A 57,671-nucleotide genomic window follows, 5' to 3' on the forward strand; every position below is an offset into this window, starting at 1 on the left:
CCACCACCCGCTGCGCGGGCGGTCCCCCTCCCCCAGCAAGCTGTGGGAGGATTTTGGGGAAGGCCTACCCCGCCGGCGCCTCACCCGATTTGAGCAGCGGCTGTTTCGACAGCTCGCCCTCCTGCATGATCTTGCGGCGCAGCTCGTCGCGCTTTTCGTGGATCGAGGCGATCACCGGGCCCATGGCGATACCGAGGTCCACCAGCAGCGCCTCGGAGAGTTGCAGCGAACTTTCCAGCGCCTCGGGCACCGCGAGCGTCGCCCCGGCGCGATAAAGCTCGGCAGCGTGATTGGCATCGCGCGCACGGGCGATGATCGTGAGGTCGGGCACCCAGCCAGCGACGCGGCGGACGATGCGCACCGCGAGCACCGGATCGTCCATCGTCAGGATCAGCGCCTTGGCATGGCCCAGCCGCAACCGGTCGAGCAATTCGGGCCGCGCGACATCGCCGAACAGGATCGGCACGCCCTTGCGCCGCGCGGCGGCGACGACATCCACATTGGATTCGATCGCGACATAGGGCTGGTTGTGCTTGGCGAGCATGTCCGAGACGATCTCGCCCACCCGGCCATAGCCGAACAGAACGACGCGCCCGGCGCCCGCCGATTCCTCGTCGGGCGCGGCGCTTTCGCTCGCGCGCATGTCGATGCGCGTCGCGATGACATGGCCGAGCTTGGCGAGCAGCGGCGTGATCGTCAGGCCGATCGCGGTGACGATCTGCCAGAATTGCGCGGTGCTCGACTGGATGAGCTGTGCCTGCACCGCGGCCGCGAGCACGATCAGCGTGGTCTCGGCGGGGCTCGCCATCAGCACGCCGGTCTCCGCCGCGACGCCACGCCGCGCGCCGACCAGCCGCAACAGCCCGCCGGTCACCACCGCCTTGATCAGGCAAACGCCGACCACCGCGATCGCCAGCGATTGCCAGTTGGCCGCGACCACCCGCAGATCAACCGACATGCCGACGGTGATCAGGAACACCCCAAGCGCCAGCCCCTTGAACGGCGCGGTGATGATCTCGACCTCGTCGCCATATTCGGTTTCCGCGATCATCACGCCCGCGATCAGCGCGCCGACGATCGGCGAGAGGCCCGCTGCCGCCGTCGCGACCGAGGCGGTAATGACGACGAGCAGGCACGCGGCGAGGAACAGCTCAGGGCTCTTGGTGCGCGCCGCCTGCGCGAACAGATAGGGCAGCAGATAGCGCCCCGCTAGCAGCATGATGACGATGGTCAGCCCGCCGAGCCACAGCGTCTGCACCAGCCCGTCCAGCCCCGCCGCCTCGGCGCGCGGCGCAAGCGCGCCGAGCGCGAAGATGATCGGCACAAGCGCCAGATCCTCGAAGATCAGCATGGCGAGCGCCGAACGCCCGACCGGCCCGGTCGTGCCGACCATCGGCAGCACCAGCGCGGTCGATGACAAAGCGAGCGCCATGCCGAGGCCTAGCGCGCCTGCAAGCGGCTGACCGATCAGGTTGAGCGCAAAGCCGATCACCAGCCCCGAGGCGAGAAGCTGTGCCGAACCCAGCCCGAACACCTGCACCCGCATCGCCCAGAGGCGCTTGAACGACAGCTCGAGCCCGATGGTGAACAGCAGCATGACGATGCCGAATTCGGCAAACGGATCGATCGCCTCGCGGTCGGTAATGGTGATGTGGTAAAGCCACGGGAACTGGTCGACGATCGAGCCGAGGCCCGATGGCCCCACCAGCATGCCGACCAGGATGAAACCGATGACAGGGTTGATTCGGAGCCGCGCAAAGGCCGGAATGACGATGCCGGCCGCCCCCAGGATCACCAGGGCATCGCTGAAGACCGGATTCTCAAAGGGCGTGTGCATGGATCAATTCATGGCGGATAAAGGACAGCATGTCAGCCATAAATCATTGTGATGCGAGCGATCAGCCGCCCCCACCGCCCTGCGGCCCTGCGGGGGCTGCCTGACGCGCGCGTTCGCGCTTCGCAGCGGCATTGCCGCGCCCAACGGCGCGGTCCCACTCGATATGGTAGAGGTCGTAGCGGCGATCACCCAGATTGCGCACCGTGCCTTCGTGTCTTGCCCAGCTGAGGTCGTCGAGATTGACGTCGCTGATCGTCAGCGTCTCGACATTCTCGCTCGCCTCCGCCGCGATACCATCGCGCGCAAACGGCAGGTCGCACGGCGTGAGGATGCAGCTCTGCGCATACTGGATGTCCATGTTCTCGACATCGGGCAGATTGCCGACATTGCCCGACATCACGACATAGCACTGGTTCTCGATCGCGCGCGCCTGGCAGCAATAGCGCACGCGCATATAGGCCTCGCGGCTGTCGGTGCAGAAAGGAACGAAGATGATCCGCGCGCCCTCATCCGCCAGACGCCGCGCCAGCTCGGGAAACTCGCTGTCATAACAGATGAGCACGCCGATCGGTCCGCAATCGGTCTGGATCGCGTCGATGCTGTCGCCGCCCTTGATCTTCCACCAGTACCGCTCGTTCGGTGTGGGGTGAATCTTTTCCTGCGCGTGGATCGATCCATCGCGCAAGGCGACGAGCGCGATATTCTGGATATCGCCGTCGTCGGCACGGGTCGGGTGCGATCCACCGATGATGTTGATATTATACTCCATCGCCATGCGCGTGAGCTCGTCGCGGATGCGCGGGGTGAACTCGCTCAGCGCCTCGATCGCTTCCTGCGGCCCCATCTTCTTCTTGGCGAAGGAGAGCAGCGACATGGTGAACATCTCGGGAAACAGTACGAAGTCCGCCCGGTAATCCGCTGCCACATCGACAAAATATTCGACGTTGCGGACGAATTCCTCGAAATTCGCCACTGCCCGCGCCTGAAACTGCACGGTCGCGAGGCGCACGCTTTCAACCCCGCGCGGGACGCGGTGCTTGGGCGGCTCGTCCGCGTTCACATAAGGGTTGCGCCACACCATATGCGCCGCATGACCGCGCGACTGGCGGTCCTCGGGCAGATAGCGCTTCAATATGCCGACGGGGGTAAAGCCGTTTGCGATCTGGAAACCGATGACCGGATCGCGCAGCTTGCCGTCGATCACCTTGGCGAGATAATCCTCGGGACTCTCGGCCTTCTTGGTGCGCTTGGCCCGGTCGTAGCCCGGGATGCGCCCGGCAAAGACGATGCCGTTGAGTTCGAGTTGCTCGGCCAGCGCCCGGCGCGCCTCATAAAGCCGTTTGCCGATACGTACCCCGCGCTGGGCAGGGTCGACGCACATTTCATAGCCGTACAGCCATTCGCCGGTGGGCACATGGCGGGTGCCGAAGCCGTTGCCGCTGATCTCTTCCCAATCGTGCGGACCAAAGGCCATCGCCTCGGTCACGCGCGACGAGGCGCAATAGCCGACAATCTCGCCGTCAAGAATGGCAACGAACTGGCCCTCAGGGAAATTGTTGATCTGGCCGCGCAGCTCGCCGAACTTGTACGGCGGCAGGCTGGGATAGGCCCGCTCGACCAGAGCCGATATTCCGGGAATATCGCCCCTGCGTGCCTGCCTGACTTCCAGCCGTGCCTTGCTGCTGCGCTGCGCCATCAACCCCTCATGCCCAGCTGCCCATTTCCTTTTCCAGATTGACCCGGATCGCCTCGAAGAACTGCTCGGTGGTCATCCAGGCCTGGTCGGGGCCGATCAGGATGGCGAGGTCCTTGGTCATCGATCCCTGCTCAACGGTTTCAATACAGACGCGTTCCAGCGTCTCGGCAAAGCGCACCACTTCCGGCGTCTCGTCGAAGCGGCCGCGATAGATGAGGCCGCGGGTCCAGGCGAAGATCGACGCGATCGGGTTGGTCGAGGTCGCCTTGCCCTGTTCGTGCATGCGATAGTGCCGCGTGACGGTACCGTGCGCGGCTTCGGCCTCGACGGTCTTGCCATCGGGGGTCATCAGCACCGAGGTCATGAGACCCAGCGAACCGAAGCCCTGCGCGACGGTGTCCGACTGCACGTCACCGTCATAGTTCTTGCACGCCCAGACGAACTTGCCCGACCATTTCAGCGCGGACGCGACCATGTCGTCGATCAGGCGGTGCTGATAGGTGATGCCGGCGGCCTCGAACTTGGTCTTGAATTCCTTCTCGTAAATCTCCTCGAAGATGTCCTTGAAGCGGCCATCATAGGCCTTCATGATCGTGTTCTTGGTCGAGAGGTACGTCGGCCAGCCGCGATCGAGGCCATAGTTCATCGATGCGCGTGCGAAATCGGCGATCGAGTCATCGAGATTGTACATCGCCATAGCAACGCCCGACGAGGGGAACTGGAACACTTCCTCGTCGATCGTGGTGCCGTCCTCGCCCTCGAACACCAGACGCAGCTTGCCGGGACCGGGAACGCGGAAATCGGTGGCCTTGTACTGGTCGCCGAACGCATGACGGCCGACGACGATCGGGTCGGTCCAGCCGGGCACCAGCCGCGGAATGTTCGAGATCACGATCGGCTCGCGGAACACGACGCCGCCCAGAATGTTGCGGATGGTGCCGTTGGGCGACTTCCACATCTTCTTTAGGTTGAACTCCTCGACGCGTGCCTCGTCGGGCGTGATGGTGGCGCACTTGACGCCGACGCCATGCTCGCGGATCGCGTTCGAGGCGTCGACGGTGATCTTGTCGTTGGTTTCGTCGCGCTTCTGGATCGACAGATCGTAATATTTCAGGTCGATGTCCAGATAGGGCAGGATCAGGCGTTCGCGGATCCACTCCCAGATGATGCGGGTCATTTCATCGCCGTCGATTTCGACGACGGGCTTGGCCACCTTGATCTTTGCCATGCGGATTTTGCGCCTTCTTGCTAGGGAGGAATCAGGAAATCTGGGACGCTCTTAGCAAAGTCGGGCGAGGTTTCAACCTTGCGGATCAGCGCAATCGCCGCACTTTCAGTATTGCAAATCACTAGCAAGTTTATGCCGCAGCGCAGCATTCACCGCATTGCGGGGCCATTGGCCGTTGTCACACCCGGCCAGTGTCCCTAAGAGGGCGGGCATGTCGCAAGAATTACTGGATAACCGGGGCAAGGGCCTGGCGAGCTGGAGCCTGCCCCCGGTCCATCCCGAAGGTCGCAAATTCGCCGTTATCGCAGCAGGCATCACGCTTATCTTCGCGCTGATGGCCTGGGAAACGCTGGCCTGGCCGATGGGCGGGCTCACCTTGTGGATCCTTGCCTTTTTCCGCGACCCCGCCCGGGTCACGCCGCTCGACGAGCGCTTTGTCGTCGCGCCGGCCGATGGTCTGGTGACGCTGATCCAGGAGGTCGCGCCGCCGATCGAGCTGGCCGACCATGACGGACTGGGGCCCGATCCGCTTTGGCGCGTATCGATTTTCATGAGCGTGTTCGATGTGCACATCAACCGCGCGCCGATCGGCGGTACCATCCGGCGCATCGTCTATATCTCGGGCAAGTTCCTCAATGCCGATCTCGACAAGGCGAGCGACGAGAACGAGCGCCAGCACATCATGGTCGAGCGGTCGGACGGTCTGCGCATCGGGTTCACCCAGATTGCAGGGCTGGTCGCCCGCCGTATCGTACCGTTCGTCAAGGAAGGCGATTTCGTCGCCGTCGGCCAGCGCGTCGGGCTGATCCGCTTCGGCAGCCGGGTCGATGTCTATCTGCCGCGCGGCACCGCGCCCAATGTTGTCAAGGGCCAGCGGATTGTCGCGGGTGAAACCGTGCTCGGCATTGTCGGTGACGCACCGGTGCGCGAAGGGATCGCGCATTGATGCAACACTCCGCTGCCCCGGCATCCGGTCCTTCAAGGAGCATGACGGCATGAGCGAGCGCGATCCGTTGGAGCGTCGCGGACGCCGTGGCCCGATCCGTTATCTGGCGGGACGCCGGTTTCGCCTGCGCGAAGGACTGACGCTGCGCGCGATGGTTCCCAACGCTATCACCGCCAGCGCCTTGTGCTGCGGGCTTACCGGCATCCGCTTCGCCTTGCAGGACCAATGGCCGCTGGCAGCAGGCGCTATCGTGCTGGCGGGCGTGCTCGACGGGATCGACGGACGCGTCGCGCGAATGCTCAAGGCGCAAAGCCGGTTCGGGGCCGAACTGGACTCGCTGGCGGATTCGATCGCGTTCGGTGTGTCGCCTGCCCTTGTCCTGTTTCTGTGGTCATTGAACGAGCTTCCGCGCTTCGGCTGGCTCATCGCGCTTACGCTAGCGGTATGCTGCGCGCTGCGGCTGGCGCGGTTCAACGCGCAGATCGATCTGGAGGATCAGCCGCACAAGTCCGCGGGCTATCTCACCGGCATTCCGGCCCCGGCCGGCGCCGGCCTGGCCATGCTGCCACTCTATTTGTGGATCGAGACCGGTGAGGACTTGTTCCGACACTATAGTGTCATCGGCCCATGGGTTCTGCTGATCGCATTTCTGATGATATCGAATGTCGCGACCTTCAGCTGGTCGTCGCTCAACGTGCGCAAGAACATTCGCCTCGAAGCGCTGGCGGTGTTTGCAATTACGGCAGCGTCGCTGCTCACCGTGCCGTTCATCACGTTGACGGCAATCTGCCTGATCTATCTGGCGCTGATCCCGTTCGGCATCGTATCCTACGCCAGGGTCAAGCGGCAGCGCGCCAATCCGGCTGGCTGACGCGGACGCTGCCGCGAACCGGCATCGCGATCACGTTGCGCGGGCTGTAATCGGGCGCGCGGTTCGGAACATAGGTCGCGACAGCACGCATCTGGCCCTGAGCAACCCGCCCCTGTCCTGCAGCGCGATAGGCGGCGAACAGCGCATCGAAGCGCTCTGCCGATCCTGCGAACGACTGGGCAATGACCAGCACGGCCCCAATTGCGGCGGCGGCGAAGAACAGGGCAATGGCTACAGCAAACATAACGCTACATCCTGACTTGCGTCCGCCGGATTGGAGCCCGGTGGAACATTGTGGATAACTCAGTGGACAGGCATTGGTTCCATATCGGGACGATCCGGAGCCCTTGACCCTCTTTGTATGTGTTTTGTTCCACTTCTGTTTCGGCCCGTCAACCGGAAAATTCGGTTCGTCGCACATTTTGAGGCTGGATTTCGTGCGCCAGTTCGCCTAAGGGGCCGCTCGCACGTGGCGCTGTGCCGCATGCAATCCACATGGAAGACACACATACCGGTGCCCCGGCCACCCTTTGAGGGTCAGGCCCACAAGGTTCCCGTCTTCCAGAGGCACAACCGGAAAGGAAATCCCTATGGCGGCACCTGTCGTCACCATGCAGCAATTGATCGAAGCCGGCGCGCATTTCGGCCACCAGACCCACCGCTGGAACCCGCGCATGAAGCCGTATATCTTCGGCGCACGCAATGGCATCCACATCCTCGACCTGTCGCAGACCGTGCCGCTGTTCGCACGCGCGCTCGAATTCGTCTCGGCCACCGTTCAGGCGGGCGGCAAGGTGCTGTTCGTCGGCACCAAGCGCCAGGCCCAGGCCCCGATCGCCGAAGCGGCCCGCGCCAGCGGCCAGCATTTCGTCAACCACCGCTGGCTGGGCGGTATGCTCACCAACTGGAAGACCATCTCGGGCTCGATCAAGCGCCTCAAGATGCTCGAAGAGCAGCTCGCTGGCGACACCTCGGGCTTTACCAAGAAGGAAGTGCTGCAGCTCACCCGCGAGCGCGACAAGCTGGAACTGTCGCTCGGCGGCATCCGCGACATGGGCGGTATTCCCGACGTGATGTTCGTGATCGACGCGAACAAGGAAGACCTGGCCATCAAGGAAGCCAATGTTCTCGGCATCCCGGTGATCGCGATCCTCGATTCGAACGTCGATCCGCAGGGCATCGCCTTCCCGGTTCCCGCCAATGACGACGCCGCGCGCGCCGTGCGCCTGTATTGCGACGCCGTCGCCGCTGCTGCCACCAAGGGCCGCACCGGTGCTGCCGTCGCGTCGGGCGCGGACGTCGGCGAAATGGCCGAACCGCCGGCAGAAGCCGCGCTGGAAGACGCCGCTGCAGATGCCGGCGACGCTGCCTAATCGGATTGGCTGATCGAGCCGGGCGGGGTCCAGCCCTGCCCTGCTTGCACAAAACTGACACATGCAGGGGCTACGGGCCGGGCATTGGCCCGCACCCGTGGCCCCTGCGTCCATATTCAAAACAAGGAACACGAACATGGCTGTTGTAACCGCTGCTACTGTCAAGGAACTGCGCGAGCGCACCGGCGCTGGCATGATGGACGCCAAGAAGGCGCTGACCGAAGCGAATGGCGATATCGAGGCCGCCGTCGACGCGCTGCGCGCCAAGGGCCTGGCCACCGCGCAGAAGAAGTCGAGCCGCACCGCCGCCGAAGGTCTGGTCGGCATCGAAGTTTCGGGTCTCAAGGGCGTCGCCGTCGAAGTGAACAGCGAGACCGACTTCGTCGCCAAGAACGACCAGTTCCAGGATTTCGTCCGCAAGGTGACCTCGGTCGCCCTGACCACCGGGGACGATGTCGAGGCGCTCAAGTCGGCTGAATATCCCGATGGCGGCAGCGTCGGCGACAAGCTGACCAGCTCGATCGCCACGATCGGCGAAAACCAGTCGATCCGCCGCATCAAGACCGTCTCGGTCGATCAGGGCGTTGTCGTGTCGTACATGCACAATGCCGTCGCGCCGAACCTTGGCAAGATCGGCGTGCTCGTCGCGCTCGAAGGCGATGTCGCTGCCGACGTGCTCGAGCCGCTGGGCAAGCAGATCGGCATGCACATTGCCGCTGCCTTCCCGCTGGCGCTGAACGCCGACGGCCTCGATGCCGAACTGATCGCGCGCGAACGCAAGATCGCCGAGGAAAAGGCGGCGGAAAGCGGCAAGCCCGCCGAAGTGCAGGCCAAGATGGTCGATGGCGCGATCGCCAAGTTCGCCAAGGAAAACGCGCTGCTCAGCCAGCTGTTCGTGATCGACAACAAGACCCCGATCGCCGACGTGGTGGCCAAGGCTGCCAAGGACGCAGGCGGCAAGATCGTGCTCAAGGACTATGTCCGCTTCCAGCTCGGCGAAGGCATCGAAAAGGAAGAAACTGATTTCGCGGCGGAAGTCGCGGCGGCTGCAGGCCTCTAAGCCTTTAGCCTTTCAGCAAAAAGACGGCGGGTGGCCCCTGGGGCTGCCCGCTGTTTTTGCGTCCGCGACGCTCGATCGATCGCGTGACGTCAAACTGTGCAGGAACGTGCTTGGCAGTGCCGGATGCACTGACTATGGTGCGCGCCACTCGGCCAGAAGCGCCGCATTTCATTCCAGATACCGGAACATTCATGACCATCGCATCCTACCGCCGCATCCTCCTGAAGCTGTCGGGGGAAGCCCTGATGGGCGACGGCCAGTATGGCATCGATCCCGCCACCGTCGCACGCATGGCCGCAGAGGTGAAGGCGGCCAAGGATACCGGGCTCGAAATCTGCCTGGTCATCGGCGGCGGCAACATCTTCCGCGGCATGGCAGGCGCTGCCAAGGGCATGGACCGTGCGCAGGCCGATTATATGGGCATGCTCGCCACGGTGATGAACGCGCTCGCTATGCAGAGCGCGCTCGAGCAGATGGGCGTCCCCACCCGCGTGCAATCCGCGATCGAGATGGACAAGGTGTGTGAGCCGGTGATCCGCCGCCGCGCCCAGCGCCATCTCGAAAAGGGCCGCGTGGTCATCTTCGCCGCGGGCGTCGGCGCGCCCTATTTCACCACCGATTCCGGCGCGGCACTGCGCGCGGCCGAAATGAAATGCGATGCGCTACTGAAAGGAACCAGCGTCGACGGCGTGTACAATGCCGATCCCAAGCTTGATCCCACCGCCGTGCGTTACGAAACATTGAGTTATGACCGGGTGTTGCAGGACAATCTCAAGGTCATGGACGCCAGCGCCGTGGCGCTCTGCCGCGACAATTCCATTCCCATCGTGGTGTTCTCGATCCGCGAACAGGGCAATCTCGCCCGCGTTCTGAGCGGCGAAGGCACCGCGACAACCGTACATCAGAAGGACTGAACCAGTGGCACAGTTTGACAAGAAGGATCTCGAGCGCCGGATGAACGGCGCGGTCGAATCGCTGAAGGGCGACCTTTCGGGCCTGCGCACCGGACGCGCCAACACCACGCTGCTCGATCCGGTGACGGTCGAAGTCTATGGCGCGCACATGCCGTTGACCCAGATCGCCACCGTCTCCGCGCCCGAGCCGCGCATGCTGTCGGTGCAGGTCTGGGACAAGTCGAATGTCGGCCCGGCGGACAAGGCGATCCGTTCGGCAGGCCTTGGCCTCAATCCGATCGTCGATGGCCAGACGCTGCGCCTGCCGATCCCCGACCTCACCGAAGAACGCCGCAAGGAGCTCGCGAAGCTCGCCGGCCAATATGCCGAAAAGGCGCGCGTCGCGATCCGCAACGTCCGCCGCGACGGCATGGATTCGCTCAAGACCGACGAGAAGAAGGGCGTGATCAGCGAGGACGAGCGCAAGCGCTTCGAGACCGAGGTGCAGAAGCTGACCGACGACATGATCGCCCAGGCCGATGCCGCCGCGACGCAGAAAGAAAAAGAAATTCTGGGCCAGTGATCTTTCGGCCCGGCCCCAAGCTGTCCAAGGCAGAGGCGCATTCCGCAGCGCCTGCACATGCGGGGCTGGCACCTGCCTGCGGGTTGCGCCACGCCGCCATCATCATGGACGGCAACGGCCGATGGGCCGCGCGGCGCAACCTGCCCCGCTTTGTCGGCCACAAACAGGGCGTCGAGGCCGTACGCACAACCGTGCGGGCGGCCCGCGACATGGGGCTCGAGGCGCTGACGCTCTACGCCTTCTCGTCGGAAAACTGGAAGCGTCCGGAGGACGAGGTTTCGGACCTGATGGGGCTGCTCAGGCATTTCATCCGCGCCGATGTCGACGAGTTCATCGCCAACAACGTGCGGCTCAAGATCATCGGCAATTATCGCGTGCTCGCGCCCGATCTGGTCGAAATGATCGACGATGTCGTGCAGCGCACCGCGCATAACAGCGGCACGACGCTCGTCATCGCGCTCAATTATGGTGCGCAGGACGAGCTCGTGCGTGCCGCGCGTGCGCTTGCCGCTGCGGCTGCGCGCGGTGAGGTCAACGCAGACGCAATCGAGGCGGCGCATATCGATGCGATGCTTGATACCAGCGACCTGCCCCCGCTCGACCTGCTGATCCGCACCTCGGGCGAGCAGCGGCTGAGCAACTTCCTGCTCTGGCAGGCGGCCTATGCCGAGCTCTATTTCACCGACACGCTCTGGCCCGATTTCGACGGGAATTCGCTCGCCGAGGCATTCCAGTCCTATGCCACCCGCGAAAGGCGCTTTGGTGGCCGCTGAACCGGTGAAGCGGTCCCTGTTCGGCCAGGATCTCGCGATCCGCACGGTTTCGGGCGTAGTGCTGGTGGCGATCGCCGGGACCGCGCTGTGGCTGGGCGGCATTGCCTTCTGGCTTCTGCTGATGGCAGGTGCGCTGGCGATGCAGCACGAATGGGCCGGGCTGGTCGGGCGGATGGAGCGCCGGCGTCTGTCGATGCTGGCGCTGATGGCGCCCTTGTCGATGCTTTCACCCTTTGCTGATGGCCCGGGCTTTCTGTCGCTTGGCTTCATCATCGGCGGCGCTTTCTTCATCGCGACGATCGATCGCGGCTTCCGGCTCGCCTGGGGCGTGCTCTATTGCGCGCTGCCGGTCATGGCGCTGCTCTATCTGCGTCAGCAGGACAATGGCCTGCTGCTCGCCTTCTGGACGATGGCGACGGTCTGGGCGACCGATATCGGCGCGTATTTCGCCGGGCGCGGCATCGGCGGGCCCAAGATCGCCCCGTCGATCAGCCCCAGCAAGACCTGGGCGGGACTGGCGGGCGGCATGACGGCAGCGCTGCTGTTCGCGATGCTGCTGCGCGAGCATTTCGATCTGCCCTATATCCTGGTGCTGGCGAGCGCACCGCTCGCCATCGTTGCGCAAATGGGCGATTTTCTGGAGAGCTGGATGAAGCGCCAGGCGGGCGTCAAGGATTCGGGCACGCTGATCCCCGGACATGGCGGCATTCTCGACCGCGTCGACGGACTTGTCCCGGTTGCACCGATCGTTGCAACTCTGGTTGCAGCCAACGCATTTTGGGCGCTAGGATAAGCATTCCATGTCGCGCCCCGAAACGCTCTCTCCCGGCCTGATCGTGCCGCCGCCGTCCGCTGAGCCGCGCTCGATCAGCATCTTCGGCGCAACCGGATCGGTGGGCACCTCGACGCTCGATCTCATCCGCCTCAACCCTTCGGCCTATCGCATCGTCGCGCTGACCGCGAACAGCGATGCGGAGGGCCTCGCGAAGCTCGCGCGCGAATTCTCCGCCGAGGTCGCGGTGATCGGCGATCCGGCGCAGCATCAGGCGCTGGCCGATGCGCTTCAGGGCAGCGCCACCCAGGCCTGGTCGGGCCCTCAGGCTTTGCTCGACGCGGCCGATCTCGATGCCGACTGGACCATGGCCGCGATTGTCGGCTGTGCGGGCCTCGCGCCAATCATGCGCAGCCTGCTGCGCGGACGCAGCGTCGCGCTCGCCAACAAGGAGGCTTTGGTCTCGTCGGGCGCGCTGATGATCGAGGCGGCGCGCAGCTCGGGCGCGACCCTGCTCCCGGTCGATTCCGAACATAACGCGATCTTCCAGTGCCTTGCGGGCGCCTCCTATGATCAGGTACAAAGCATCACGCTGACCGCGAGCGGCGGCCCGTTCCGCAGCTGGACGCTCGACCAGATGCGCGCCGCGGGCCCGGCCCAGGCGGTCGCGCACCCCAATTGGTCGATGGGCGCAAAAATCTCGGTCGACAGCGCTACCATGTTCAACAAGGGGCTCGAACTGATCGAGGCCTATCACCTCTTCCCGGTCGGGCTCGATGCCATACGCATCCTCGTCCACCCGCAATCGGTCATCCATTCGATGGTCGAATATCGCGACCGTTCGACGCTGGCACAATTGGGCGCGCCCGACATGCGCATCCCGATCGCCTCGGCGCTCGCCTGGCCCGACCGGATCGCCACCGATTGCGCGCCGCTGGACCTTGCGACCATCGGCCAGCTGACCTTCGAACCGCTGGACGACGAACGCTTTCCCGGCCCCGGCATCTGCCGCCAGGCGATTGCCGCCGGCGGCGGCGCCCCCGCCATCCTCAATGCGGCAAACGAAATCGCGGTGGCCGCGTTTCTGAAGGAAGAGATCGGATTCCTCGATATTGCCGCAATTGTGTCGGAGGTTCTGGCAGGCTATAGCCCGCAAGACCCGCAAAGCCTGCAGGATGTGCTGGCGATAGATCGAGAAGCGCGCGAGCATGCTGCCGCCGCGGTGCGAACCAGGAACTGACCCTTGAACGAAAATCCCGGCTTGTTGCTGACCGTCTTCGCCTTTCTGCTCGTGCTCGGACCTTTGGTCTTCGTCCACGAGATGGGCCATTATCTGGTCGGACGCTGGTTCGGAGTGAAGGCGGAATCCTTCTCGATCGGCTTCGGTCGCGAGATCGCCGGTTGGACCGACAAGCGAGGCACCCGCTGGAAGCTGGGCATGCTGCCGCTCGGCGGCTATGTCCAATTCGCAGGCGATATGGACCCATCCAGCCGCGCCGACCCCAATTGGGTCGCGCTTCCCGCCGAAGAGCGCAACCGCACCTTCCAGTCCAAGACCCTGTGGCAGCGCGCGCTGATCGTGTTTGCAGGCCCCGCGATCAACTTCCTCTTCGCCATCCTGATCCTTGCCGGTTTCGCCTTCGCTTACGGCAAGAGCGTAACGCCGCCGGTGGTCGCGGGCGTGCTACCCGGTTCAGCGGCGGCAGAAGCTGGTCTACTGCCCGGCGACCGCATCGTGTCGGTCGATGGCGAACGGATCGAGTGGTTCGACGAACTGGGTCGCCGCATTGCGCACCGGCCCGATGAACGCATCACCCTGCGCGCCGAGCGCGCCGGGCAGGTCCGCGAATTCGATTTCAAGATCGGAACCGAGATTCAGAAGGACCGGTTCGGAAACGAATATCGCATTGGCCGCCTCGGCATCATGTCGGCCAAGCCCGTCATGCGCCCCGTCTCGCTGGTCGAGGCTCCGATCGTCGCCGTCGAGCGAACCGGCGATATCGTGCGGCTCATGGTCGCCACCTTGGGCCAGGTCATCACCGGCCGCCGCTCGGTTTCGGAACTCGGCGGACCGCTGAAAATCGCGCAGGTTTCGGGCGAGCAGCTCTCGGCGGGGCTCGACGATTTCATCTTCTTCATCGCGCTGATCTCAATTAATTTGGGGTTCATCAACCTGCTGCCAATTCCCATGCTCGATGGCGGTCATCTGCTATTCTATGCGATCGAGGGAATCCGGCGCAAACCGGTCAACCCCAAGGTCATGGAATGGGCTTTCCGTTCGGGCCTGGCAGCCGTGCTGGCCCTGATGGTGTTCGTGACCGTCAACGATCTGGCATCGTTCGGCCTGCTCGGCTGAAAGACGGGTTGATTGATTGCAGCGGATGATGCAGGGGATTGCGCACCGGGGCGGGTTATCGGACGGCAATGCAGGGACCGTCCGGTGTTTTTTGGCTTAGGGTGGGTCTTTTTTTCGTGAAATCTGAACAGAAAATCGCCATCGGCGCGCGTGCCCTCGGCCTGTTGCTGAGTTCCACCGTTCTGGCGGGAACTGCAAGCGCCGCCTTCGCCCAGGCTGCAGGGCCGGCAGCCCCTCCCGCACCGCCACAGGCGTCGGCTCCCGCTGCCGTGGTGCCGCCTGCAGGCCAGCAAATCCGCTCGATCACCGTGAACGGATCGCAGCGCATCGAGGCCGATACCGTGCGTTCGTACATCCAGCTGCGCGTCGGGGATGTCTACACCCAGGTCGCGGCCGACCAGGCACTGCGCGACCTGTTCGAAACCGAATTGTTCGCCGATGTCGCTATCCGCAACAATGACGGCGCGGTGGTCATAGACGTCAAGGAAAACCCGGTCATCAACCGCGTGATCCTGGAAGGCAACAAGCGCATCAAGGAAGACAAGATCCTTCCCGAAATCCGCCTTGCGCCGCGCCAGATCTTCACCCGCACCAAGGTGCGCGCCGACGTCGCGCGCATAATCGAACTCTACAAGCGCCAGGGCCGCTTTGCCGCCACAGTCGAGCCGAAGATGGTGCAGCAGGACCAGAACCGCGTCGACGTGGTCTTCGAGATCAACGAAGGTCCGCGCTCCAAGGTTCGCCAGATCAACATTCTGGGCAACGAGAAATTCTCCGACGGCGAACTGCGCGGCGAGATGGCGACCAAGCAGTCGCGCTTCTACCGCTTTTTCAGCTCGGGCGATTCCTACGATCCCGACAAGCTGGCCTATGACCAGCAGAAGCTGCGCCAGTTCTATCTGACCCAGGGCTATGCCGATTTCCGCGTCATTTCTGCCGTGGCCGAGCTGACCCCCGACAAGCGCGACTTCATCATCACCTATGTCGTCGAGGAAGGCGATCGCTACAAGTTCGGCGATGTCGGCGTCGACAGCCAGATTCGCGACTTTTCCGAAGATGGCCTCAAGGCCCAGCTGCCGATGAAGACCGGCGACTGGTACAATGCCAAGCTGGTCGAGGACACTGTCGAGCAGCTCAGCGAAACCGCAGGCCTGTTCGGTTATGCGTTTGCGGACGTGCGGCCCAATTTCAACCGCAACCGCGAAACGCTCACCATGGACATCACGTTCGAGCTGGCGGAATCGGCGCGCGTCTATGTCGAGCGGATCGACATCAACGGCAACACGCTGACCCAGGACAAGATCGTCCGGCGCGAGTTCCGCCTGAACGAGGGCGACGCGTTCAACAGCTTCCTGGTCAAGCGCTCGGAAAACCGCATCAACTCGCTCGGCTATTTCCAGGAAAAGTTCGAGATCGAGCAGAAGCAGGGCAGCGCGCCCGATCGCATCATCCTCGAAGCCAATGTCGAGGAAAAGGCGACCGGCGAGCTTCAGCTCTCCGCCGGTTTCTCGTCGATTGAGAATTTCATCCTCCAGGCCTCGATCCGCCAGCGCAACTTCCGCGGCAAGGGCCAGACCGTCGGCCTGAGCATCAACTACTCGCAGTTCTCGCAAGGCATCAACCTGAGCTTCACCGAACCCTATGTGTTCGACAAGAACATCTCGTTCGGTGCGGATATCTTCCGCCGCGATCTCAACAGCTTCAACTTCGTCGGCAATTCGCGCAACACCACGTTCGAACAGCTGACCACCGGCGCATCGTTCCGCCTTGGCGTGCCGCTGACCGAATATGTCTCGGCGCTGCTGCGCTACTCGCTGACGGTCGACGACGTCACGCTCGACCGTACCCAGTTCTTCTCCGACCTTGACGGAAACGGCACGCTGGAATGCGACCCGGTCCGCGCAGGCTTCTTCCTGTGCGACAACCTGGGACAGCGCACGACCTCGCTGATCGGCTATTCGCTGATCTATGACAATCGCGACAACCGCATCCGTCCCACGCGCGGCCAGAACGTGACGCTGTCGCAGGACTTTGCCGGCCTTGGCGGTGCGGTGAGTTATCTGCGCACGCGCCTCAACGCGTCCAAGCACTGGCGCATCGGCCGCAGCGGGTTCATCTTCACCATCGCGGCAGAAGGTGGCCATATCATCGCCTTCGAGGACCGCGGTACGCCGGCTCAGGGGATTGACGATATTCGCCTGACCGACCGCTTCTTCCTGGGCCAGCCGCAGATCCGCGGTTTCGATATCCGCGGCGTCGGCCCGCGCGTGATCCGCACCGGCTTCACGCCCGAGATCGTCAACGGCGCGATCGTCAACACACCCGTCACCGGTCGCCGCAACCGCGTCGATGACGCGCTTGGCGGTCGTTATTACTATCTCGCCCGTGCCGAGCTCGACATCCCGCTGGGCAGCGGCGCTCGCGAGCTTGGCCTGCGTCCGTCGGTCTTCGTCGATGCCGGTGCCGTCTTCGGCGTGGTGCGGCCGCTGCTGCAGACTCCGCAGAACCGCGACGCAAACGGCAATCTGCAATATCTGGAGATCGGAACCGATCAGCAGGGCAATCAGGTGATCAACACCGTGACCAATGCGACCAATGCCGCCGGTCAGCCCAACACGCCGAGCCTTGCCTTTACCGAACAGTTCTTCGGCGATTCGCCCAAGCCGCGCGTCACCGTCGGCTTTGGCGTCAACTGGAACTCGCCCTTCGGCCCGTTCCGCATCGATATTGCCCGCGCCCTGCTCAAGGAGCCTGGCGACGACACCCGTCTATTCACATTCAACGTAGGGACCCAGTTCTGATGAAACTTCTTCTCAAATGCACCGCCGCAGCCCTGATGGCTGCCGGCACCCTGGCTTCGGGCGCGATCGCTCCTGTTGCGGCACAGACCGTGGCTGGCATCGCCGTGGCCGATCAGCGCCGCGCCGTGGTCGAATCCTCGGCCTTCGTCAATGCCAACACCGCGCGTCCGACGACCTACAAGGCGCAGTATGACGCCGCCCAGGCCAAGTCGAACCAGATCCGCCAGCAGCTCGAACCGTTGGTGAACAAGTTCAACACCGATGTCCAGGCCCCCAACGCGCAGCAGAACCAGGCCGCGCTGCAGCAGCAGCTGGGCCAGATCCAGCAGCTGCGCGAGCAGGGTTCGCAGGAAGTGCAGGAAATCCTGCAGCCGGTCGCGCTGTCGGAAGCCTATGTGCTCGAACAGATCAGCGACAAGTTCGACCAGGCGGTCCGTCAGGCGATGACCAAGCGCAAGGTCAGCATCGTGCTCGAAGCCGGCGCGACGCTCGCCCGCGCCGATGGCTATGACATCACCAAGGACATCACCGCCGAGCTGAACGCGCTGATCCCGACCGCTCAGCTGGTTCCGCCGCAGGGCTGGCTGCCGCGTCAGCAGCGCGAGCAGCAGGCTGCGCAGCAGGCCGCTCAGGGTCAGCAGCAGGCAGCCCCGGCCGCACAGCAGCCTGAAGGCCGGTAAGCTCTGGTCATGACCGAGGGCGAGCTGAACTACGACATTGCCAAGGTGATGGCGGCGCTTCCGCACCGCTACCCCATGCTGCTCGTTGACCGCGTGGCGCGGCTGGACATCGACCAGTCGATCCATGCGATCAAGGCGGTCAGCATGAACGAGCCGTTCTTTCAGGGCCACTTCCCTGCCCGCCCGATCATGCCCGGCGTCCTTATCGTCGAGGCGCTGGCGCAGGCGGCGGGTATATTGGCGGTCGAATCGCTCGGCCTGGCAGGCTCGGGCAAGCTCGTCTATTTCATGGCGATCGATGGCGCCAAGTTCCGCGTTCCGGTCGAACCCGGCGTGCTGCTCGACCTGCATGCCGAGTTCGAGCAGAAGCGCGCCAAGGTGTGCAAGTTCAAGGCACGCGCGGAAATGAACGGCAAGCTGGCCTGCGAGGTCGGCTTTACCGCGATGATTGCCGACCCGCCCGCCTGATCCGGCGGCGCTTGTAAATCCCTTGCTTTTGGCGGCGCGCAGCGTTATGCGCGCCGCTTCCCATTCATCCTGCGGGCTGGTCGGAACCAGCCATATTCAAGGACAACGACGATGAAGAACGATATCCATCCCGATTACCACATGATCAATGTGAAGATGACCGACGGCACCGTGTACCAGACCCGCTCGACCTGGGGCAAGGAAGGCGACACGCTGCAGCTGGATATCGACCCGACTTCGCACCCGGCCTGGACCGGTGGCAACCAGCGCCTGATGGACTCGGGTGGCCAGGTCGCCCGTTTCAACAAGCGCTTTGGCGGCATCTCGCTCAAGAAGGGCTGAGAACCGCCCCTCGCATGAGGGACGCTATCAAAAAGGGCTGCAAACCATATGGTTTCGCAGCCCTTTTTTATGCTTGGCGTTCCAGTGGCCAGCCCCTGTGCCGGTCCCCTGCGAAGGCAGGGGCCCATCTCCAGAGCTGTCAGGCTATCATCACCGGCCCGGCGTGCAGCGGATCGTCCACCAAAACCAATGACCATCCGCGCGGAAGGCAAGTGAAGGTGATGGGCCCCTGCCTTCGCAGGGGACCCGTTTGCTGGAATCCCATGAATGCCCCCCGCCTTCGCAGGGGATCTCTCAATCAAGCAGGCGCGGCTGCGTTCTCGATCAGAGCGCGCGCTGCTGCCACAGCCGCTTCCGCCTTGCTGGCATCAGGACCACCGCCCTGCGCCATGTCCGGACGGCCGCCGCCGCCCTTGCCGCCCAGCGCCTCGACGCCTGCGCGCACCAGATCGACCGCGCTGAAGCGACCGGTCAGATCGTCGGTGACGGCAGCCGCAAAGGCCGCGCGACCGTCATTGGTCGCAACCATCACCGCGATGCCCGATCCAAGCGCCGACTTGGCCTGATCGAGCAGCCCTCGCAGTTCCTTGGGGTCGAGCCCGTCGATCACCTGCGCCTGGAAGCTGACGCCGCCGATGCTCTCCACCGCCGGTCCAGCCTTGCCCGCACCTCCGCCCAGCGCCAGCGCCTTGCGGGCTTCGGCGAGTTCCCGTTCGAGCGCGCGGCGTTCCTCGACCAGCGATGCGATGCGCGCCTCGACCTCGTCGGGCGACGTCTTGACCAGGGCGGCGATCGCCTTGACCCGTTCGTCGCGCGCCACCAGCCACTGCCGCGCGCCCTCGCCGGTCAGCGCCTCGATCCGGCGGACGCCGCTCGACACAGCGCTCTCGCTGACGATGCGGAAGATGCCGATATCGCCCAATGCGCGGACATGCGTGCCGCCGCACAATTCTACCGAATAATGCTTGTCGGTCGCGCGGCCCATCGAGAGCACGCGGACTTCCTCGCCATATTTCTCGCCGAACAGCGCGAGCGCGCCCGCTTGGACGGCATCATCGGGGCTCATCAGCCGCGTCGTCACCGCCTCGTTGGCGCGGATCTCCGCGTTCACCTCGGCCTCGATCGCAGCGATTTCGGCTTCACTCAGCGCCTTGGGGTGTGAGAAGTCGAAGCGCAGACGGTCGGGAGCAACCAGCGAACCCTTTTGCGTGACATGGCCGCCGAGATGATTGCGCAAGGCCGCGTGCAGCAGATGCGTCGCGCTGTGGTTGGCGCGCAGCGCGTCACGGCGCTCGACATCGACCGCGAGATGCACGGTGTCGCCGACCTTGATGCTGCCAGTTTCGATCCGCGCCTGATGCGCGTGCAGGCGACCGAGCGGCTTGGAGGTATCGTCGACCACAGCTTTGAGCCCGCCCAGCGACGTGATCGCGCCGGCATCGCCCATCTGGCCGCCGCTTTCGCCATAGAAAGGCGTCTGATTGACGAGGATGGTGACGCTATCGCCCGCAGAGGCGCTGTCGATCTCGGTACCGTCGCGGACGAGCGCGACGACCTCGGCCTCGCCTTCAGTCGCGGTATAGCCGGTGAATTCGGTGCCGCCTGCGCGTTCGGCGATGTCGTACCAGATCTCGGCCGATGCCGCCTCGCCCGAGCCCTTCCAGGCCGCGCGCGCCGCAGCCTTTTGCGCGGCCATCGCGGTGTCAAAGCCTGCGCGATCGACGCTGAGGCCGCGGCTGCGCAGCGCATCCTCGGTCAGGTCATAGGGGAAGCCATAGGTGTCGTAGAGCCGGAACGCGGTCTCGCCCGAAAGCACCGCGCCTTCGGCGAGGTCAGCCGTCGCCTCGTCGAGCAGCCTCAGCCCCTTGTCGAGCGTCTGGCGGAAACGGGTTTCCTCGCGCTCGAGCGTCTCCTCGATCAGCGGCTGCGCGCGGACGAGTTCGGGGAACGCCTGGCCCATTTCGGCGACCAGGGTCGGCACCAGCCGGTGCATCAGCGGGTCCGCCGCGCCCAATATATGCGCATGGCGCATCGCGCGGCGCATGATCCGGCGCAGCACATAGCCGCGCCCTTCATTGGCGGGGAGAACGCCATCGGCGATCAGGAACGAGGTGGCGCGCAGGTGATCGGCGATGACGCGGTGGCTGGCCTGATTGCCGCCGGTGGTCGCCGTGCCGGTCGCCTGGCCCGAGGCGGCGATCAGCGCCTTGAACAGGTCGATATCGTAATTGTCGTGCACGCCTTGCATGACGGCCGCGATGCGCTCGATGCCCATGCCGGTGTCGATCGACGGACGCGGCAGGTTGGTGCGGCTGCCATCGGCATGCTGTTCATATTGCATGAACACCAGGTTCCAGATCTCGATGAACCGGTCGCCGTCCTCGTCAGGCGATCCCGGCGGGCCACCGAAAATATGGTCGCCATGGTCGTAGAAGATCTCGCTGCACGGACCGCAGGGCCCGGTGTCGCCCATCGACCAGAAATTGTCCGAGGTGGCGATGCGGATGATGCGCTCGTCGGGAAGACCCGCGATCTTCTTCCACAGCCCGAAGGCCTCGTCATCGGTGTGATAGACGGTGACGGTCAGCCTGTCGGCGGCGAGGCCCCAGGTCTTGTTGACCAGCGTCCACGCGTGGTGGATCGCCTCTTCCTTGAAATAGTCGCCGAACGAGAAATTGCCGAGCATCTCGAAGAACGTGTGATGTCGCGCGGTATAGCCGACATTGTCGAGATCATTGTGCTTGCCACCGGCGCGCACGCATTTCTGCGACGAAGTGGCACGCGCATTGGCGCGGGATTCGAGCCCGGTGAACACGTTCTTGAACGGCACCATGCCGGCGTTGACGAACATCAGCGTCGGGTCGTTGTGCGGAACCAGCGGCGCGGAAGGCACGATGTCATGGCCGTTGCCCCCGAAATAGTCGAGGAACGAACGCCGGATGTCATTTGTCGATGTCATGGCTGCGACATAAGGCGAGTTGAAGCGAGATTGAAGCAATATATGCGCAAAAATGAAGGGACAGAGCCGCTTGCATGCTGCCCTGCCCCTTCGATCTGTTCCAACCGATTGCCCGCCCGCCCTTGCGAAACGCCAGTGGGCAAGATCCGGGGCCGATTACATATCGTCGCCGATATCGTCCTCGGCATCGGGGCCGGTCATCATCTCTTCGGCCACCTTGTCCTGCTGCCCGCGGATCAGGCCTTCGATCTTGGCCATCATCTCGGGATTTTCCTTGAGGAAATTCTTGGCATTCTCGCGCCCCTGGCCGATGCGCACCGAATCGTGGCTGAACCAGCTGCCCGCCTTCTCGACGATGCCCGCCTTGACCCCGAGATCGAGAATCTCGCCGATCTTCGAAATGCCTTCGCCATACATGATGTCGAATTCGACCTGCTTGAAAGGAGGGGCGACCTTGTTCTTGACGACCTTCACGCGCGTCGTGTTGCCGACGATATCGTCGCGGTCCTTGATCTGACCGGTGCGGCGGATGTCGAGACGCACCGACGCGTAAAACTTGAGCGCATTGCCGCCGGTGGTGGTTTCCGGATTGCCGTACATCACGCCGATCTTCATGCGCAGCTGGTTGATGAAGATCACCATGCAGCGCGAACGGCTGATCGAACCGGTCAGCTTGCGCAGCGACTGGCTCATCAGGCGCGCCTGCAGGCCGACATGGCTGTCGCCCATCTCGCCCTCGATTTCCGCACGCGGCACCAGCGCGGCGACCGAATCGACCACCAGCACGTCGATCGCGTTTGACCGCACCAAAGTATCGGTAATCTCGAGCGCCTGTTCGCCCGTATCGGGCTGTGACACGATCAGTTCGTCGATATTGACGCCAAGCTTCTTGGCATAGACCGGGTCGAGCGCGTGTTCGGCATCGACGAACGCGGCGGTGCCGCCGTTCTTCTGCGCCTCGGCGATCACGTGCAGCGCGAGCGTGGTTTTGCCCGAACTTTCAGGACCGTAGATCTCAATCACGCGACCGCGCGGCAGTCCGCCGACGCCCAGTGCGATGTCGAGGCCGAGCGAGCCGGTCGAGATCGCCTCGACCTGCATCGCCTCCTTGGAGCCCAGCCGCATCGCCGACCCCTTGCCAAAGGCCCGGTCGATCTGAGCCAGCGCTGCATCGAGCGCCTTTTGCCTGTCCATGGATTTTGCCTCTTTTTCGGTCTGGATGAGTTTAAGCTGCCCGGCCATTGCCATGCCCTTTCCTGCCTAATTGCTCCGGACCTCCGGCGCAACGACTCAGTGATGTACCCAATCTGTTCTTCTGGAACAGTTAGGGAACATTGCCGCAGAACGCAAGGGCAAAACGCGTGTCAGATGCGCGCTAGCACCGCCTCGAGCGACGCCAGCGTATAGGGCTTGGGCAAGGTGGGTGCGGATGCGTGTTCGGGCGGGATGGTGTCGCCGCCCCCGGTCGCGAAGATATAGGGCACACCGACCTCGCGCAGCGCATCGGCGAGCGGCCAGACCTTGTCGCGCCCCAGGTTGACGTCGAGGATCGCAGCATCGAATCCGCCGGCCTGCACCGCTGCCAGCCCATCTTCCAGGCTGGCAACCATCGCCGCAATCTGGTGACCGGCGAGGTCGATGAAATCTTCAAGCAGCATCGCAATCATCGCCTCGTCCTCGGCGATCAGGAAGGTCCTGCACTCAGTCACGTCCGTAGCTTTCCTTCATTCGCTGGGGCCTGGTTCGGCGGAGGCGCCGATGCGGCGAGCGCGCCGTGCACGGCATCGACAATCTGCGCAACCGAAAACGGCTTGGGCAGAAAGTGCACCTGGTCGATCGATATGCTCTGGCGCAGCGTTTCCTCGGCATAGCCAGACATGAATAGGATCGGCAGGCCAGGCATGCGCTTGCGCATCTCGACCGCCATGCCGGGCCCGTCCAAATTGGGCATCACGACATCGCTGACGACGAGGTCGAACGGCCCGCTATCGCCGAGCCGCTCGAGCCCGTCCTCGCCATCGCTCGCGGTGACGACGGTAAAGCCCTGGCGCGTCAGCGCCCGTTCGGCGACCGCGCGGACCATGTCCTCGTCCTCGACCAGCAGCAGCCGCGCATGGCCCCATTGGCCTGGATTGACCTTGGTGGTCTGCTTGCGGCTGCGCTGTTCGACCGCGCCGCCGCGATAGACCGGAAAATAGATCGAGAAGGTCGTGCCCTGGCCAGGTTCGGAATCGACGAAGATATAGCCGCCCGACTGCTTGACGATGCCGTACACGGTCGAAAGCCCCAGGCCGGTACCCTTGCCGACCTCCTTGGTGGTGAAGAACGGCTCGAAGATGCGCGCCTGCACGTCAGGCGGCATGCCGGTGCCGCCATCCTCCACCAGGATCGCGCTGTAATCGTCGACCGGCAGGATATCGCTGTTCATCGCGCGGACATCGGCTGCGGTCACCTTGCGCGTGCGGATGGTCAGCGTGCCGCCCGGTGGCCGTTTTGCAAGCATCGCATCGCGCCCGTTGACCGCAAGGTTGACGATCACCTGTTCAAGCTGACCGGGATCGGCGCGGACCGGACCGAGATTGCGGTCATGCTGCACCTCGAGCACGATCTTCTCGCCGATCAGCCGCTTCAACAGCTCCGAGGTGTCGGAGACGATATCGGGCAGCTGCAGCACCTGCGGCCGCAGCGTCTGCTGGCGCGAGAAGGCGAGCAGATGCCGGGTCAGCGAGGCGGCGCGGTTCGAATTGCTGCGAATCTGCTGGATGTCGTCATAATCGCTGTCGCCGGGGCTGTGCCGCATCAGCATCAGGTCGCAATGGCCGATGATCGCGGTCAGCACATTGTTGAAATCATGCGCGACGCCGCCCGCGAGCTGGCCGATCGCCTGCATCTTGCTCGCCTGCGCGACCTGGCGCTTGAGGCGGCTTTCCTCGCTGTTATCCTTGACCGAGAGCAGCACCGCAGCATCGCCCATGCCGCGCAGGCTGGCGAGCGAGAGCGTCACCGGCTCGTCGGGCTGATTGCGCAGACGCAGCGCGACATCGCCCGCCATCGCCTGGCCGCTGGCATGGCGGCGCACCGCATCGGCTATCGCGCCCTTGTCCTCGCGCACGACGAGGTCGCCCGGATAGGGCGGCAATTCGGCCTCGGTAATCCCCGCCGCGCGCAGGAAGGCATCATTGGCGAACAGGAAGCGCCCGTCGCGATCGGTCATTGCCAGGCCCACGGGCAGCAGCCCGAGCAGCGTCTGGACATAGCCGAGCGCGGTGCCCTTATCCATGCCCGCCGGATCCTCATCGATCAGCACGACCAGCGCAGGCGCCTTCTCGCGCTCGGCAGGATCAGTGACCTGCAGCGGATCGACCAGCGGCAGGTGGAACAACCGAAGCGGCACGCCCTTGCGGCCTTCGCGCTCGAAATAGATGCGGTTGCGCTCGTCGGCGCGCAGGAAGCTTGCGAGATCGCGCCCGACGATATTGCCGGCCTCGGCCCCGGCGGCACGCGCGGCAAAGGCGCTGTTGGCAGCGCGGATGCGACCTTCGGGGCTGATCGCGGCGGCCATGAAGCCGCCCTCACCCAGCGCGCGGCCCGGACGTCCGACGAGCATCGCATCGGCCTCAACCGCGAGATCGTGCCGTGCGACCGGTTCGAACTTCCACAGCAGATAATCCTGCCCGCGCCCGACACGGCGCACCTGGGCATCGATGGGCACGCCGGCGGCGACGAGCCCCCCGGCCCTGCCCTCGCCATCGCGCCAGGCGGCGCGTCCCGCCTCGGCAAGCAGGTCGCCGCCCTGACCGGCCAGCGACAATTTCGGCGGCACCATCTCGGCACCGAACTGGTCGATGAAGCGCTGGTTGGCGCAGATCATCCGCCCTGCCTCGTCGGTAATGGCAATCGCGATCGTCGGGTGGTCGGTCGCGGCAAAGGTCACCGACCAGTCAGGCATCGTGCGCTGCACGTCGCTGCGCGGCGGAAACTGGTGACGCACCAGCAGGATCAGCGAAGCCAGCGCGACCAGACCGCCGGCGAACAGCGCCAGCGGCACCCAGTCACCCAGCGCAAGCCAGATCAGCGCGCCGCTGACGGCGAGACCGCCGATGATGATCAGCGCGGTAATGCGGGCGTCGGGACTGTCGGGATCGGGCAGTGCAGGCAACCATTCCGGCCAGTCAAGGTCGGGTCGGGCACGGGTGGTGGTCAAGGTCGTCGCATCCCCCTGGCGTGGCGAACTCGCTCACTGTTCAGGTGATCGACGCTAGCGCAAACAACATCGCGTTACAAATTGCAGTTTGGCGCAAATACCAGCGCGGAGCGATCAGGGGTGGCGCACGCGGGCCAGTCTGCGCCGACGCTTGCCGGCGATCCAGATGCGCCAGCCGATCGCGCTGGCGACATAGCCGATCGCCGCCATCACGATGGCCAGCACAACGAGGCCAAAAGCGGTGATCGAGGCGGCGCCGGTCAGCCATTCCATCCAGGTTTCGACATGCGGCTGGTTGAGCGCGGTCGCCACCGGTTGGCCAAAGGTCGAGGCATCGACGCGCAGGATGAAGCTGCCAACATGATAAGCCGCCACCCAGAGCAGCGGCGTGGTGAACGGATTGGTGATGAAGGTCGTCAGCGCGGCGACAGGAACATTGGCGCGGAACGGCAGCGCGAGCAGCGCCGCGCCGAAGATTTGCGCGATCGGCAGAATCACGCCGACCAGCACGCCCAAAGCCACGCCGCGCGGTACCGACCGCCGGGTAAATCGCCACAGCTCGGAACGAAGCACGCGCGCAGCAAAAGGCCGGATGAAGCGGTTCTGCTCCATACTTTCGCGTGTCGGCATGTTGCGACCAACCCAGCGGGTGAAACGGCCTTCCGTCAACTCCAAAACCCTATGCCCTTTGCTGTCCGCTGCCAGCGACAGGGCCCATGTGGGAGCGCCGCCGCAAAAGGCCATAGCCCCCAACGGATTAAAACGACGTTTACCAGATTCGAAATCACCGAATCGGGCTGCGACCCCGTTCGAGCACGCCCCATAGCGCGCCGCGGTGATCTGGCACACGCGATCTTATGAAGCGAGGTTAATTTTCGACAGGCGGAGAGAGCCGTTTATCCCCGATCGCGCAGCAGCCGCCCCTGTTCGCGCTTCCATTCGCGTTCCTTGGTCGCCGCGCGCTTGTCGGGCGCTTTCTTGCCCTTGGCGAGCGCGAGTTCGACCTTGGCACGGCCGCGGCCGTTGAAGAAGATCGACAGCGGGACGAGCGTCATCCCCTGGCGCGCGACCGCGCCGTGCAGCTTGGCGATCTCGCGCGCGTGGAGCAGCAGCTTGCGCGGGCGCTTGGGCTCGTGGTTGAAGCGGTTGCCATGGCTGAATTCGGGGATGTTCGAATTGATCAGCCAGACCTGCTCGTCGCTGACCTCGGCATAGCTTTCCGCGATCGATCCCTCGCCGAATCGCAGCGACTTGACCTCGGTGCCGGTGAGCGCGATCCCCGCCTCGTAGACCTGATCGATGGCATAATCGTAGCGCGCGCGCCGGTTCTCGGCGACGATCTTCTTCTTGTCGAACGTCTCGGGCTTGGGCCGCGCCATCAGATCAGCCCGGCATGGACCAAAGCGGCGTCGACCGCCTTGCGGCTCTTCTTGTCGGGCGGGGTCATCGGCAGCCTGAGATCGGGAAGGAAATCGGGCCGCACGCGGTGCAGCGCATATTTGACCGGGCCGGGCGAGGCATCGGAGAACATCGCCGAATGGAGCGGATAGAGCCGGTCGTTAAGCGCGAGCGCGGTCTTGTAATCGCCCTTGGCCAGCGCAGCCTGGAACTGCGCGCAAAGCGCCGGGGCGACGTTCGCGGTCACCGAGATGCAGCCGACGCCGCCCATTGCGCGATGGCCCAGCGCCAGTTCGTCATTGCCCGACAGCTGGCAGAATTTCTTGCCGCACTGCGCGCGCTGGGCGCTGACGCGCTCGAGATCGCCGGTCGCGTCCTTGACGCCGATGATCGTCGGAAAGCGCGAGAGCTTGGCCATGGTCTCGACCTTGATGTCGGTGACCGTGCGCGCTGGCACGTTGTAGAGCATGATCGGCAGGTCGCACGCCTCGGTCAGCGCCTTGAAATGCGCGCGAACGCCGTCCTGGCCGGGGCGGTTGTAATAAGGCGGCACAACCAGCGCGGCGCTCGCGCCGGCCTTTTTCGCATTGAGCATATGACCGATCGCGACATTGGTGTCGTTCGATCCGCAACCCGCGATCACCGGCACGCGCCCTGCCGCCTGCTCGACGCAGACGCGCACGACATAGTCATGCTCCTCGATCGACATGGTCGCCGCCTCGCCGGTTGTGCCGCAGGGGACCAGGCCGGAACTGCCGTTGTCGATCTGCCAGTCGATCAGCGCGCGGAAGGCAGGCTCGTCAAACGCTCCGTCGCGGAAGGGCGTCGCAAGGGCCGGAATTGAGCCGGAAAACATCGGGTAGCTCCTTTACCTTGCCCGCAAATCAGGCAAGAACAATCCATTCGCACACAAGGTTGCGTGTTCAGCGCCTGATAAGGATCGAAAGCGCATCATGTCCAGCATGGTTTCACGAATTGCTATTGCGCGGCGCACCGCCGTGCTGCTCGCCCTGCCCCTGCTGGGCGTCCCTGCCGCCTGTCTCGCCAGCGACCAGACCTCCGATTATGCCGCCGTGCCCAGCCGCAGCGGCGATGGCAGCGACTGGGATCGCGCCCGCGCCAACCTGCTCCAGTCGATGCCGACGGACATGTCGGGGACGATCGCCAACTGGCGTGCGCTGACCACCACGCCGAACAACTATACCTTCTCGACCTTCGCTAGCTTCCTCATCTCCAACCCCGGCTGGCCCGACGAGGACAAGATGCGCCGCAATGCCGAGCAGGCGCTGGGTGCAGGCCCCGCCGCGCCGCAGGAGGTGGTCGCCTATTTCAACCGCTTTGCGCCGCTGACCAATGTCGGCCGCGCGCGCTATGCCATGGCGCTCGACGCGGTGGGTCAGCGCGATGCCGCGCGCGGAGTTGCGGTCGCCGCCTGGCGTGGCGGCACGATGATGCCCGAAGACAAGGCGATGCTGTCCAGCCGCTTCGCCACCGACTTCACCGCCGCCGATCACGACGCGCGGATGGATGCGCTGCTCTGGGCGAAAGCGACGCCCGATGCCGAGGAGCAGTTCGGCTATGTATCGCCTGCGCGCCGCGCGGTGTTCGCGGCGCGGCTCGCGATGCTCAAGAACCTGCCCGATGCCGATGCGCTCGCCGGATCTCTCGGTGCAGAAGCGATGGCCGATGCGGGCTATGTCGCGCAGCGCGCCAGGCGGCTGGTCGATACCGGCAACTGGACACTGGCGCGGCAGATGCTCGGCAGCCGGCCCGCGCTGCAATACCGCCCGGTCAATGCCGAAAGCTGGTACGAGCTGCTGCTGAGCCAGGCGCGCGCGGCGCAGAATGACGGGCAATATGGGCTCGCCTTCGACATCGCATCGAAGGTCGATGATGCCTTCCCGACCGGTCACGACATTTCGGACGAAAGCCTTGGCGTTCGCGATGATTATACCAGCCTGACCTGGCTGGCAGGCACAGTGGCGCTGCAGAATCTGGGGCGTCCGCGCGATGCGATCGGCATGTTCGCACGCTATGGCGGCGGCGCACGCACCCCGCAGACGCGCTCCAAGGGCTTTTACTGGGCTGGGCGCGCGGCAGCGGTCGCGGGCGACCAGGCCGAGGCGATGCGCTATTTCGAAATGGCAGCCGCCTATCCCGACCATTATTACGGTCAGCTCGCCACCGAACGGCTGGGCCGCGAGATTCCGCCGTTCGCCACTGCGCCGCGCGTCCAGGTGAGCGCGGTCGAGCGCGGGCGCTTCAACGCCAGCTCGCTGGTCCAGGCGACGCAGGCGATCTCGCGCAGCGGCGACTGGCCGACCCAGCGGCGCTTTTTCGGCGCGGTGGCTGCCGCTGCCAAGACCCCAGAAGAGCATGTGCTCGCCACCGAACTCGCACGGCAGATCGGGCGGCGCGACCTTGCGGTCATCGTCGGCCAGGCAGCGCGCGCCAAGGGTGTCGATGACCTGCAATCGGTCGCCTTCCCGCAGATGCCCGTGCCGCCCGGCGCGCTGAGCAGCTGGACGATGATCCACGCGATCACCCGCCAGGAAAGCCAGTATGCCCCCAATGCGGTCAGCCATGCAGGAGCCCGCGGGCTGATGCAGCTGATGCCCGGCACCGCGCGCGAACAGGCGGGGAAGATGGGGCTGAGCTATTCGCTCGGCGCGCTGACCGACGATACCGGATACAATATCCAGCTCGGCGCGGGCTATTTTGCCCGCATGATGGACTATTTCGGCGGCAGCTATCCCTTGGCCGTCGCGGCGTACAATGCGGGTCCCGGCAATGTGAACAAATGGCTGCGCGCGAATGGCGACCCGCGTACGGGTGGCATCGATATCGTAGAATGGGTCGAGCGCATCCCGATCTTCGAGACGAAAAACTATGTCCAGCGGGTGCTCGAGAACGCGGTCGTCTATGACGTCATGCACCCCGAGCGCGCCACGATGCGGGGCAAGGACAAGCTCAGTCGGTATCTGGGCAAGAACACGCCGGGCTGATGCTTCCACCGTCATGCTGAACTTGTTTCAGCATCCATCGTGCCGCGCTGACCGGAGGCGCAATCGGCAAAATGGACCCTGAAACAAGTTCAGGGTTACGAAATTTGCCGTTATGTGGCGAGGCCATGGACCGCCCTAACTACATCACCCCGCAAGGCTATGCCGCATTGAAGGCACGCTATGACCAGTTGCTCAGCGTCGAGCGCCCGGCCATTGTCGAGATCGTCAGCTGGGCGGCGGGCAATGGCGACCGCAGCGAGAATGGCGACTATCTCTATGGTCGCAAGCGCATGCGCGAGATCGACCGCGAACTCAATCGGCTCGCCCGCAAGATGAAGGCCGCGCGCGTCATCGACCCGGCGACGCAGAGCGACAAGAGCCGCGTCTGGTTCGGCGCCGAGGTCGATATCGCCGACGAGGACGACAACTGGCGCACGCTCACCCTGGTCGGCGATGACGAGCAGGATGCGGGCGCAGGCCGCATCGGCTGGAGCTCTCCTCTCGCCCGCGCGCTCAAGGGCGCTGCGCTGGGTGATCTGCGGACCGTGCAGCTGCCAGCAGGGGCGAAGGAATATGAGGTGATGGCAATCCGTTATCCTGCCGGCGGCAACTGATCGGCGTTGAAACCTTCACCACGGCTGTTAGACCTGTCCGCCTGATCTGGGGGGATTTCGCCATGGACTTCATGGGATTGCTGCGTTCGGTCGAGGACATATTGTTCGAGATCGTCAGCTGGCTGTATTTCTATCCGCGCACCTTTCTGCTCTCGCTGTTCCGGCCGACAAAGATGATGGCCTATGCCGATGACGAGCTCGATGATCGGCCGCAGCAGCGTTATGAAAGCACGATCAACCCGCCCGTCTTCCTGATGATCACCATCGCGTTGGCGAGCACGGTAAGCGATGCGATCATCGGGCCGGAAGCGGTCAAGGAGGCGATGCGCACCAGTCCCGAGTTCCTGAAGGACTGGAAGAACGATCTGATGTTCACCGCCTTCATCTTCAGCGTGTATCCGCTGGTGCTGGCGATGGACCTGCTACGGCATCGCAAGATCGCTATCGATCGTGTCTCGCTGCGCCCGCCTTTCTACAGCCAGTGCTTCGTCGCCGCACCGTTCGGCCTCGCCAACTATGTCGCGCTCGCGTTCATGAGCGACACGACCTACGAATACGAGATCATGGGCGCCTATTATGACGGGATGTATATCGGCTTCCCGATCTTCCTCGCGACCCTGATCTGGTACACGGTGCTCCAGACGCGTTGGTTCGTTCGCGAACTCGGTGTCTCCACCCTCAAGGGCATCTGGATCGCCGCCTTTGCGATCTTCAAGGGCTTTTTCGTGACATCGACGATCATGCTGCTGCTTCTGGGAGACGGCTGATCGCTCAGCCGCCCCGGATCAGCAAGTTGCGGATCTCGGTCATGTCTTCCATCGCGAAGCGGATGCCTTCGCGGCCAAGCCCCGAGTCCTTCACCCCGCCATAGGGCATGTTGTCGATACGGAAGCTGGGCACGTCGTTGATCACAACCCCGCCCACGTCCAGGTGGTCCCAGCAATCGAACATCTTGAACAGGTCGCGGGTGAACACGCCCGCCTGCAGCCCGAACTTGCTGTTGTTCACCTCGGCCATTGCCGCCTTGAAATCGGTGAATTTGGAGAGCACCGCGACCGGGCCGAACGCCTCTTCGGTAACTATCCTCGCATCGTGCGGCACGTTCTCGAGCAGCGTCGCTTCGAGCATCGCCCCGTCGCGCTTGCCGCCGCACAGCAGCGTGCCGCCCTTGGCCACCGCCTCCTGCACCCAGCCGTCGAGCCGCGAGGCTTCCTTCTCGTGGATCATCGGGCCGATGAACGTGTCGCGGTCCTTGGGGTCGCCCGCGATCAGCGTCGCGGTCTTTGCCACCAGCATGTCGCGGAACCGGTCATAGACATCGGCATGGATCAGGATGCGCTGCACGCCGATGCAGCTCTGGCCCGACTGGTAGAACGCGCCGAAGATCACGCGCTCCATCGCGTCGTCGAGATTGGCGTCGGCATCGATGATCACCGCCGCATTGCCGCCCAGTTCCAGCACGACCTTCTTCTTGCCGCACCGCGCCTTCAGGTCCCAGCCCACATCGGGCGATCCGGTGAAGGACAAGAGTTTGAGCCGATCGTCGGTGGTGAACAGGTCCGCGCCGTCGCGGCTGGCGGGCAGGATCGAGAACGCGCCCTTGGGCAGGTTCGTTTCGGCCAGCACCTCGCCCATGATGATCGCGCCCAGCGGAGTGCGGCTCGCCGGCTTCATCACGAACGGGCAGCCGACCGCGATTGCCGGCGCGATCTTGTGCGCGGCGAGATTGAGCGGAAAGTTGAACGGCGAGATGAACGAGCACGGGCCGATCGGCACGCGCTTCCACATGCCGCGATAGCCCTTGGCGCGCGGGCTGATGTCCATGGTCTGGACCTCGCCCGTCATCCGCACCGATTCCTCGGCGGCGATGCGGAAGGTGTCGATCAGGCGGCTGACCTCGCCCTCTGAGTCCTTGATCGGCTTGCCAGCCTCGACGCACAGCGCATAGGCGAGCTCGTCGGCGCGCTCCTTGAAGCGCGTGACGCAATGGTTGAGCACATTCTGCCGCTCGTAGCTCGGCATCGCCGCCATCGCTTCCGAGGCTTCGACTGCGCCTGCGATCCCCGCATCGATCGTCGCCGCATCGGCCTGCGCCACCCGGAACGCGACCTCGCCGGTGAACTTGTCGGTCACCTCCAGATCGGTGTTCGGCTGCTGCGCCTCATTGTTGAGATAGAGCGGGTAGACGGTTTTAAGGGTGGTCATGTGCTGATCCCATAAAGCCCTCTCCCCTTCAGGGGAGAGGGTTGGGAGAGGGGACCGCCCTCTCCCGTTACAATGAAAGGGCAAGCGGGGCGCATTCCCCCCTCCCCGACCCTCCCCCCTGGAGGAGAGAGGGAGTGCGCTGGCCTAAAGCTCCTTCGCCATCTTCTTGATGTCGATGTTCAAGATCTGGTCGTTCTCCGAATAGTCAACCGGACAATCGATGAGATGCACGCCAGGCGTGTCGCGCGTATGCGCGAGCAGCTGCTTCAGATGCTCGGCGCTTTCGACGCGATAGCCGTTGGCACCGTAAGCTTCGGCATATTTGACGAAATCGGGGTTGCCATAGGTCAGGCCCCAGTCCTTGAAGCCCATGTTCGCCTGCTTCCAGCGGATCATGCCATAGCTGTTGTCGTTGAGGATCAGCACGGTCATGTTGAGCCCCAGCCGGACGGCGGTCTCCATCTCCTGGCTGTTCATCATAAAGCCGCCATCGCCGCAGATCGCCAGCACCTTGCGGTCGGGATAGACCATCGACGACATCATCGCGCTCGGCAGCCCCGCGCCCATGGTCGCAAGCGCGTTGTCGAGCAGCACGGTGTTGGGACGATAGGCGCAATAGCCGCGCGCGAACCAGATCTTGTACACGCCATTGTCGAGGCAGATGATGCCGTCATCGGGCATGGCGTTGCGGATTTCCTGAACGAGATAGGGCGGGAAGATCGGGAAGCGCGCGTCCTCGGCCAGCTTGTTGGTGTGCTCCAGCTCCGCCTTGCGATAATCCAGCATATGGTCGAACTTCCACCCGCCATTGGGGACGATGTCTTCCTTCATCTGCCAGATCGCATTGGCGATGTCGCCGATCACCTCGATCTCGGGGAAATAGACCGGGTCGACCTCCGCCGTCTTGGTCGAGACATGGATCACCGGCGTGCCGCCCGGCTGCATGAAGAAGGGCGGCTTCTCGATCACGTCATGGCCGATATTTACGATCAGGTCCGCAGCCTCGACCGCGCGGTGCACGAAATCGCCCGCCGACAGCGCGGCGCAGCCCAGGAACTTGGGGTGGCGCTCGTCGATCACGCCCTTGCCGAGCTGCGTCGTCAGGAACGGGATTCCGGTCTTTTCGATGAACTGCAGCAGCATGCGGCTGGTCATCGTGCGGTTGGCGCCGGCCCCGATCACCAGGATCGGCGACCTGGCCTGCTCGAGCGCGGTGACCGCAGCGCGGATCGATTTCTTGTCCGCATTCGGACGCCGGGTCGAGCTGGGCTTCAAGGGCACCGACTCGGTCTTTTCCTCGGCAATATCCTCGGGGAATTCGATATGCGCCGCACCCGGCTTTTCCTCCTCGGCCAGGCGGAAGGCTTCGCGCACGCGGCTTGGGATATTGTCGGCGCTGGCAAGCTGGTGGGTGAACTTGGTGATCGGCTTCATCATGTCGACCACGTCGAGAATCTGGAACCGGCCCTGCTTGGATTTCTTGATCGGCTTCTGGCCTGTGACCATCAGCATCGGCATGCCGCCGAGCTGCGCATAGGCGGCGGCGGTGACGAAATTGGTCGCGCCGGGGCCCAAGGTCGCCATGCAGACGCCCGCCTTGCCGGTATGGCGGCCATAGGTCGCGGCCATGAAGCCTGCGCCCTGTTCGTGCCGGGTGAGGATCAGCTTGATCTTGGTCGACCGGCTGAGCGAGTCGAGCATGTCCAGATTTTCCTCGCCGGGAACGCCGAAGATATACTCGACGCCCTCTGCCTCAAGGCACTGGACAAACAGATCGGATGCTTTGGTCATGGAATTTCCTCCCCCGGAAGCCGAAAGTGGCTCGTCGTTGCATTCGTGCGACCGAAAGGATGTCCAGGCGGCGCTTGCTGCTTGTTTACGCCCGGGCGGAACCGCTCGTTACCGGCATGGCATCCGCCTTCCATGCTGGCTGTGACGCAAGGCATAACCCCAATTTTTGCCCAAGTCACCCGCCAAAAGTGCGGCCTTCCCCTCCGTCTCAGCGGGACGGGTTCCGCCCGACATCAATGGAACATATAAAGAACATTTGACTTGGAATGTTGGGGAGCGACGCGTAGCCTGTCCGATTACCCCTCAGAATTTTGCAGGCCAGACGCGGTTCGTGGCGGGGGGCTCACCGTGTTTACCTGCACCCTACCCGTTGGAGAGTAGACATCATGAACCGTGCACCTGTCTTTTCTGCCATCAAGTCGCTGCGCCAGGGCAAGGCATTTTCGCCGGCCGAGGTTATCGCCATCGACAGCCTGCTGGACACGCTCGGCATCGCCCCCGCTTCGAACGGTGCGGCGACCCCGATAGCGATCGGCCTGACTCTCGCCGACTTCCGGACCGCCGCCGCAACCCTTGGCTGCACCAGCGCGCAGATCCGCGCGGTGTGGGAGGTGGAAAGCGGCGGCGGCTGGTTCACGGACGTGCGTTCCGATATCCTCGCGCTCGATGGCCCCGGCGGCTTTCTGGACGGTCCGCATCTGCCCAAGATCCTGTTCGAAGCGCATGTCTTCGATCGCCAGACCGCTGGCAGATATCGCCACAGCCACCCCAATCTCTCGAGCAGGGTCTGGAACCGCAAGCTCTATATCGGTGGCCAGGGCGAATATGTGCGGCTGTGGAAGGCGATGCAGCTCGACCGCCACGCTGCCCTGATGTCCGCCTCGGTCGGCGGCGCGCAGATCATGGGCTTCAACCACAGGCTCGCAGGGTTCGACACGGTCGAAGCCTATTGGGAGGCGATGAAGGTGTCAGAGGCAGCGCATCTCCGGGCCTTTGCCACGTTTATCGAGAACCGGGGACTGGTGAAGGCGCTGAAGGCGGTCAGCAACAACCCCGAGGACTGCATCGCCTTTGCCCGGGGCTATAACGGACCCGGCTATGCCCGGAACAATTACCATGTGAAGATCGCGCAGGCCCATGCCAGATATGCGTGAGCCACGGTGACGATCAGTAGCCCAGCGCCAGGTCGACCTCGTTGACCAGCATCTCCCCGCGCACGAACCGCCCGAGATTCTCGGCGAACAGCGCGGCCGAGCGCTGGAACATCCGCGTCTGCGCCCGGCCCGACAGGTGCATCGAGATCTGCACATTTGGCAGCGTCCACAGCTCGTGGCCGGCGGGCAGCGGCTCGGGCGTGGTCACGTCGAGAAACGCACCCGCGATGGTCCTGGCCTTGAGCGCGTCGATCAGCGCATCCTGATCGACGCATTCGCCGCGCGCGATATTCACCAGGATCGCGCTGTCCTTCATCGCCGCCAGTTCGTCCGCGCCGATCAGCGCATCGGTCTCGCGGGTCGAGGGCGTGGCGATCACCACCCAGTCATAGTCGCCGATCTTGCCGCGCCATTCTTCCGCGCCCAATATGCCGTCTTCAGGCCGCGCGGTGCGGGCGACGCCGGTGACGTCCACGCCAAAGCCTTTCAGCCGGTCTCCGATCGCAGACCCGATCGCGCCATAGCCGATGATCAGCGCGCGTGTTTCATCGAGCTCGACCGTGCCTGGCGACGCCCAGAGCCATTCACGCCGGTCGGCCGCACGCACGACATCGGCATAGCCCTTGGCCATGCTGAGCATGCCGAGCACCGCATATTCGGCGACGGCGATGGTGTTGACCCCGACGCCATTCGTGACCCGGGTACCGCGCTTCATGAGCTGTTCGACGGGAAAATGATCGAGCCCGGCATAGAGCGTCGACACCCATTGCAGCTTTTCGCCCGCCGCGATGATGTCGCGCATCGCCTGCTTGTCGTGCATGTCGACCCAGGCGATGTCCGCATCGAAAACCTCGCGCAGCGCTTCTTCGGCCGAGCCGATCCAGACGACCTGCATGCCTTCGGGAATCACGCCCTCGATCAGCGGGCGCACGAGCGCGGAAATCACGGCCTTGGTCATGCTCTCTCCCCAACCTGTATTCTATCTCCAGGCTAGATAGGCGGATGCGGCGAGAACTGGCAAGGCGACAAAATCGGTGATCGCAATCGCTTGGAGATGCGGCGGACCTCCCGCCAGCCGATACAGGACCAGAAAAGACAGCATGCTGACGCCGGTGGTTAAAACGGCCAGTCTGCGCACGCCGGGATCGAACGCAGCCCAGAGGCAAATGACGCAAATGCACAGGAACAGCGCGGCGCGATGCTGCACCAGCAGAAAGGCCGGGTCGCCTGGGCTGATGCCATAAAGCCGCGAAAGCAGGCTGGGCCGCACCAGCGCAAGAGCCGGACCGGTGTGGACCAATGCGAGGAGGCTCCAGAGCAAACGTTCGAACATGCCCGCACCATAGCCGGTGCGCGGCGCGGCGCGATTACCTCGAGGGTAACCGGCAGGAACTCGGGTCGATCAGGCTTCGATCCGCCACTCCCATCCGAGCGGGTCGCCATCCATCACCTCTACACCTGCCGCGACCAGCTCGTCGCGGATCGCATCGGAGGCGGCGAAATTCTTGTCTGCCCGCGCCTCCTTGCGCAGCTTGAGCATATGCTCGATCCGGGCTTCATCGATATTCGCTGCGGCCGGGCGGAGGCGCAGGTCGGCGCGTTCCAGGGCCAGCAGATCGAGCCCCAGAACCGCGTCCATCGCGGCGATAGCGGCGAGACGCTGCCCGGCATCGACCTTCTTCTGCGCCAGAACGTCGTCGAGCACGGTCAGCGCCTTGGCGGTATTGAGATCATCGGACACCGCTGCGCCGAAATCGGCGAGCAGCTGTTGCAGACGTGGATGTTCCACCGTCCCGGCCATCTCTGCCTGACCCCGCAGCGCCGCGACCGCCATCACCAGCCGCTTCAGCCGGGTCAGCGCGGCGAGCAGATTGTCCCAGCTGAACTCCAGCTCGCTGCGATAGTGCGCCTGCAGGCACATCAGCCGATAGGCGAGCGGGTGGATACCCTTGGCCACCAGCAGCGGCAGGCGCAGGAATTCGCCGCTCGACTTGGACATCTTGCCTGTCCGGTCGATCAGGAAATTATTGTGCATCCAGAAGCGCGCGCCGCTGCCGTGCGAGCAGGCATAGGCCTGGTTCTGCGCGATCTCGTTGGGATGGTGGATTTCGCGATGGTCGATCCCGCCGGTATGGATGTCGAACGGAAAGCCGAGCAGCGCCTCGCTCATTACCGAGCATTCGAGATGCCAGCCGGGCGCCCCCTTACCCCAAGGTGAGTCCCATTCCATCTGCCGCGTCTCGCCCTCGGGCGTCTTGCGCCAGATGGCGAAGTCCTGCGCGTTGCGCTTGCCCTCGACCGCCTCGATCCGCCCCTCGCCCGCCTCGGTCGCCGCGCGCGCCAGCGATCCGTAATCGCTGACCGTCGACACGTCGAAATACAGGCCGCTGGGCAGTTCGTAGCAATGCTTGTCCGCGATCGACTTGGCGAACTCGATCATTTTGGGCACATAATCGGTCGCGATCGACCATTCCGCCGGCTGGCGGATGTTGAGCGCCTTGATGTCTTCCCAGAACGCCTCGGTATAATGGCGGGCAATGTCCCAGATCGATTGCGCCTTTTCCGCCGCTGCCTTTTCCAGCTTGTCCTCGCCGTCATCGGCATCGTCGGTGAGATGCCCGACATCGGTGATGTTGATGATATGCTTGAGCGCAAAGCCCTTGAAGCTCAGCACGCGCCCCAGCGTGTCCGCAAAGACATAGGCACGCATATTGCCGAGATGCGCGTAGTTATAGACCGTCGGCCCACAGCTATAGACCCGCGCTTCGCCGGGATGGACCGGCTCGAACGCTTCGAACGAACGGGTGAGGCTGTTGAACAGCATCAGCGGGGCGGTATCTGCAGGGCTCGTCATGCCCCAGCCATTGCCTGCAAAAAGCGCGGGCCGTCAAGCCGCGATGGCACACGCGAAAAACCCCGCCCGTGCCGGTCGCAGCGGCGCGGACGGGGTCTGAATGTCGGCTGGATGCTTACCGATCGCCGCTGGTACCGCTGGCCTGGTCCGCTGCCGCCATAGTCTCGACCAGCAGGCCGAGCTGGTTTTCGCAGCCATTCTCGATCAGCGTTCCGGCGAGTTCGTCGACCTCGGCCGGCACGCTGGGCAACACGACCAGATCGATCTTGCGCGCCACGCCATCGGGGCCGGTGAGCGTATAGCTGCCGGGCGCAACGGGCAGTTCGGCCATCGGCCACAGCCGGTTGCCCGATCCCTTCTTCCAGTCGATCGTCGCCGATGCGCCGGTTCCGGCAAGCTTCAGCTGGACATCCTGATCGACCTTGGCGCGCCAGAACATCAGGCGGGCGGGTTCAGCCACGCAGAACTTGCCCGACTGGCTCGCATCGATGAACCACAGGTTCGGGCTGCGCGGGGTAGCGGGAGCAGCAACCTTGGCCGGAGCGCCGCGGACGGCCCCGGTGCGGCTGCGCGTCGCAGGGCCACCGGTCGCGAGCAAGCTGGCAATCTGGGTGCTCTGCGTCTGGTCGCGCTTGACCGTGCCGTCGAGTGTGAAGGTACCGGGGCCGGACAGGACGCGCGTTCCGGCCTTGTCGAGCACGGTCACCTTGTCGCTGGCCTTCAGCACCACCTTGGTGTTGGCGGGCAGCTTCTTGCCGGCAGGAAATTGCGCTGCCGAAGGACCGACCGAGCGTACGACCATGGACTGCGCCATCGCCGCACTGCTGCCAGCAATGCCCAGCGTCACCATGGCACCCATCGCAAGTGCCCGGCGAAGTACGGACTTCCTTTCAACCGAGAACATAGCTTTCTCCTTTTTGTGTCTGACCAAGTCGCTTGAACAAATTCGCGATGGCCTCTTCCTGCCCCAATTGCGCAAGCTGCGATGTGAGTTGAACCACAGCCGCATCATTTCCCGCTTCATGCGCCGCAACCAGCTCGGCAATGGCCTGGCGCTCGCTCTCCGGCCTGTCGGGCGCGGGCTCGTAAATATCGACCGGCTTGGCGCGTCCTCTTAGCACGATCCGCCCCATCGGGCGATACCAGTCCAATCCGGACCTTTCGGCGGCCTCGCGGCTGACCAGCACGCGGGTATCCAGATTCTTGTTCGCCGCCTCGAGCCGCGCCGCCGTGTTCATGCTGTCGCCGAACGCAGTATACTGGATGCGCCCCTCGCCGCCGAAATTGCCGACGATCGCCTCGCCGAAATGCACGCCGACGCGCGTGCGACCGATCGGCGGCACGCCTTCGGGCGCGCTCTTGCGGAACTCCTCGCCCGCCTCGTACATGGCCCAGGCCGCGCGCACCGCGCGCTCGCCATCGTCGGGAAAGCCGATCGGCGCGCCCCAGAAGGCGACCACGGCATCGCCCACGAACTTGTCGAGCGTGCCGCCATATTGCAGCACGACATCCGCGAGCCGGTCTAGATAGTTGTTGAGCAGGAAGGCGACCATTTCCGGCTCGATCGCATGGGTCAGCTTGGTAAAGCCTTCCAGATCGGTGAAGACGCAGAAGATCTCGCGCTTCTCGCCGTGCAGCGCCAGCTTGTCCGGGTCCTTCAGGATCTCCGCCGCGACCGAACGAGGCAGATATTTGCCCAGCGCGTTCTGCGCGAAGGCGCGCTGCTTGGACCCGACCACGCGCGCGGCCGCACCCACCGAGGTATAGGCGAGCAGCCACCCCGTCGCCCAGCCGAAGCTCGGCAGATTGAGCGTGTCGAACCCGTAATATTGCAACAGGAACGGCGCGGTCATGAAGAACAGGATCTGGCTGCCGAGCAGCAGCCCCATGATCCAGGCGCGCGCCTGGCTGATCGCGGTGATGCAGCCTGCAATGACGACCGCCAGCGCCATCGCCCATAGGGACCAGTTCGGGAAGGCGAAGGGCCGATCCTTGTCGAGCAGCTGCGACATCATGTGCGCGTGCACTTCCAGCCCAATCATCTGCGATTCGCCGGTCACGACATCGCCGATCCGGGTCAGCGGCGTATCGAACTTGTCGAAATCGACGAAATCGCCGCCGATCAGGATGTGCCGTCCCTTGACCTCGCTCGCGACGAACTCGGCACTGGCCGGATCGGCGAACAGGTCGATCGGCAGCTTGTTGATCACCGGCCGGTCGGACGACAGCGGCAGACGGAAGCGGATCGCGCCGCGATAATCGGCAAAGGCAGGGTCCGGCGGTGTCATCGCGCGCACCATGATCGGCGGCAGGTTCTTGGGCTGGTCGGGCCAGCGCCGGGCAACGCCATCCGAGTCCGTGACCAGCCGGATGCTTGTCGGCTTGGTCTTGTCGGTGGTGACATCCTTCAGGAACTGTTCGAGGAACTGCTGCTGGCGGAACTGGATCGCCTCGGTATTTGTCGCGTTGCTGGCATAGGCGACATGCGTGGGGGTCTGCATATTGCGCAACGCGGTTTTCAGCGCCTCGTCATCGTCCTGCGGCTGATCGAACAGGATATCGATGCCGATCGATTTGGCACCCATCCGGTCGATATTGGTCAACGCATTTGCCAGGATGGTGCGATCCACCGGAGAACGCTGGCCGGTATCGATCAACGTGTCGTCGGTATAGACGACCATCAGGATGCGCGGGTCCTGATCGACCTTCTTGGCGAAATTGGCCGCGCGCATGTCGTACATCGCGTTTTCGGCATCGCCGAGCAGCGGCATTTCGGTGCTGTAGCGCGCAATGGCGAGCGCGAAGCCCAGAAAGCCGAGCGTCGCGAGCAGCCGCACCAGTCCGAGCTGGCGGATCAGCCGCGTGGCCGAGCGCCCCATCTCGTCGCGGCTGGTCGCTGCCGCAGCGGGCATATCTGGCTGGCTGGCCATGGCTTCAGCGAAACGCCATTCGCGCCAGGTCAAGAGCCCATGGCTTGAGGCGCGCGGAATTGGCCATATTGTCAGGGCGCGTGAAAAGCGATTGCGCTCCGGCTTCGCTGCACCATCCGATCCGTCGCATCATCGCACCCCCAGGCACCCTGCCCCCTTGCAGAAATGCCGATCAAGACCATTGCCCTCGGTGCGACCCGGTCAGGCTTCATGCTGTCCCATATAGCCTGTCCATAGCAGGCTGACCAGTTGCCGCCATGGCATACCGATCAGAATTGACCGGTCAAGTGATCTGCGCGCGGGGAGCGATGGCGCCGGTCAGAAACCGCGAAACTGGATGGCTTCGTCGATCGCCACGCGAGGGACCGTGAAAGCGTTTACCGGTGCATCGGGATTGCGATAGCCCACGGCCATCCCGGTGAAGAAGATGTAATCGTCGCTGATGCCCAGCAGTTCGCGCATATAGCGGCCGTACATCGCCCAGATTTCCTGCGGGCAGCTGTCGAGGCCCGCCTCGCGCAGCAGCAGCATCACCGTCTGCAGCCACATGCCCATGTCCGACCATTGCGGCGGCCCCATATAGGTGCGGCAATAGGTGAAGATCTGCACCGGCGCGCCGAAGCTGTCCCAGTTGCGCATCATCTGGCGGACCCGGCCCGCGCCATCCTCGCGGGCGATGCCCAGCGCGTCGAACATCGCCTGGCCGACCGCGCGCCGCTGCTGCTCGTAGCGCCCCTCGAGATCTGCGGGGTAGATGGCATATTCCATCCCCTCGCCCATCGGCGCGCTCTGCGCCTTGGCCTTGATCTTCGCGGTGAGGTCGGCCAGCGGCTCACCGGTCAGCACAACCGCGTTCCACGGCTGCGTATTGCCGCCCGAGGGCGAGCGCTGCGCCTTGGTCAGAATCTCTCGGATGGTCTCCAGCGGTACCGGATCGGGCAGAAAGTCACGCACGGAACGGCGACTGGCAACGGCTTCGGATACGTTCAAGGCGGGGGCTCCATGCAGACTTAATTTAATCGCTTGATTAAGGAGCCTGACGCGGTTTGGCAACCGCTGATCCCGACGTTATGGTTGCTCGAACATCTCGCGCAATATGCCCAGCACCGATGCCAGCGCGACGGGGTCGATCAGCCCTAACCGTTTGACGAGCCTCAGCCGGTCGACGGCACGCATCTGATCCGGTACCAGCAGCCCGTCACGACCACCAAAGCGGACGTTTACCCGAAAAGGCGCAGAAAACCCTCCGCTGGTAAGCGGTACGACCAAAGCAGTTCTGAGGCCGGCATTGAGAACATCGGGGCTGACCACCACACACGGACGAGTCTTCTGGATTTCGGCACCCTTTGTAGGATCGAGCGCGCACAGCCAGACCTCTCCCTGCGCGGGAAAGGGACGCTTCACCATGTCAGGCCGTCATCGTCTTCGTTCGCGAAGCCCTGCCAGGCAATCGCATCCTCGCTCAAATCCTGCCGACCGATCTCGCGGGCCGCATCGGCCCAGCCCTGGTGACGATCACCCACGATGGGCGTCGCCACGACGCGGCCATTGTCTACGACAATATCCATCATCGTTCCCGTCCCCACGCCAAGTTCCTGCAGAACCGGCTTGGGCAGGATCAGACCAGTGGAATTACCCATTTTGCGGAGCGCGGATTTCATATGCACGCCGTTAGCACGAAGTTATAACATCGACAAGCAAGTATCGGCTATTCGTCGTCGAACAATCCCGCCAGCTGCTCTACCATCGTGCCGCCCAGTTGTTCGGCATCCATGATCGTCACCGCGCGCCGGTAATAGCGGGTCACGTCATGTCCGATGCCGATCGCGATCAGCTGCACTGGCGACATCTTCTCGATCCAGTCGATCACCTTGCGCAGATGCTGTTCCAGATACGCGCCATGGTTGACCGAGAGCGTCGAGTCATCGACCGGCGCACCGTCGGAAATCACCATCAGCACGCGGCGCTCTTCGGGGCGCGCGATCAGGCGGTTGTGCGCCCAGAGCAGCGCCTCGCCGTCGATATTTTCCTTGAGCAGGCCTTCGCGCATCATCAGGCCCAGATTCTTGCGCGCGCGCCGCCAGGGTTCGTCGGCCTTCTTGTAGACGATATGGCGCAGGTCGTTGAGGCGGCCAGGCAGCGGCGAACGCCCGTGCGCCAGCCAGTCCTCGCGGCACTGCCCGCCCTTCCACGCCTTGGTGGTGAAGCCCAGGATCTCGGTCTTGACCCCGCAGCGCTCGAGCGTGCGCGCCATGATGTCCGCGCTGATCGCGGCGATACTGATCGGGCGGCCGCGCATCGAGCCGGAATTGTCGATCAGCAGCGTCACGACGGTATCGCGGAACTCGGTATCGCGCTCGATCTTGTACGACAGCGAATGCCCGGGAGCGACGACAACGCGCGCCAGTCGCGCGGCATCGAGCATGCCTTCTTCCTGATCGAAATCCCAGCTGCGGCTCTGCTGTGCCATCAGGCGGCGCTGCAAGCGGTTGGCGAGCTTGGTCACCGCGCCCTGCAGATGCGCCAGCTGCTGGTCGAGATAGGCGCGAAGGCGCAGCAGCTCGTCCTCGTCGCACAGGTCTGTCGCCTCGATCACTTCGTCGAAGCGCGTCGTCCACGCCTTGTACTCGAAATCATTGGGAAGATCGGTCCACGGGCGGTTGGGCCGCGTCGGCATCATGCCGTCGTCGCCCATTTCCCCGGGGTCGCCATCGTCCCCCTGCTCCATCTCGCCTTCGGTCTCCGAGGAATCGCCTTCCTCGTTCTCGCCGGTCTGTTCTTGCCCACGCGCCTCGGTCTGGCCCTGGTCGGTGCCGTCCTGCTCGCCCTCCTGATCCTCGGGCTCGCCCTGTTCGGACGAATCGTCCTCGTCGCCCTCGTCCTGGCTGTCCTCCTCGTCCATCTGGCCTTCGGTGAGCTCCAGATGTTCGAGCAGCCGGTTGGCGAGCGCGGCAAAGCCGGCCTGGTCGTCGAGCGACAGCGCGAGATTTTCGATATCCTCGCCGCCCTTGCTCTCGATCCATTCGCGCACGAGGTTGACGCCCGCGACGCTGTCCGCAGGCATGGGCGTGCCGGTGAGCCGCTCGCGCACGATCAGGCCGAGCGCGGTCGAGATCGGCACCTCGTCGGCACGCGTCGCGCGGCTGATCGGGTCCGAGCGCATGCGCATTTCCAGCGCCGCATCGAGATTCGCGCCCAGCCCGCGCATCGATCGCGTGCCGAGCGCCTCGATCCGTACCTGCTCGACCGCATCGAAGGCCGCTCGCGCTACCGCCTCGCGCGGCGCATTGGCAGCGTGCTGCGCAGGGTTGTGGTGCTTCAGCCGCAGCGCATAGAGGTCCGCAAAGCCGCGCGCCTCGGCGACCTGATCGGCTGGCAGCTTGCGCCCCGGCATCGGCACGCGCAGCTTGGTGCCCGATTGCGACGGCGGATCGGCGGTGAACGCCACCTCGATCTCGGGCTGGCTGGCGATCGCCCGCGCGGTCCCGGCCAGCACGTTCTTCAGGTCATCAAGCGGAGTGCGGTTGGTCATGCGCTATCGCTGAAGGGGCGCGCCGCGTATGTCAAGCGACCGGCGCAGCGCTATTGCGGCGGATCGGATGGCGGCGGCCGCTGGCGCTGAACATTCGCGCCATTGCCATCGACCGTCACCTCGACCGGCGCACCGCCGACATCGCCCGAAATGGTGAGTCCATCCGGGGTGACGCGCACGTTCGCGCCGCCGACCTGGCCTTCTATCCCGCCTTCGAGCAGCGGACCGATCACCGGATCGGGGTCGACCTCCTCGGGCGGCGCGACGGGCGCGGCGCGGCGCTGCGGCACGGCTCCCGGGATTGCCTCGCCCATGAACTGCCGCCAGATGCGCGCAGGCAGCCCGCCGCCGCGAATGCCCTGCATCGGGCTGTTGTCATCGTTGCCGATCCACACGCCCACGACCAGGTCACCCGCATAGCCGATGAACAGCGCATCGCGATTGTCCTGGCTGGTGCCTGTCTTGCCGAAATTGGGGATGTTGAGGCTGGCCGCGCGCCCGGTGCCGCGATTGACCGCGGCGCGCAGCATGTCCTGCATCTGCTCGTGCACGCGCGACGAATAGCGATCCGGCCCATCGACCAGCCATTCGAACCAGCCCTGCTCGTCGCGCTTGAACGCGTGCGGTTCGACCGGCCATTGATTGCCCGCGATACCGGCATAGGCGGCCGTCATTTCGAGCAGAGTCGCGCTGCCGCTGCCCAGCGCGAGGCTGGGGTCGCCTTCCGCAAATGGTCCCTTCAGGCCAAGCTGCGTCGCCTGCTTGATCACCTTTTCGCTGCCCACCTTCTGGAACAGCCGGACGGCGGCGACATTGCTCGAATGCACAAACGCCTCTTCCAGGCTGATGACCCCACGATAGCGGTCACCGGCGTTGCGCGGACGATAGCTGCCCGTGGTGATCGGGCTGTCCTCGATTACCGAATTCGGCTCCATTCCCGCTTCCAGCGCAGCGAGATAGACGAACAGCTTGAAGGTGGAGCCCGGCTGGCGCTTGGCTTGGGTGGCGCGGTTGAACGGCGATTGCGCGTGGCTCTTGCCGCCGACCATGGCCACGACCTCGCCATTGGTGCGCATCGCCACCAGCGCCACCTGCGCCTTGCCGAGGCCGGAGCGTGCGACGATACGCTCGGCGGCGCGTTGCAGCCTGGCGTCGAGCGTCGTCGTCAGCGTCAGGCGGCTGTGCGACATCTCTGTGAGCGCCCGCGCCTGGGGCATCGCCCAGTCGGCGAAATAGGTGCCGTTGGCGAGCTTGGGTCGCTCATGCACGTCGAGCCGCGGCTGCGGCAGCGCGTCGGCCTCCCTCTGGGTCAGATAGCCCGCATCGACCATCGCCGCGCGCACCATGGCGGCGCGTCGGCTTGCCCCCTGCCAGTTGCGCGTCGGGGCAAAGCGCGAGGGTGCCTGGACCAGCCCTGCCAGCAGGATCGCCTGTTCGGGCTTCAGCTTTTCGGGCTGGCGATAGAAATAGTGCAGCGAAGCGGCGCGCAGGCCGTACACATTGTCGCCGAAATAGGCGTTGGACAGGTAGCGCCCCAGGATCTCGTCCTTGGTGAGCCATGCCTCGAGCCAGAAGGCGATCAGCATCTCACGCAGCTTGCGCGTCAGGCTGCGTTCGGGAGTGAGGAAGCTGATTTTGGCGAGCTGCTGCGTGATCGTGCTGCCGCCCTGCACGCTGCTGCCGGTGATGTTCGACCAGAGCGCCCGCGCCAGGCCGCGCGGATCGATGCCCCAGTGCGAGTAGAAGCGCCGGTCCTCGATCGCGAGAAACGCTTCAACCACATGCGGCGGGAGCTTGTCGACCGCGACCGGCTCCTCGACCACCGCCCCGCTGCGCGCGATCGGCGTGCCATCGGCGGCGAGCAGCGTGATCTCCGGCGGCGCGATCGGCTCGAGCGACTTGGACAAGGGCGCGGTAATCGCCAGCCAGGCGAGCAGGATCAGGAACAGCACGAACAGGGCAGCCAGCCCCCGTTTGGCCCACCACCAGCGCGTGCGCGGCGGCCTGACCGGGTCGGGCGCGATCGGCGTGAAATCTTCAGGCTCAGCCCAGGGGTTACGCGCCTCGCCCAGCCCCGGCGGCGGCCATGAAGCATCGGCAGCAGACGCCCCGCCTGCCCCAAACCGCCCCGATCCGAATCGCATCTTCTTGAACACGGAAGGTGTATTAGCCGATTATGACAGCGAGTGCGAGAGCCCCGTCACTCAGCAAGAGCCGCGCGACAGCGGGCGAGCAAAACAGGCAAACTCTTGTGCACGGTATTGTAGACTACCGCCTCATCAAGGGTGTCGTATTCGTGCCTGAGTCGATTGCCGAGGCCCCTTATTTGATGAAACGACACGTCTGGCGCAACTACGGTAAACCGCTCCTCACCAATCTTCACAACGGCTTCCGTAATTCTTTGCAGGCAGCGCTCGACTGCATCGATAAGCATCTGGTTTCGCGCAAACTCAACCACCGTAAGGTCGGCGAGATAAGCCTGCGCCGCTTCGCCATTCTCGATGATATCTCTCAGGCGCTGCTGCTCGCGATCAGAAGACACGAATACGATCCCGGTCGATGTTCTGCTGCATTCGCGCCTTTCTCGCAGGCTCGGCAACGAGATCCACTCTGGTCCGCAAAATCGCTTCTATGCGGTCGTTGATGGCAACAAATTCCAAACCATCGATCATGGCCTCCGGCGCAAAACGCGCTGCGAGGTCGATATCCGAGTCAGGCCCCTCCTCGCCACGCGCAGTCGAGCCGAAAAGTGACAATCGCTCCACGCCAAGCCCGCGCAATTCGGCCTCGTGCGCTTTTAGTTGTGCAATCGCCGTCGCCTTGTCCATGGCTTCCCCGTTTGCTCACCCCCGGCCGACGATGCTCTCCGGCAGGTCCTCGCCGAACACGCGCTGGTAATATTCCGCGACCAGCATCCGTTCGGCCTCGTCGCACTTGTTGAGGAACGACAGGCGGAACGCGAAGCCGATATTGTGGAAGATCGCGGCATTCTGGGCCCAGCTGATCACCGTGCGCGGGCTCATCACGGTCGAGATGTCGCCGTTGATGAAGCCCTGACGGGTGAGGTCCGCCACCTTGACCATGTTCTTGACCACCTTGGGATCGGTCTCGCCGACCTTGGCGAGCACGACCTTGGCCTCGGTCTCTGCAGGCAGATAGTTCAGCGTGCAAACGATGTTCCAGCGGTCCATCTGGCCCTGGTTGATCTGCTGCGTGCCGTGATACAGCCCGCTGGTATCGCCCAGGCCCACGGTGTTCGCGGTGGCGAACAGGCGGAAATAGGGGTTGGGGCGGATCACCCGGTTCTGGTCGAGCAGCGTCAGCTTGCCCTCGGTCTCCAGCACCCGCTGGATCACGAACATCACGTCGGGGCGGCCCGCATCATATTCGTCGAACACCAGAGCGGTCGGTGTCTGCAGCGCCCAGGGGAGCAGGCCTTCGCGGAATTCGGTGACCTGCTTGCCATCGCGCAGCACGATGGCATCGCGCCCGACCAGATCGATACGGCTGATATGCGCATCGAGGTTGATGCGGATGCACGGCCAGTTGAGGCGCGCGGCGATCTGCTCGATATGCGTCGATTTGCCGGTGCCGTGATAGCCCTGCACCATCACGCGGCGATTATGCGCGAACCCTGCCAGCACTGCGAGCGTGGTTTCAGGGTCGAACACATAGCTGGGGTCCAGATCGGGCACGCGCTCGTCGGCCTCGCTGAACGCGGGAACCTGCATGTCGATATCGACGCCGAACACCTCGCGCGCATTGACCATCTTGTCGGGCGCATCGAGCAGAGTGCCATCGCGGCTGTCGGGCTGGGTGTTCGAAATATCGGTCATGGCGTTATCCGGTGGTCTGAGTCGTCGAAGGGGCGCTCCACCCAATCAGGCGAAGGCGGCAAGTTTGCGCAAGTGCGTATAGGCGGCGATGACCTCCTGCAAGGCTTTCTCGTGGCTGCGGTCACCGCCATTGCGATCCGGGTGATAGGTACGCACCAGCTGCGAATAGGCCTTGCGGATCGTCGCGCGCGTCGCATCCGCGCCAAGCCCTAGCGTCTTCAGCGCATTCTGGTCGGCCGACGACAATCCGCGCTGCTGCGCCCGGGCAGTGCCTGCCGCAGCGCGGGCGCGGTCGGCCATATTCTGGCGGAAACGCGCGCCGATGGCATCGAGAGGATCGGCAAAGTCGCCCCAGCGCGGGGTCTGGCCCGCACCCGCCGCAAAGGCGCGAGTCTCGCGGTCCCATCCCGCAGTCGGCCGCTGCGCCTCGTAGATCTCCTCGGCGCTCATCCCGGCGAAGAAATTGTAGCGTTCGTTGAATTCGCGGATGTGGTCGAGGCAGAACCAGCGATAGCGGCCCGGCCCGTCGAAGCGCGATCCGTGACGCGATTCCTCTGCAGGGGGCGCGCGAAATTCGCCATCTTCCTGGCACCCGGCCCAATCGCAGCGCCTGCCTGTCCCTTCGACCCGGCCATGAAACCGGGTGCGCCGCCGCGCGCTGCCGCCATCCTGGCTCGAGTTGCCGCTATCTGCCAAAACCTGCTGCCAATCCCATGAGTGCACCGCCTCGCCAATGGGCGGAGAGCGGCCTATATAGGTGCGCATGACGACGAAAACCAAGGGGCCGATGGCCAGCGAAATCGAAACCCGGCTGACGGCGGCGCTCTCGCCCGTCCGGCTAGACGTGATCAACGACAGCGCCAAGCACAGCGGCCATATGGGCGATGACGGCAGCGGCGAATCGCACTTCACGGTCGAGATCGAGAGCGCTGCATTCCAGGGCAAGTCGCGGCTCGAACGCCAGCGCATGGTCAACAGCGCGCTCGGCGATCTGCCGGGTCAGAAGGTGCATGCGCTGGCGATCAAGGCGCGCGCGCCGGGCGAGGCATGACCAGCCCCCTCGCCCTCACCCTCCTCCCCACCAGCCATGATCTGGGCGGCTTTACCGTGCGCCGCGCGCTGCCGCAGAAGAAGCGCGCGATGGTGGGGCCGTTCATCTTCGTCGACGAGTTCGGCCCGGCCCAGCTCGATATCGGGCGCGATCTCGGCGTCCGCCCGCATCCGCATATCGGGCTGGCCACGGTCACCTATCTGTTCACCGGCGGCATCGACCATCGCGATTCGCTTGGCACCTTCCAGACCATCCATCCCGGCGAGGTGAACCTGATGACCGCCGGGCGCGGCATCGTCCATTCGGAGCGTAGCCCGGCGAGCGAAATGGCGACGGGTGCGAAGCTGTTCGGCATGCAGACCTGGCTGGCGCTGCCCGATGCGCTGGAAGATGCAGAGCCGGCGTTCGAAAATATCGGCTGCGACGCGCTGCCGATGATCGACGACGGCAAGGCCAGCGCGCGTGTCATTATGGGCTCGCTCTGGGGCGCGACCGCACAAACCACCTGCCACAGCCCGACCATTTATGCGGACATCGTGCTGCAACCGGGCGGCGCCATCCCGATCGACAGCGAGGCGGACGAGCGTGCGGTGATGCTGGTTCAGGGGGACGCCGCAATCGATGGCCTACCGCTCGAACCCTATCTGCTCTACCTGATCGCGCCGGGAGCGAAGCCCAAGCTGGAGAGCATCGGCGGCGGACGCGCGATGCTGCTGGGCGGCGCGGATTTCGCCTCGGAACGGCATATCTGGTGGAATTTCGTCGGCTCATCGAACGAGCGCATCCGCGATGCGGCAGAGCGCTGGAACCGAGGCGCCTTCCCCAAGGTGCCTGGCGACGAACAGGAATTCATCCCCATTCCCGAAGTGCCGCTGACCAGGGGTCGGACCTAGCCGCCATTTCCTTGAATTTCCCGTCATTCCCGTGAACGCGGGAATCCCGCTTTCCTGCTGCCGGGTCAGGAACAAGCGGGACCCCCGCCTGTGCGGGGGTGACGAGATTTAAGCGATTGCTTAAGGTTGGCGCGCAGACAAAAAACGGAGAGCCGCCGCATGACCGACTTGCCCCTCACCCGCATCGCGCTGCCGACCGGGGTCGAGCTCGATGTCGCCATCACTGGGCCCGAGGACGCCCCGCCGCTGATCCTGCTCCACGGCTTTCCCGAATCGCACCGCACCTGGCGCTATGTCATGCGGCACTTCCAGGACCGCTACCGGCTCATCGCGCCCGACCAGCGCGGCTTCTGCAACTCTTCCAAGCCCGAAGGGGTCGAGAACTACCAGCCCAAGCACATGGTAGCCGATCTGATGGCGCTGGCCGATCATCTGAGCATCGATACGTTCACGCTGGTAGGCCACGACTGGGGCGGCGCGATCGCCTGGATGGCAGCGCTCAACCACCCGGATCGCATCACGCGGCTGATCATGGCCAATGCCGCGCACCCGTTCACCTATCAGAAGGCGCTGTTCGACGATCCCGACCAGCGCATGTCCGCGCAGTATATCACCGAGATGCGGCAGCCCGATTTCGAGACCAAGGTGCGCGCCATGGGCTGGGACGCCTATTTCGATTCGCGCTTTGCCGAGCCGAGCGCCGCGGTGCACATCACGCCCGAGGAGCGCGCGATCTACCTTGCACAATGGCAGACCCCGGGCGCCTTTACCGCGATGGTCAACTGGTATCGCGCCAGCCCGCTGATCGTGCCCCCGGTGAATGGAGAGGTCGAGCGCCCCGCCTATCTCTCGCGCCCCTTCCCGCCGGTGACGCAGCCGACATTGCTCTACTGGGCGATGGACGATTACGCCCTGCGCCCCTCGCTGCTCGACGGCATCGAAACGCTGGTGCCCGATCTCAAGCTGATAAAAGCGCCCGGCGGCCATTTCGTGCCCTGGGAATCGCCCGAAACGCTGATCGCGGCGATGGAAGACTTCCTCGCCGACTAGAGCATCCGCCGCTTGAGCTGCGGCACCGCCAGCGTTTCGAGCGCGGCGGCGATGCCCTTGAGCGGCCAGCGGCGGGTAGCAGGCAGGTGCGCTGCATGGATCGCCATGTAATCGATCTCGCTGCGCGCGCCGCGCTGCTGCTTGAAATGCCCTGCGCCGGCCGATCCGTGCAGCCTCAGGCCATGGCGCAGCGCGAAATCGCCGACCAGCCAGGATGCGATGCGATACAGGCCGTCCGACTGCGGACGCCCCATATCATATCCCATCATCGGATTGGTCGCGATGCCGCCGCGTGCAACAATCCCCACCGCCGCCATGATCTGCCCGCTGGCATCCCGCGCGACCCGCAGATGGAACAGCCCGCATTCGACCGCCAGCTGCATCCAGCGCGGGCCATATTGCGGGTTTAGCGCGGAGTATTTGGCGATGTAGAGCATCGCGTAAAGCTCTGCGACCCGCGCAGCATCGGCGTTGCCCAGCACGGTGACATCCTCGATCGCCAGACCCGATTGCGCCAGCTTGCGCCCGTCATTCTTCACGCTCTTGCGCACCGCCCAGTCGCGCTGCAGGTCATCGGTCACCCAGATCTGGCGGCAGGGCAGCAGCAGCCAGCCATCGGCGCGCAGCGCTGCGGTCAGCTCGGGGCACGACCATTCATCGACCGAGCGGATCAGCAGATAATGGCCGGGATAACGCGTCGCCAGTCGCTGCCGCAGATCGGTCAGTCCCTCGCCGTTCCAGTCTCCGTGCAGGCAGGTAGAAAGCAACCAGTTGTCGATCTGCACGGCGCGGTTGATGGCGAGCGCGCGCAGCATACCGTCTGCCGCCGCAATGGCGAGGGTGGCAGGCCCGCGCATCGAGCCCATATCGACCAGGTCGAGCTCGGCGCGCGGATAGAGCGCATAGGCGCTGTGCGGGGCGGCGACATAGCTGGTGCCGATCGCGCCATCGGTGACGAGCACCGGCAGCGTGTGACCGTCCGCCTGTTCGACAAACGCCTCGGCCTCGATATTGGCGATGAGCGCGCGGCTGCCCAGCGCCTGCAAGCGATCCACGAACAGCGCCGCATCGGGATCGCGCAGCGCCAGGGCATCGGGCGAAAACTGCGCTGCGGGTGGCAGGCTGTTCATCGGTCTACGACATCCTCATGGCAGCGCGATGAAAGTTCATCGCATTCCTGAGATTGCCGACTAGCGCGCATCGGCGTCTTTATGGTGACAGCCGCGCCTGTCTATGGCGCGCGGGGCGGTGGACGTGTAAACTGGCCCCAGCGCAAGGGAGCCACGCCATGCCCGACTGGAAGCCCGCCACCTATCCCAGCCTCAGCCCCTATCTGATCTGTGCCGATCCGGACGCGCTGATCGCCTTTCTCGCCACGGTGTTCGGCGCGAGCGTCGAGCGGCGCTTCGACAGACCCGACGGATCGCTGATGCACGCCGAATTGCGGATCGACGACAGCATCGTCATGGTCGGCGGCGGCGCGACCGAATATCGCTCGGGCGAGGTGCACCTGCACTTGTACGTGCCCGACGCGCAAGCTGTCTACGACCGCGCGCTGGCCGCCGGCGCCGAGGTGGTGCGCGAACCCGAGCGCAAAGCCGATGACGACGACCTGCGCGGCGGCTTCCGCGATCCGGCCGGCACGATCTGGTGGGTGGCGACGCAATAGATGGGGGTGCATGGCAAGGCTCCGGCAGACGACGCAACCGGACTCGCCCGGGCCATCCAACCCAGCCTTTGGCCCCAGCAGGCACCGGGGTTACAGGCCCACACCCAATAACCCAACCCCGCTCAGCCTGAGCCTGTCGAAGGCCCCGCGCAACCGGTTGCCCCCCCTCCGCCGCTTTCCGGCGAAAGCCGGAATCCAGAAGCGAGATGGCACCAGACCGCCCTGGACTCCGGCTTTCGCCGGAGAACGGTTGATGCCGGACGCTTGGGCGCGGGGCCTTCGACAAGCTCAGGCTGAGCGGAGGTTGGTCGTTTTTTGAACAGTGCAACGCTCACCGTTGGCAAGCGACGTCCACGTGGTTTGCAATTAGGAGCTATCCAGTTTTTTGCGCATGCGGTCCATTTGATGATAAACATACCATCCTGTGTTATTCAGCGATTTGTGAGTTTGTGAGTTTGGTTTAGACTATTCTGAATGATTGAACCCGTACCTGACACTCACATCTTTGCGGGCCTTTCACAGGTCCGATACAATGGACAGCCATTCGATCTGGGGCATGGTGTGATGTTAAGGTCAGCATATGCGCACCTTTTCGCGGCACCGATGATGGCTTTTCAGCGCGCCGCTCCCGGGCAAGCCCACCCCGGACCCTTGCGCTTAGCCAAAGGGGGGTTCGCCTGGGACATCGAAGTCGAGATATCGGTCCCTCTCCGACAAAAATTTCCGGCTGGTTTTGACGCCGAGCAAATTGCGCGGCTGATAGCCTCACTCTTGAGGCTTGCGCGCTACGCGTACCTCATAATGCCCGTTTTCTCTGACCAGGCTTTCAGTGTGGCTGCGATACACGGGCGTGAGCCGCTGCTGCGGCCCGTCGAAGTCGAGGGGCGCATTGTTTCTGTCGGAACCTCTGAGCTCGCGGAGATCCGTGAGGACGAGTTAGGCTGGGTTAAATCAGTTTGGCCTAGAACGGCCGAATTGATGAACAAGGACCGCAGACTTGCAGGTGCCTTGGAAGCTCTCGATGCCTGTACTGTCAATGGACGCACTTCATCCGCTTTGCTTCTGGCTTGGGGCGCGCTGGAAGAACTTTTCGCGCAGGGAAGTCGCAGTGAAATTCGCTTCAGGATCGCTTCAAACTTGGCGACATTTCTCGCAGCGCCTGGCCCAGATCGGCTAGCAATGTTCAATGAGGTGAGAGAGCTATACGACGCCCGCTCCGTTGCCGCACATACTTCGCGGAACTCCGACGTCGAGCACCTGCTTCGAACCTTCGTTCTGCTACGCAATTCCCTGTTGAAAATTATTACGGACAGCAACTTACCGTCCGGTCAGCAACTCAACGAAGCATTATTTCTCGGCAAAGAGCTTTGAACATGTAGGTCATCACCACTGCTTCACTCGGCTTTGATGAGTAGCGGCTCGCCTCTCAAGTCTGATCACAGGCTAGATATGAATTCGACCCCAATTTCCGCACAACCCCTCCGCCCCCTCACCCCAACCACCGCACCCAGACCCCATGCGCCTGCGCTTCGCCGAGCAACTGCGCCTCCCCGCCCCCCGGCCAGAACCGCACCTTCAGTTCGTGCCGAAAGGTCGCACGGTTGGTTTCCAGCGAAACCCATGCCAGCGGGCGCTCGGACGTCGCTTTCGCTCCCGCCTCGGCCATCGCGGCTTCGATCATCGCCTGGCGACCCTCCGGGATATATTGCCAGACGATCGAGTGCATCAGCACGCGGGTGACGCCCGCTTCTTGCGGCTCGGCGAGACGCGCGGCGATCCAGTCGGCGGCATCGGCCTGGACGAGATCGACGCCGCGCTCACGGATCATCGCGATCCCTGCCTCCATCCGCGCGAAGCGGGCTTCGGCCTCGGGCCAGATATAGGCCATCAGCCGGTCGGCAGCGGCGCGCACGCGCACGTCGATGGGGTTGAGGTCGCAGCCGCGCACCGCCTCGATGCGGAAAGGCGTATCGGGCGGCGGCGGGCCCTGCCATTCGGGCGCGATCACGCAGGGCGCATCCGCCGGGCCGGAGCGAACGCCGCCCAGATCGTAACCATAACGGTCGATCAGCAGGTTCATCCCCGCGCTTGACCCGATCTCGTTCAACTCGAACCGGTCCGTGGTGCGGCTCGCCAGCCAGTGCAGCGCCGCGACAAAGCTTGCCGAGCGCCCCGCCTCGTTGGTCTGCGGCGGGCCATCGAACCAAGGGAGCAATTCGGCATCGTGGCGATCCACGACCGCCGCGACGATCGCATCCACAGCGCACTGTTCGGTCACTTCTCCCGCATAGACCGGCCCCAGTTCGGGCACCTCCCCCTTGCGGAACAGATGGTGCAGCCCGCCGGTGAACCTGAGCGGCATCGCATCGGTCAGCACATGGCCCGGCCAGGCAGCGATCCGGCGACCGCAGGCGCTGTCTCCCTGCATCAGCGCAATCTGCGCGCGGCACAGCCGGGCGGTGGCGGGCGCGCCGTTCTGTTCGACATGTTCGGCCTGAAAGGCGATGCCGCTGATGATTTCCTCTGTCCGGTTCATATTGCCCTTTGCCCTGCTTGGCCCTACATGCCGCGGCCATGGCCGATACGCTGATCTTTGCCGTGCCCAAGGGGCGCATCCTCGACGATGCCCTGCCCGTGCTCGAACGGGTGGGTATCATGCCCTCGGCAGAATTTCACGATCCGAAGAACCGGTCGCTGCGTTTCGGCACCAACCGCGCGGACATGGACATCATCCGCGTGCGCGCCTTCGATGTCGCGACCTTCGTCGCGCATGGCGCGGCGCAGATCGGCATTGTCGGATCGGACGTGATCGACGAGTTCGATTATTCGGACCTGTATGCGCCGGTCGATCTCAATTTCGGCCATTGCCGCCTGTCGGTCGCAGAGCCTGCAGAGGAAGCCGCGAGCAACCAGCCGCGCCCCTCGCATATCCGCGTCGCAACCAAATATCCCAATATCACTCGCCGCTATTTCGAGCGGCAGGGCGTGCAGGCGGAATGCGTCAAGCTGAATGGCGCGATGGAACTCGCGCCCTCGCTCGGCCTGTCGCGGCGGATCGTCGATCTGGTGGAGTCGGGACGCACATTGAAGGACAATGGCCTCGTGGAAACCGAAGTCATCACCCAGGTCTCGGCCCGGCTCATCGTCAACCGCGCCGCGCTGAAAAAGGACCATGCCCGATTGGGTCCGCTGATGTCCGCCTTCCGCGATCTGGCCGCAGAACGCAGGCAGGCCGCATGACGCTTCGTCTTTCCACACGCGACAAGGATTTCGCCCAGACGTTCGACAGGCTGGTGCGCGGTCGGCGCGAGAGCGATATCGAGGTCAACCGCGACGTCGCCGCGATCATCGCCGATGTGAAGGCGCGCGGCGACGCGGCGCTGGCCGACTATACCGCGCGCTTCGACGACCATAGCCTCGACGGCAATGGCTGGAGCATCGGCAAGGACGCGTGCGCCGAGGCCTATGCCGCGCTGTCGGACGACCTTCGCGCCGCGCTCGATCTCGCCGCGAACCGCATCCGCGCCTATCACGAGGCGCAGCTGCCCGAGGATCGCGATTATACCGACGCAGCGGGCGTGCGCCTCGGCGCGCGGTGGAGCGCGGTCGATGCGGCGGGGCTGTACGTGCCCGGCGGTCGTGCGGCCTATCCCTCCTCGCTGCTGATGAACGCCATTCCCGCCAAGGTCGCCGGGGTCGAGCGGCTGGTCGTGGTGACGCCGACGCCCAAGGGCCAGGTCAATCCGCTGGTGCTCGCCGCCGCGCATCTCGCCGGGGTGGACGAGATCTGGCGCATCGGCGGCGCGCATGCGGTCGCCGCGCTCGCTTATGGCACGCAGAAAATCCG

The 57,671-nt window shown here is 64.3% G+C and carries 54 protein-coding genes (1 of these 54 running past the window's edge); 25 read left to right on the forward strand and 29 right to left on the reverse strand.

What is annotated here, in order from left to right:
* Nucleotides 1-64: 64 nt before the first annotated feature.
* The 3 genes from AX725_RS13180 to AX725_RS13190 form a co-directional block, all read right to left on the reverse strand.
* A complete protein-coding gene (locus AX725_RS13180) occupies nt 65-1,837 on the reverse strand; it encodes a cation:proton antiporter domain-containing protein (protein WP_060978472.1) in 1,773 nt (590 codons plus the stop codon).
* A 61-nt stretch (nt 1,838-1,898) separates the two neighbouring features.
* On the reverse strand, nt 1,899-3,533 hold the full coding sequence (locus AX725_RS13185) for a bifunctional GNAT family N-acetyltransferase/carbon-nitrogen hydrolase family protein (protein ID WP_060978471.1): 1,635 nt from the start codon (nt 3,531-3,533) through the stop codon (nt 1,899-1,901).
* Between the two features lie 7 nt (nt 3,534-3,540).
* Nucleotides 3,541-4,761, reverse strand: a complete 1,221-nt coding sequence (locus AX725_RS13190) for an NADP-dependent isocitrate dehydrogenase (RefSeq protein WP_060978470.1) — start codon at nt 4,759-4,761, stop codon at nt 3,541-3,543.
* A 211-nt stretch (nt 4,762-4,972) separates the two neighbouring features.
* On the opposite strand from AX725_RS13190, the gene AX725_RS13195 reads away from it, so the two are divergent.
* Nucleotides 4,973-5,707 (forward strand): phosphatidylserine decarboxylase, encoded by a 735-nt coding sequence (locus tag AX725_RS13195; protein WP_060978469.1) that lies wholly within the window; start codon nt 4,973-4,975, stop codon nt 5,705-5,707.
* 49 nt (nt 5,708-5,756) lie between these two features.
* Complete coding sequence (locus AX725_RS13200; RefSeq protein WP_082730772.1) at nt 5,757-6,578, forward strand: CDP-alcohol phosphatidyltransferase family protein; 822 nt, start codon at nt 5,757-5,759, stop codon at nt 6,576-6,578.
* On the opposite strand, the gene AX725_RS13205 is transcribed toward AX725_RS13200, so the two are convergent.
* Entirely contained in the window at nt 6,547-6,822 is a 276-nt protein-coding gene (locus AX725_RS13205) for a hypothetical protein (protein WP_060978468.1), read from the reverse strand. The two genes, AX725_RS13200 and AX725_RS13205, sit on opposite strands and share 32 nt — an antisense overlap.
* A gap of 346 nt (nt 6,823-7,168) precedes the next feature.
* Here AX725_RS13205 and rpsB point away from each other — a divergent pair, with 346 nt between their 5' ends.
* The 12 genes from rpsB to rpmE all read left to right on the forward strand — a co-directional run bounded on the left by rpsB (nt 7,169) and on the right by rpmE (nt 18,679).
* On the forward strand, nt 7,169-7,951 hold the full coding sequence (gene rpsB, locus AX725_RS13210; RefSeq protein WP_060978467.1) for a 30S ribosomal protein S2: 783 nt from the start codon (nt 7,169-7,171) through the stop codon (nt 7,949-7,951).
* A gap of 136 nt (nt 7,952-8,087) precedes the next feature.
* Nucleotides 8,088-9,011, forward strand: a complete 924-nt coding sequence (tsf, locus tag AX725_RS13215; RefSeq protein WP_060978466.1) for a translation elongation factor Ts — start codon at nt 8,088-8,090, stop codon at nt 9,009-9,011.
* Between the two features lie 191 nt (nt 9,012-9,202).
* A complete protein-coding gene (gene pyrH, locus AX725_RS13220; RefSeq protein WP_023836941.1) occupies nt 9,203-9,925 on the forward strand; it encodes a UMP kinase in 723 nt (240 codons plus the stop codon).
* Nucleotides 9,926-9,929: 4 nt separating this feature from the next.
* Entirely contained in the window at nt 9,930-10,487 is a 558-nt protein-coding gene (gene frr, locus AX725_RS13225) for a ribosome recycling factor (RefSeq protein ID WP_060978465.1), read from the forward strand.
* On the forward strand, nt 10,484-11,260 hold the full coding sequence (locus AX725_RS13230) for an isoprenyl transferase (RefSeq protein ID WP_081097073.1): 777 nt from the start codon (nt 10,484-10,486) through the stop codon (nt 11,258-11,260). The genes frr and AX725_RS13230 overlap by 4 nt, the downstream gene beginning before the upstream one ends.
* A complete protein-coding gene (locus AX725_RS13235; protein WP_082730771.1) occupies nt 11,247-12,053 on the forward strand; it encodes a phosphatidate cytidylyltransferase in 807 nt (268 codons plus the stop codon). Before AX725_RS13230 ends, AX725_RS13235 begins: the two co-directional genes overlap by 14 nt.
* A 7-nt stretch (nt 12,054-12,060) precedes the next feature.
* Complete coding sequence (gene dxr, locus AX725_RS13240; protein ID WP_060978464.1) at nt 12,061-13,272, forward strand: 1-deoxy-D-xylulose-5-phosphate reductoisomerase; 1,212 nt, start codon at nt 12,061-12,063, stop codon at nt 13,270-13,272.
* A 3-nt stretch (nt 13,273-13,275) separates the two neighbouring features.
* On the forward strand, nt 13,276-14,388 hold the full coding sequence (gene rseP, locus AX725_RS13245) for an RIP metalloprotease RseP (protein ID WP_060978463.1): 1,113 nt from the start codon (nt 13,276-13,278) through the stop codon (nt 14,386-14,388).
* 116 nt (nt 14,389-14,504) lie between these two features.
* Entirely contained in the window at nt 14,505-17,189 is a 2,685-nt protein-coding gene (gene bamA, locus AX725_RS13250; RefSeq protein ID WP_060978479.1) for an outer membrane protein assembly factor BamA, read from the forward strand.
* The gene (locus AX725_RS13255; RefSeq protein ID WP_060978462.1) at nt 17,189-17,869 is read left to right on the forward strand and encodes an OmpH family outer membrane protein; all 681 of its coding nucleotides are present in this window, start codon (nt 17,189-17,191) and stop codon (nt 17,867-17,869) included. Before bamA ends, AX725_RS13255 begins: the two co-directional genes overlap by 1 nt.
* Nucleotides 17,870-17,878: 9 nt before the next feature.
* Complete coding sequence (gene fabZ, locus AX725_RS13260) at nt 17,879-18,337, forward strand: 3-hydroxyacyl-ACP dehydratase FabZ (RefSeq protein WP_060978461.1); 459 nt, start codon at nt 17,879-17,881, stop codon at nt 18,335-18,337.
* Nucleotides 18,338-18,448: 111 nt separating this feature from the next.
* On the forward strand, nt 18,449-18,679 hold the full coding sequence (gene rpmE, locus AX725_RS13265) for a 50S ribosomal protein L31 (protein ID WP_060978460.1): 231 nt from the start codon (nt 18,449-18,451) through the stop codon (nt 18,677-18,679).
* 298 nt (nt 18,680-18,977) lie between these two features.
* On the opposite strand, the gene alaS is transcribed toward rpmE, so the two are convergent.
* The 7 genes from alaS to dapA all read right to left on the reverse strand — a co-directional run bounded on the left by alaS (nt 18,978) and on the right by dapA (nt 28,096).
* Nucleotides 18,978-21,638: an alanine--tRNA ligase gene (gene alaS / locus AX725_RS13270; protein WP_066114802.1), complete on the reverse strand. Its 2,661-nt coding sequence runs from the start codon at nt 21,636-21,638 to the stop codon at nt 18,978-18,980.
* Between the two features lie 156 nt (nt 21,639-21,794).
* The gene (gene recA, locus AX725_RS13275; protein WP_060978458.1) at nt 21,795-22,880 is read right to left on the reverse strand and encodes a recombinase RecA; all 1,086 of its coding nucleotides are present in this window, start codon (nt 22,878-22,880) and stop codon (nt 21,795-21,797) included.
* A 122-nt stretch (nt 22,881-23,002) separates the two neighbouring features.
* Nucleotides 23,003-23,347, reverse strand: a complete 345-nt coding sequence (locus AX725_RS13280) for a response regulator (RefSeq protein ID WP_060978457.1) — start codon at nt 23,345-23,347, stop codon at nt 23,003-23,005.
* Complete coding sequence (locus tag AX725_RS13285) at nt 23,344-25,797, reverse strand: hybrid sensor histidine kinase/response regulator (RefSeq protein ID WP_082730770.1); 2,454 nt, start codon at nt 25,795-25,797, stop codon at nt 23,344-23,346. Before AX725_RS13285 ends, AX725_RS13280 begins: the two co-directional genes overlap by 4 nt.
* Before the next feature lie 159 nt (nt 25,798-25,956).
* Nucleotides 25,957-26,472 carry a DUF2062 domain-containing protein gene (locus AX725_RS13290; RefSeq protein ID WP_060978477.1) on the reverse strand — a complete coding sequence of 172 codons (516 nt, stop codon included), beginning with the start codon at nt 26,470-26,472 and terminating at the stop codon, nt 25,957-25,959.
* Between the two features lie 266 nt (nt 26,473-26,738).
* Entirely contained in the window at nt 26,739-27,221 is a 483-nt protein-coding gene (gene smpB / locus AX725_RS13295; protein WP_060978456.1) for an SsrA-binding protein SmpB, read from the reverse strand.
* Nucleotides 27,221-28,096 carry a 4-hydroxy-tetrahydrodipicolinate synthase gene (dapA, locus tag AX725_RS13300; RefSeq protein ID WP_060978455.1) on the reverse strand — a complete coding sequence of 292 codons (876 nt, stop codon included), beginning with the start codon at nt 28,094-28,096 and terminating at the stop codon, nt 27,221-27,223. The genes smpB and dapA overlap by 1 nt, the downstream gene beginning before the upstream one ends.
* Nucleotides 28,097-28,193: 97 nt before the next feature.
* Between dapA and AX725_RS13305 the strand changes: the two genes are divergently transcribed.
* The 3 genes from AX725_RS13305 to AX725_RS13315 all read left to right on the forward strand — a co-directional run bounded on the left by AX725_RS13305 (nt 28,194) and on the right by AX725_RS13315 (nt 31,626).
* Nucleotides 28,194-30,245: a lytic transglycosylase domain-containing protein gene (locus tag AX725_RS13305; protein WP_208597928.1), complete on the forward strand. Its 2,052-nt coding sequence runs from the start codon at nt 28,194-28,196 to the stop codon at nt 30,243-30,245.
* 125 nt (nt 30,246-30,370) lie between these two features.
* Nucleotides 30,371-30,859: a GreA/GreB family elongation factor gene (locus AX725_RS13310; protein ID WP_060978454.1), complete on the forward strand. Its 489-nt coding sequence runs from the start codon at nt 30,371-30,373 to the stop codon at nt 30,857-30,859.
* Between the two features lie 62 nt (nt 30,860-30,921).
* Nucleotides 30,922-31,626, forward strand: coding sequence for a hypothetical protein (locus AX725_RS13315; RefSeq protein WP_060978453.1), 705 nt, complete (start codon nt 30,922-30,924; stop codon nt 31,624-31,626).
* 4 nt (nt 31,627-31,630) lie between these two features.
* On the opposite strand, the gene AX725_RS13320 is transcribed toward AX725_RS13315, so the two are convergent.
* Nucleotides 31,631-33,064, reverse strand: a complete 1,434-nt coding sequence (locus AX725_RS13320) for an aldehyde dehydrogenase family protein (RefSeq protein WP_060978452.1) — start codon at nt 33,062-33,064, stop codon at nt 31,631-31,633.
* A 144-nt stretch (nt 33,065-33,208) separates the two neighbouring features.
* Nucleotides 33,209-34,855, reverse strand: coding sequence for an acetolactate synthase large subunit (locus AX725_RS13325; protein ID WP_060978451.1), 1,647 nt, complete (start codon nt 34,853-34,855; stop codon nt 33,209-33,211).
* A 386-nt stretch (nt 34,856-35,241) separates the two neighbouring features.
* On the opposite strand from AX725_RS13325, the gene AX725_RS13330 reads away from it, so the two are divergent.
* Entirely contained in the window at nt 35,242-36,009 is a 768-nt protein-coding gene (locus tag AX725_RS13330; protein ID WP_060978450.1) for an N-acetylmuramidase family protein, read from the forward strand.
* 13 nt (nt 36,010-36,022) lie between these two features.
* Here AX725_RS13330 and AX725_RS13335 read toward each other — a convergent pair whose 3' ends face one another.
* The 14 genes from AX725_RS13335 to AX725_RS13400 form a co-directional block, all read right to left on the reverse strand.
* Nucleotides 36,023-36,967: a D-2-hydroxyacid dehydrogenase gene (locus AX725_RS13335; protein WP_060978449.1), complete on the reverse strand. Its 945-nt coding sequence runs from the start codon at nt 36,965-36,967 to the stop codon at nt 36,023-36,025.
* A gap of 21 nt (nt 36,968-36,988) precedes the next feature.
* Nucleotides 36,989-37,342: a hypothetical protein gene (locus AX725_RS13340; RefSeq protein WP_060978448.1), complete on the reverse strand. Its 354-nt coding sequence runs from the start codon at nt 37,340-37,342 to the stop codon at nt 36,989-36,991.
* Nucleotides 37,343-37,411: 69 nt separating this feature from the next.
* Complete coding sequence (gene cysS / locus AX725_RS13345; RefSeq protein ID WP_060978447.1) at nt 37,412-38,863, reverse strand: cysteine--tRNA ligase; 1,452 nt, start codon at nt 38,861-38,863, stop codon at nt 37,412-37,414.
* A 115-nt stretch (nt 38,864-38,978) separates the two neighbouring features.
* On the reverse strand, nt 38,979-39,767 hold the full coding sequence (locus AX725_RS13350; protein WP_067511804.1) for a hypothetical protein: 789 nt from the start codon (nt 39,765-39,767) through the stop codon (nt 38,979-38,981).
* Nucleotides 39,754-41,793: an adenylate/guanylate cyclase domain-containing protein gene (locus tag AX725_RS13355; RefSeq protein ID WP_060978475.1), complete on the reverse strand. Its 2,040-nt coding sequence runs from the start codon at nt 41,791-41,793 to the stop codon at nt 39,754-39,756. The genes AX725_RS13350 and AX725_RS13355 overlap by 14 nt, the downstream gene beginning before the upstream one ends.
* Before the next feature lie 318 nt (nt 41,794-42,111).
* On the reverse strand, nt 42,112-42,783 hold the full coding sequence (locus AX725_RS13360; protein ID WP_066117349.1) for a nitroreductase: 672 nt from the start codon (nt 42,781-42,783) through the stop codon (nt 42,112-42,114).
* 78 nt (nt 42,784-42,861) lie between these two features.
* Entirely contained in the window at nt 42,862-43,200 is a 339-nt protein-coding gene (locus AX725_RS13365; RefSeq protein ID WP_060978444.1) for a type II toxin-antitoxin system PemK/MazF family toxin, read from the reverse strand.
* Entirely contained in the window at nt 43,194-43,454 is a 261-nt protein-coding gene (locus AX725_RS13370) for an AbrB/MazE/SpoVT family DNA-binding domain-containing protein (RefSeq protein ID WP_060978443.1), read from the reverse strand. Before AX725_RS13370 ends, AX725_RS13365 begins: the two co-directional genes overlap by 7 nt.
* A gap of 47 nt (nt 43,455-43,501) precedes the next feature.
* Nucleotides 43,502-45,325, reverse strand: coding sequence for a cobaltochelatase subunit CobT (cobT, locus tag AX725_RS13375; protein ID WP_060978442.1), 1,824 nt, complete (start codon nt 45,323-45,325; stop codon nt 43,502-43,504).
* Nucleotides 45,326-45,375: 50 nt separating this feature from the next.
* Nucleotides 45,376-47,469 carry a transglycosylase domain-containing protein gene (locus tag AX725_RS13380; protein ID WP_060978474.1) on the reverse strand — a complete coding sequence of 698 codons (2,094 nt, stop codon included), beginning with the start codon at nt 47,467-47,469 and terminating at the stop codon, nt 45,376-45,378.
* 56 nt (nt 47,470-47,525) lie between these two features.
* Nucleotides 47,526-47,867, reverse strand: coding sequence for a HepT-like ribonuclease domain-containing protein (locus AX725_RS13385; RefSeq protein WP_060978441.1), 342 nt, complete (start codon nt 47,865-47,867; stop codon nt 47,526-47,528).
* Nucleotides 47,857-48,153, reverse strand: coding sequence for a nucleotidyltransferase family protein (locus AX725_RS13390; protein ID WP_060978440.1), 297 nt, complete (start codon nt 48,151-48,153; stop codon nt 47,857-47,859). The genes AX725_RS13385 and AX725_RS13390 overlap by 11 nt, the downstream gene beginning before the upstream one ends.
* Before the next feature lie 15 nt (nt 48,154-48,168).
* Nucleotides 48,169-49,161: a cobaltochelatase subunit CobS gene (gene cobS / locus AX725_RS13395; RefSeq protein WP_060978439.1), complete on the reverse strand. Its 993-nt coding sequence runs from the start codon at nt 49,159-49,161 to the stop codon at nt 48,169-48,171.
* A gap of 45 nt (nt 49,162-49,206) precedes the next feature.
* Nucleotides 49,207-49,857, reverse strand: a complete 651-nt coding sequence (locus tag AX725_RS13400) for a J domain-containing protein (protein ID WP_060978473.1) — start codon at nt 49,855-49,857, stop codon at nt 49,207-49,209.
* Nucleotides 49,858-49,924: 67 nt separating this feature from the next.
* On the opposite strand from AX725_RS13400, the gene AX725_RS13405 reads away from it, so the two are divergent.
* The 3 genes from AX725_RS13405 (at nt 49,925) to AX725_RS13415 (ending at nt 52,155) form a co-directional block, all read left to right on the forward strand.
* Entirely contained in the window at nt 49,925-50,212 is a 288-nt protein-coding gene (locus AX725_RS13405) for a BolA family protein (RefSeq protein WP_060978438.1), read from the forward strand.
* On the forward strand, nt 50,209-51,105 hold the full coding sequence (locus AX725_RS13410) for a pirin family protein (RefSeq protein ID WP_060978437.1): 897 nt from the start codon (nt 50,209-50,211) through the stop codon (nt 51,103-51,105). The genes AX725_RS13405 and AX725_RS13410 overlap by 4 nt, the downstream gene beginning before the upstream one ends.
* Before the next feature lie 159 nt (nt 51,106-51,264).
* Nucleotides 51,265-52,155, forward strand: a complete 891-nt coding sequence (locus tag AX725_RS13415; protein WP_060978436.1) for an alpha/beta fold hydrolase — start codon at nt 51,265-51,267, stop codon at nt 52,153-52,155.
* Here AX725_RS13415 and AX725_RS13420 read toward each other — a convergent pair.
* Entirely contained in the window at nt 52,152-53,285 is a 1,134-nt protein-coding gene (locus tag AX725_RS13420; protein ID WP_060978435.1) for a hypothetical protein, read from the reverse strand. The genes AX725_RS13415 and AX725_RS13420 overlap by 4 nt on opposite strands.
* Before the next feature lie 158 nt (nt 53,286-53,443).
* On the opposite strand from AX725_RS13420, the gene AX725_RS13425 reads away from it, so the two are divergent.
* The gene (locus AX725_RS13425) at nt 53,444-53,824 is read left to right on the forward strand and encodes a VOC family protein (protein ID WP_060978434.1); all 381 of its coding nucleotides are present in this window, start codon (nt 53,444-53,446) and stop codon (nt 53,822-53,824) included.
* Between the two features lie 474 nt (nt 53,825-54,298).
* Nucleotides 54,299-55,195, forward strand: coding sequence for a hypothetical protein (locus AX725_RS13430; RefSeq protein WP_060978433.1), 897 nt, complete (start codon nt 54,299-54,301; stop codon nt 55,193-55,195).
* A gap of 118 nt (nt 55,196-55,313) precedes the next feature.
* Here the strand turns inward: AX725_RS13430 and AX725_RS13435 are convergent, their stop codons facing one another.
* Entirely contained in the window at nt 55,314-56,360 is a 1,047-nt protein-coding gene (locus AX725_RS13435; protein WP_066045510.1) for a DUF2332 domain-containing protein, read from the reverse strand.
* A gap of 38 nt (nt 56,361-56,398) precedes the next feature.
* Here AX725_RS13435 and hisG point away from each other — a divergent pair, with 38 nt between their 5' ends.
* On the forward strand, nt 56,399-57,064 hold the full coding sequence (gene hisG / locus AX725_RS13440; RefSeq protein ID WP_060980285.1) for an ATP phosphoribosyltransferase: 666 nt from the start codon (nt 56,399-56,401) through the stop codon (nt 57,062-57,064).
* Nucleotides 57,061-57,671, forward strand: partial view of a histidinol dehydrogenase gene (gene hisD, locus AX725_RS13445; protein ID WP_060980286.1) — the 5' end (the start) only. The gene runs 679 nt beyond the window's last position; the window shows 611 of its 1,290 coding nt (coding positions 1-611); it begins with the start codon at nt 57,061-57,063; its stop codon lies beyond the right edge, outside the window. Before hisG ends, hisD begins: the two co-directional genes overlap by 4 nt.

This window comes from Blastomonas sp. CCH9-A1 (assembly GCF_001557175.1).
Lineage (GTDB): Bacteria > Pseudomonadota > Alphaproteobacteria > Sphingomonadales > Sphingomonadaceae > Blastomonas > Blastomonas delafieldii_A.

Coding starts and splice junctions, on each gene's coding strand:
- AX725_RS13180 (WP_060978472.1), bottom strand. CDS start 1,837: ATGCACACGCCCTTTGAGAATCCGGTCTTCAGCGATGCCCTGGTGATC.
- AX725_RS13185 (WP_060978471.1), bottom strand. CDS start 3,533: ATGGCGCAGCGCAGCAGCAAGGCACGGCTGGAAGTCAGGCAGGCACGC.
- AX725_RS13190 (WP_060978470.1), bottom strand. CDS start 4,761: ATGGCAAAGATCAAGGTGGCCAAGCCCGTCGTCGAAATCGACGGCGAT.
- AX725_RS13195 (WP_060978469.1), top strand. CDS start 4,973: ATGTCGCAAGAATTACTGGATAACCGGGGCAAGGGCCTGGCGAGCTGG.
- AX725_RS13200 (WP_082730772.1), top strand. CDS start 5,757: ATGAGCGAGCGCGATCCGTTGGAGCGTCGCGGACGCCGTGGCCCGATC.
- AX725_RS13205 (WP_060978468.1), bottom strand. CDS start 6,822: ATGTTTGCTGTAGCCATTGCCCTGTTCTTCGCCGCCGCCGCAATTGGG.
- rpsB (WP_060978467.1), top strand. CDS start 7,169: ATGGCGGCACCTGTCGTCACCATGCAGCAATTGATCGAAGCCGGCGCG.
- tsf (WP_060978466.1), top strand. CDS start 8,088: ATGGCTGTTGTAACCGCTGCTACTGTCAAGGAACTGCGCGAGCGCACC.
- pyrH (WP_023836941.1), top strand. CDS start 9,203: ATGACCATCGCATCCTACCGCCGCATCCTCCTGAAGCTGTCGGGGGAA.
- dxr (WP_060978464.1), top strand. CDS start 12,061: ATGTCGCGCCCCGAAACGCTCTCTCCCGGCCTGATCGTGCCGCCGCCG.
- AX725_RS13255 (WP_060978462.1), top strand. CDS start 17,189: ATGAAACTTCTTCTCAAATGCACCGCCGCAGCCCTGATGGCTGCCGGC.
- fabZ (WP_060978461.1), top strand. CDS start 17,879: ATGACCGAGGGCGAGCTGAACTACGACATTGCCAAGGTGATGGCGGCG.
- rpmE (WP_060978460.1), top strand. CDS start 18,449: ATGAAGAACGATATCCATCCCGATTACCACATGATCAATGTGAAGATG.
- alaS (WP_066114802.1), bottom strand. CDS start 21,638: ATGACATCGACAAATGACATCCGGCGTTCGTTCCTCGACTATTTCGGG.
- recA (WP_060978458.1), bottom strand. CDS start 22,880: ATGGCCGGGCAGCTTAAACTCATCCAGACCGAAAAAGAGGCAAAATCC.
- AX725_RS13290 (WP_060978477.1), bottom strand. CDS start 26,472: ATGCCGACACGCGAAAGTATGGAGCAGAACCGCTTCATCCGGCCTTTT.
- smpB (WP_060978456.1), bottom strand. CDS start 27,221: ATGGCGCGGCCCAAGCCCGAGACGTTCGACAAGAAGAAGATCGTCGCC.
- dapA (WP_060978455.1), bottom strand. CDS start 28,096: ATGTTTTCCGGCTCAATTCCGGCCCTTGCGACGCCCTTCCGCGACGGA.
- AX725_RS13305 (WP_208597928.1), top strand. CDS start 28,194: ATGTCCAGCATGGTTTCACGAATTGCTATTGCGCGGCGCACCGCCGTG.
- AX725_RS13310 (WP_060978454.1), top strand. CDS start 30,371: ATGGACCGCCCTAACTACATCACCCCGCAAGGCTATGCCGCATTGAAG.
- AX725_RS13315 (WP_060978453.1), top strand. CDS start 30,922: ATGGACTTCATGGGATTGCTGCGTTCGGTCGAGGACATATTGTTCGAG.
- AX725_RS13320 (WP_060978452.1), bottom strand. CDS start 33,064: ATGACCACCCTTAAAACCGTCTACCCGCTCTATCTCAACAATGAGGCG.
- AX725_RS13325 (WP_060978451.1), bottom strand. CDS start 34,855: ATGACCAAAGCATCCGATCTGTTTGTCCAGTGCCTTGAGGCAGAGGGC.
- AX725_RS13330 (WP_060978450.1), top strand. CDS start 35,242: ATGAACCGTGCACCTGTCTTTTCTGCCATCAAGTCGCTGCGCCAGGGC.
- AX725_RS13335 (WP_060978449.1), bottom strand. CDS start 36,967: ATGACCAAGGCCGTGATTTCCGCGCTCGTGCGCCCGCTGATCGAGGGC.
- AX725_RS13340 (WP_060978448.1), bottom strand. CDS start 37,342: ATGTTCGAACGTTTGCTCTGGAGCCTCCTCGCATTGGTCCACACCGGT.
- cysS (WP_060978447.1), bottom strand. CDS start 38,863: ATGACGAGCCCTGCAGATACCGCCCCGCTGATGCTGTTCAACAGCCTC.
- AX725_RS13350 (WP_067511804.1), bottom strand. CDS start 39,767: ATGTTCTCGGTTGAAAGGAAGTCCGTACTTCGCCGGGCACTTGCGATG.
- AX725_RS13355 (WP_060978475.1), bottom strand. CDS start 41,793: ATGGCCAGCCAGCCAGATATGCCCGCTGCGGCAGCGACCAGCCGCGAC.
- AX725_RS13365 (WP_060978444.1), bottom strand. CDS start 43,200: ATGGTGAAGCGTCCCTTTCCCGCGCAGGGAGAGGTCTGGCTGTGCGCG.
- AX725_RS13370 (WP_060978443.1), bottom strand. CDS start 43,454: ATGAAATCCGCGCTCCGCAAAATGGGTAATTCCACTGGTCTGATCCTG.
- cobT (WP_060978442.1), bottom strand. CDS start 45,325: ATGACCAACCGCACTCCGCTTGATGACCTGAAGAACGTGCTGGCCGGG.
- AX725_RS13380 (WP_060978474.1), bottom strand. CDS start 47,469: ATGCGATTCGGATCGGGGCGGTTTGGGGCAGGCGGGGCGTCTGCTGCC.
- AX725_RS13390 (WP_060978440.1), bottom strand. CDS start 48,153: ATGGACAAGGCGACGGCGATTGCACAACTAAAAGCGCACGAGGCCGAA.
- cobS (WP_060978439.1), bottom strand. CDS start 49,161: ATGACCGATATTTCGAACACCCAGCCCGACAGCCGCGATGGCACTCTG.
- AX725_RS13405 (WP_060978438.1), top strand. CDS start 49,925: ATGACGACGAAAACCAAGGGGCCGATGGCCAGCGAAATCGAAACCCGG.
- AX725_RS13410 (WP_060978437.1), top strand. CDS start 50,209: ATGACCAGCCCCCTCGCCCTCACCCTCCTCCCCACCAGCCATGATCTG.
- AX725_RS13415 (WP_060978436.1), top strand. CDS start 51,265: ATGACCGACTTGCCCCTCACCCGCATCGCGCTGCCGACCGGGGTCGAG.
- AX725_RS13420 (WP_060978435.1), bottom strand. CDS start 53,285: ATGAACAGCCTGCCACCCGCAGCGCAGTTTTCGCCCGATGCCCTGGCG.
- AX725_RS13425 (WP_060978434.1), top strand. CDS start 53,444: ATGCCCGACTGGAAGCCCGCCACCTATCCCAGCCTCAGCCCCTATCTG.
- AX725_RS13430 (WP_060978433.1), top strand. CDS start 54,299: ATGATTGAACCCGTACCTGACACTCACATCTTTGCGGGCCTTTCACAG.
- AX725_RS13435 (WP_066045510.1), bottom strand. CDS start 56,360: ATGAACCGGACAGAGGAAATCATCAGCGGCATCGCCTTTCAGGCCGAA.
- hisG (WP_060980285.1), top strand. CDS start 56,399: ATGGCCGATACGCTGATCTTTGCCGTGCCCAAGGGGCGCATCCTCGAC.